Raw genomic sequence first — 57,671 nt, 5'->3', positions numbered from 1 at the left:
CCGACAGCCGGTCATCGGCAATCTGCTGACCGCCAAGTCGCTCGCCGATAACGGCACGCCGCTGTTGAATCAAAAGATTTTTCTGCTCCTCTTCTTCTCCGACCGGATGCAGCGGCACCTGGAGAAGCTCCGCATCGCGCTGCATGTGCGGATGAGCATTATGGAGGAAGCGCTGTCCGGCACCGGCTTGTCGTGGACCAAGCCCGCGGGCGGCTTGAACTTATGGATCAAGCTGCCCGACCGGGTCAAAGCAGGAACGCTCCTGGCGAAGGGTATTGAGCAGTCGCTCACGTTCGTACCCGGCACAATCTGTGATCCGCTCGCGGAATTCGACGACCGGATTCGCTTGAGCTACTCCTACGCCAATGAAAACCAGCTGCGCGAAGGAGTCCGGCTGCTGGCCGGGCTGCTGCGCTCCTTGACCTGATGCGCTGCGTACGGTCAAAAGCCCGCCGCTCCTCTTCGGGAACGGCGGGTGATTTGGCGGCACTGAAAAAAAGATGACTCCTGTATTTAGAAGTCATCTTTAGCCCTATTATTTAATTAGTCCCATCAATTGCGGTGATATTATTTTCAAAATTAACCGGCTGTTTTACGATTTCCCCTACAGCTCCGAGTACTCCGGACGTATTATTTCCCCAACCGTAAACCTTGCCGTCACTTTTCAGGGCGATAACAAAGTTATCTTTCACAACAATATCCGTGACGCCAGTTAAGCCTGGAATTTTGGTTTTCACCGTTCTTTTCGTTGTGTCGCCAAGACCTAGTTGTCCATAATCGTTGCTTCCCCAAGACCATACCTCGCCGTTTGCATCCAAAAGATACATCGAGTTTTCCCCCACAAATAATTTTGTGGAAGTAGGAGTGGGGATAGGAGTAGGAGTGACATCAGGAGCAACGAGATCCCCTGTTTCACTGATATCAATAGCGTCAATGACGAATAGCCCTTCATCATTTGACTGCACTTTGACTTTATGTTTAGCATCGCTTAAACCTGTAACCTCAAAATTTAATACTTGAGCTATAAAACTCGAAGAATACTGCGAAAAACTTCCTTTTAAGGAGCCGTCGATATACACTTCAATATTTGCCGACGCGTTTCTATTATTATAATTAGCGCCGATAAATCTCATTTTCGTTCCAGTAAAATAAAACTCAACCGAATCTTTACCCGAAACTCCGTAACCTGTGTCATTATATAATCCTTGTCCGCTGTTTTGATTCAGTGGGGTTCCATTATACTTAATCAACGGATTATGATCGTCAAACCTCTTCCAGCCTTGTTCGGGTGCTGTTAGCTGCCCTCCTACCGTAGCTGCTTTTGCCGTTTGAGCAAAGCTAGGAAAAACTAAAATGCTCAAAACAATAAAAGATAATGCCATCAATAAAATACTCTTTTTCTTTACCAAGATGTTACACCTCTTTGCTGTTTTTGATCATTATATACCATTTGTCCTATTTATTAAATGAAAAATAGTTCTTTTGTAATACAATTCACATTTTACTATACCTTACTTAATCTAAGATATTCCTCTATATATTCTGCTGAATCTTTCATCATGGACTACTGCTAGGAAAACAGATCCGCGCGATGAGTGCTTTGTAGAAGAACACCGACATTTTTTCGGATCTAACAGCACTACGGGAAACAACAAAAAAAACCGCAAGGCGTGCCTGCGGTTCAGTCTGTTGGAAGCCCTCGACAGGGTTCGAAGCCTTAACTGGAACGTTCGCAACCAACCAGGCTGCAATCCATCTCAGGCTTCATACACCTTAGCCCTCTCGTGCATCGTCTGGGAGTTCATTTTGCTTATTTCATCGATGAGAGCTACACGGTAGCTGCCGTTTCCTTGTTGACCGGCAGTTTCATAAGCAATCTCCCCTGCAATACCCATGCACAAAATACCGGCGACGGCCGCCATGCGGTAATCCGCCGTAACGCCGCAGAACGAGCCGATCAGGGAGGTACTCATGCAGCCTGTACCGGTTATGGAGCCGAGCATGGGATGCCCGTTCTCCATACAAATTACGCTTCGGCCATCGGATACGATATCGGTCGCACCAGTTATCGCCACCGCACAGTTATATTGCTTCGCCAATCCGCTCGCAATATCGATGCCGCTTTGCAGACTGTTTTCCAAATCCGCTTCGGAAGCGTCCACTCCCTTCGTTGTTGCGCCGAGCCCGGCGATATAACGAATTTCAGACATATTGCCGCGGATGACGCTGAATTGTAACTGTTCAAGCAACATCCTGACCGTCTGATTGCGAAGCTTCGACGCGCCTGCGCCCACGGGGTCCAAAACGACGGGGATGCCCATCTCGTTTGCTTTCTTCCCGGCGGCAAGCATAGATTCCACGGTTCGGCTATTCAACGTCCCTATATTCAACACAAGCGCGGAGGATATGGCGGTAATGTCAGCGGCTTCCTCAATATCGTCAGCCATAATGGGCGAAGCGCCGATGGCCAGCGTAACGTTGGCGCAGTCGTTGACGGTCACATAATTGGTAAGATGGTGAACCAAAGGCTTTGCTTGCCGGACGCTGTTCACTAAATTGCCGATACTTGAGGTTAAGTTATTGTCCATTGTTGATATCGGCTCCATTCTTTAATCCGTTTTGGTAAAGCTCATAAAAATGATGTGTCGGGCCGTGGCCCTTTCCGATCGCCAAGGAATGCCGAATGGCCGTTGTGATATATTCCTTTGCCCGATGTACCGCTTCCTGCATGCTGCATCCCAATGCGAGGTTTGATGCAATCGCGGCTGAGTAAGTGCAGCCTGTGCCATGCGTATTTTTGGTATCAATACGCTGTGCGTCGAACGTATAAAACCGCTCCCCGTCAAACAAAATGTCCAGCGCGCTTCCTGCGGCATGACCGCCTTTGACAAGGACGTTTTTGCAACCCATACGGTAAATCGCTTCAGCCGACTTTTTCATATCTTCGACATGATGAATCGGCATACCGGCGATTTTCTCCGCTTCCGGAATATTGGGGGTCAGGACGTCGGCGAACGGAATCACCTTTTCGATCAGTGTGTCTATGGCGTCGGGATTCATAAGCGGACAGCCGTTTTTGGCATACATCACGGGATCGAGAACAATATTGGCGGGAGCGTATTGTTTGAGCTTTCCAGCGACGGCCTCCATGCACTCGGGCTGGGAGAGCATACCGATCTTCACCGCGTCCACATCAATATCCTCAAAAATGGCATCGATTTGTTTTTCGATCATATCCGGCCTGACATCCTGAATGTCAATGACGCGGCTCGTATTTTCGGCGACCACCGAAACAATGACGCTCATGCCAAAAACGCCATGCGCCGAGAACGTTTTTAAGTCGGCTTGAATGCCGGCGCCTCCGCTGCAATCCGAACCGGCAATCGTCAATACTTTTTTCAAGTCTATCCATCCTCTCCGCTCTGTTACATTAACAAAATAAAAAGCCCTTATCCTATTTCTGACAAGGGCAAAATAACACGATCCATTGTTATTTGCTCCCTACGCCAGTATGAACTAACAGGTTCAAAGGGTCAGGTTTTAACCTTCTCAACTGCGAACAGTCCCCCTGCAAACAATAAGCCATATTCAGTTTTAGCACATAAAAATAGAACGCTCTCTCGTTCGTGGAAGCGCCCTAATCATATACATATAGACATGTAATGATTCGCTTCCCTACGCCGGTATTAACCGACAGGTTCAAAGGGTCAGGTTTTAACCTTCTCAACTACCAAGTAGTCCCCCCGCAAATTAGTTTCATTGAAACATACGCTTATCCAAAAGTCAACTGCATCGGACACGTTTGCTGATAACAAATGGGCAGTTCGAGGGCGTAAACGGCTCCGGGGGATTGTCCCATGTGGGGTGTTTCATCAAAACTTGGCGAGTAACAATAGGTAAATACAGCGCTAAAATCGAAATCATGCGGCAGAATTAAAACGATGGAGCCTTTAATAGGAATGCTCGAAAAAACTTCGAAACTTCTTACATAAAATACTCGTACTAATAATTTTCATGTATTCCCAATAAAGGATTTTTTTGCTATGAGCAAGAAAAAAACGCAGGAGGGAAAAAATTCGATGCCGATTGTTCAAAATAATAATCAAAACCAACAGCCAGACCCTACATACAACCAAGCAACAGATGAAGCGATTAAACAATTATTTAACAAGATCTCACCAAATGAACCCGGTTATGCTTATATTGCAAGCTTCGACGATGGCACAACTTATAAAGGAGCAGTTGGTTTAGATTCGATAGAAGAAAAACTGCCGATAACGACAAAAACAATTTTTAATATTGCTTCAGCCTCTAAACAATTCACGGCATTTGCAATTTTACTGCTAGAGCAAGAAGGTAAATTGAATCTGGATGATTCCATTTCAAAGTATGTACCTTCTCTCGGAACATATGCTAAGCCTGTGACACTAAGACATCTAATTCATCACACTGGCGGATTAGTTGATTATATGGAATTGGCTGAAGGTGCGAATATTAAATATACCGATAAATTAACTGTAGAACAATCGCTTGACCACCTTAACAATCATCAAATTGCAGAATTTCCGGTCGGAACAAAATATGATTACAGTAATACCGGATACTTTTTATTATCTTTAGTCGTAGAAAAAGCTAGTGGAAAAAGCCTTCGTGAATTTTCGATGGAGCGTATTTTTAAGCCTTTAAACATGAACGACACCTCAATCGTGGATCGCTATCCTACCAATTTCCCCGTTGCTCGCGGCTACTCGAAGAATATGCTAGGGGCATATGAAATCTTTGAAAGCCCTTGGGAACATACGGGCGATGGAGCCGTTCATACCCATGTTGAGGACTTCGTAAAATGGGGACAAAACTTCACTACAGGTACGGTTGGCGGAAAAGACCTTGTTAAAAGAATGAGCGAAATAGGTCCGAAAACTTCTCCATCCGGAGAGACGATTGTTAACAATAAAGATTATGCTTTTGGCTTGTCTATTGGCAAAGAATTCAATCGTCATTACTTGGAGCATTCGGGAGGCTGGGCGGGTTACGCTTCACACTTTATGCGTTTCCCGGAAGAACGTTTGACTATTGCGGTATTGAGTAATTATGATGAGGCTAAATCTGAGCAATATGCTAAAAAAATAGCGGAAGTTATTTTAGGAAACAGCGCAAAAAAATAAAGACATCTGACCTACCGGTCGTTATTTAGGCAAAGCTAGTAATGAGATAAAGGACTTTGAAGTCTGGATTTCTAGCCTTGTGCCGCGATTTTGATTTCGTGGAACCATGCAAAAAAACAACCGCTGGACGCGCCTGCGGTTGTTCCTTCAGGTAGAGCCTCCGGCTCAACCCGCCTCCTGTTCCCGTCCTCCGCCGGTGAACTGGCTTCGGTACAGCTCGGCGTAAAAGCCCCCTTGTTCAAGAAGCTCCTCGTGGGTACCCTGCTCGATCACGCTGCCTTTGTTCATGACGAGAATCAGGTCGGCCTCGCGTATGGTGGACAAGCGGTGCGCGATGACGAAGCTGGTTCTTCCTTTCATCAGCTCGTTCATCGCCTTCTGAATGTGAACCTCCGTCCGCGTATCGACGCTGCTGGTCGCTTCGTCGAGGATCAGAATCGCCGGGTCGGCGAGGATCGCGCGGGCAATGGTCAGAAGCTGCTTCTGGCCTTGCGAGATGTTCGACGCTTCCTCGTTCAAGACCGTATCGTAGCCGTCCGGCAGCGTCCGGATAAAATGGTCCGCATGCGCGGCCCGCGCGGCCTGCACGATCTCTTCCTCGCTTGCGCCTTCGCGCCCGTACGCGATGTTGTCCCGGATCGTCCCGTTGAACAGCCACGTGTCCTGAAGCACCATGCCGAACAAGCTGCGCAGGTCGCCGCGCTTCATCTCCGTAATATCCGTGCCGTCGATGGTGATCCGGCCGTTGCCAACCTCGTAGAAGCGCATCAGCAGGTTGATCAGTGTCGTTTTGCCTGCGCCGGTCGGGCCAACGATCGCGATGGTCTGTCCCGGTATAACGTCGATGTTCATGTTGTCGATCAGCACGTCATCCGGCTTGTAGCCGAACCGGACGCTTTCGAACCGCACCTGCCCCTTCGCTGCGCCAAGACGTTTCCCCTCGGCATGCTCCGGGTCTTCCTCCGGTTCGTCCAGCAGCTCGAACACGCGTTCCGCCGAAGCGATAGTCGATTGAATGACGTTGGCAATCGTCGCCAGCTGGGTAATCGGCATGAAGAATTGCCTGGAATATTGAATAAACGCCTGAATGTCGCCGATCTCGATCGAGCGCTTCGTCACCAGCAGCCCGCCGACGACGCTAACCAGAACGTAGCCGACATTGCCGATAAAGCTCATCATCGGCATGATGATGCCGGAAATAAACTGCGCTTTCCAGCCGGATTCGTACAGCTTCCCGTTAATGCCGTTGAACGTATCGACCGACTGGCGCTCGCGGCCGAACGCTTTGACGATTTTGTGGCCCGTATACATTTCCTCCACGTGCCCGTTGAGCTCGCCGAGCGCTTTTTGCTGCTCCTTGAAGTAGCCTTGCGAGCGGGAAGCGACCGCTTTGGTCACGATCAGACTGAGCGGCAGCGTCAAGAACACGATCAGCGTCATGATCGGGCTGATCGTCAACATCATTGCGATGACGCCGACCAGGGTGATCAGAGACGTAATCAGCTGGGTCAAGCTTTGCTGCAGCGTGCTGCTGATGTTGTCGACGTCGTTCACGACGCGGCTCAAAATTTCGCCGTTCGTCTTCGAATCGAAGAACTTGAGCGGCAGCCGCGCCAGCTTCTCGTTCACCTCTTTGCGCAGGTCGTACACCGTCTTCTGCGCTACGCCGGCCATCAAATACTGCTGCACGTAGGTAAACGCCGCACTTATGATATATAAAACCGCCAGCATCAGCAGAATATAATGCACATAACCAAAATCGATGTGCGCACCCGGCACACCCTTCATTTTCTGCATCAAGCCCTCAAACAGCTTGGTCGTCGCCTGCCCCATCAGCTTCGGGCTGTAGATACTGAAGATCGTGCTGATAATTGCCGCAACAAAGACGGCCAGCAATTGAAACTTGCGGGGAAGCAAATACCGGATCAATCGCTTCAAGGTGCCTTTGAAATCCTTCGCCTTCTGCACCGGCATGCCCATCCCCGGGCCTCTGCCGAATGGACCGCCAACACCACCGGGTCCCGGGGCTCTTCGTTGATCACTCATCGGGTCTCCTCCTTTCCGCCAAGCAAAGTGACCGCGGCCTCATCCGGTTCCTGGGCCGTGCCGCTTCCGGCAAGCTCGTCTTCGGAGAGCTGCGAGGACACAATTTCGCGGTACACCTTACAGGTGTCCAGCAGCTCCCGGTGCCGGCCGATGCCCGCAATCCGGCCTTCATCCAAGACGATGATCCGATCGGCGTCAATCACCGTGCTGACCCGCTGCGCCACGATAAGTACGGTAGCCTCACCCGTCTCTTCCCGCAGGGCAGCCCGCAGCTTCGCGTCCGTCTTGAAATCGAGCGCCGAGAAGCTGTCGTCGAACACATAAATATCCGGCCGCCGCACCAGCGCGCGGGCAATAGAAAGACGCTGCTTCTGTCCGCCCGATACGTTCGAGCCGCCTTGCGCGATGACGGAATCGAAGCCGTCCTTCATCTCGCTCACGAATTCCGTCGCTTGCGCGATGTCGGCCGCATGACGAATTTCTTCCTCCGTCGCATCCTCTTTGCCGTACCGGATGTTATCCCGGATCGTTCCCGAGAACAGCACGGCTTTTTGCGGAACGAAGCCGATCTTGGCGCGCAGCGCTTCCTGCGTCATCTCCCTGACGTCCGTGCCGTCCACCAGCACGCGCCCGCCGGCTACGTCGTAAAACCGCGGGATAAGGCTGATCAGCGTCGATTTCCCCGCGCCGGTGCCGCCGATGATCGCCGTCACTTCACCAGGTCCCGCTTTGAACGTGATGTCCTCGATCGCCGGTTTTTCCGCGCCCGGGTAGCTGAACGACACCTGCTGAAACTCAACGTGCCCTTTAAGCGCCCCGCCGTTCTTGGCTTGTTCGGGGTCGTTCAGCGTAGGAACCATGTCCAGCACCTCGCGAATACGAGCGGCGGAAACCGACGCGCGCGGAATCATCACGAACATCATGGACACCATCATCAGCGAGAACATGATCTGCATCGCGTACTGGAGAAAAGCCATTAGCGAACCGACCTGCATATCGCCGCTATCGATGCGGAAGCTGCCGAACCAAATAATCGCGATGGTCGCAAAATTCATCGTCAGCATCATGACGGGCATCATGGCTCCCATAATCCGGTTGACCTTCAGCCCCGTCCCCGTCAGGTCAAGGTTGGCGTCGTTAAACCGGCGTTTCTCGTGCCCGGCGCGGTTGAACGCCCGAATGACGCGAATCCCGGTCAGCCCTTCGCGCAGCACCAGATTCAGCTTGTCGAGCTTCTTCTGCATCTCTTTGAACAGCGGAATCCCCCGGCTCGCAATCAAGTAAATAGCTCCGACCAGCACAGGAATGATCACGATGAGGACGAGAGACAGTTTGGCATCCTTCGACACAGCCATGATGATACCTCCGATACACAGCATCGGTGCGCTGACCATCATCCGCAGCATCATCGTAAGCACCTGCTGCACCTGCGTAATGTCGTTGGTCGTTCTCGTAATGAGCGAGGCCGTGCCGATCCGGTCGAACTCCTGCAGCGAGAAATTCTCTACATGCTCGAATACGCTGCCGCGCAGCCGCTGACCGAAGCCTGCGGCCACCTTGGAGGAATAATAGCTCGCCGCGACGGAACAGGCCGTGCCGGCCGCCGCCACCAGCAGCATAAAGCCTCCGATCCGCAATATATAGGGCGTATCTCCCTGCACGACCCCAATATCGACAATATCAGCCATGAGCGTAGGCAGATACAAGTCGGATAAAGACTGCAGGAAGATCAAAGCCAGCACGATAGCGATAGGCACACGATACGGCTTCAAATAAGCAAACAACTTCAACATACTTTATTCTCATCTCCACTCGCTTGGACCCGTCTCGGCACCAGATAGATGCCAGTTAGATAGATCATTGAATATTTTAGACATTATTAATTAAACAATTTAATTTTATGCCTGCTTTTCATCCTTGTCAAATCCAAATTCGACTAAAAAAAAGAATGCCCCCTCGCCCGGTTCGGGCGGACATTCTTTACCTGCAACGATGGCCGAAGCACTATAATAATAGAAAAAAGGAGGGATTCGGATACGGGACCGCACCGTGATCGTAACAGGGGCCAACTCCGGAATGGGGCTCGCTGCGACGGTGGAGCTGGCAAAGCTTGGGGCGCATGTCATCATGGCGTGTCGCAGCCGCGAACGCGGCGAACAAGCGCTGCAGGAAGCCCAGCGGCAGAGCGGCTCGGACCGGTTGCGGCTGATGCAGCTGGATCTCGGCTCGCTAGCCTCCGTCCGCGCCTTCGCCGCGGCGTTCGATGAGCAGCACGATACGGTGGACGCGCTCATCAATAATGCGGGCGTCGTCGCGATCAAGCGGCAGACGACCGCCGACGGCTTCGAGGCGATGATGGGCGTGAATCATCTGGGGCATTTTTTGCTGACCAATCTGCTGCTGGAGCCGCTTCTCCGTTCGCCGCAAGGACGGATCGTCACCGTGTCATCCGGGGCCCATAAGATCGGAAACATTCATGTCGACGACCCGCATTTGACGAAAGGATACAGCGTGTGGAAGGGCTACGCGCAGTCCAAGCTGGCGAACATTCTGCGCGGCGCTTCCACGCTGCGGGCCATCAAGTATTGGGCCAGGTAGTAGGTGACCATGACTCCGTATCCGGCCCATGCCATCGGCGTCACGAACTTATTCCATGCGAGCAGCGAATCGGAGAGGAAGAACAGGATCGAGCCGATTGCAGCGCTCCAGCTGCCGCTAAGGACGGCCGTCCAGACCATAACGGAAATGACGGCCACATAAACTACGATAGGAATCCACAGGCCGCCGCTGCCGGGACTGGCGAACATGCCGTCATGCAGTCCGGTCAGCAGTCCAACGCTGTAAATGGCAATAGGGAGCAGGGAAAGCAGGCGTACAAGAGTCGGACGGCGGCGGGTCAGCAGCGCCAAGATGTAGAATACGTGGGCGATCAAGAAAGCGCCGACGCCCAGCGTAAACCATTGATTGCCGGGGAGGAGCAGCAGCGCGTCGCCCACGACGGAGAAGCCAAGCCCGGCGAACATCAAACGCCGGTACACACGGGAAAAGGGGACGGCTGTCAGCGCAAGCGCGATAATAAGCAGCATCGTCCCCGGTTTCAGAATCCATCGCAAGAGCAGGTTCTCGGCCGCCATAGCGATGAGATATGCGGCCCCGGAGCAGAGAATTGCCGCGGGCAACAGTTTTCGGTACATTTTCATAAACCTCCCTGCGTGAATGTGGCTAGCAGGTTCAGTTTAGCAAATGCAGTTTAAAACGCATTTAAAACCACGCCGCGAAATTCGACCCCGCTGCCCCTTGCGAGCCGTCTCCATCCGATTACGGTCTTTTGGTAAAGATTTGGAAGGTGACGCCGAACTTGTCCGTAACCATGCCGTAGGCCGGGCTAAAATAAATCTCTTCCAGCGGCATCCTCACCTGACCGTCCTGCTGAAGTGCTTCGAACAACCGCTTCGACGTTTCGACATCGCCGCACGTAATGCAGATGCTCAGTTGGTCGCCCCGCTGTCCGAATTCGCCCGGGAAACCATCGGCTACGAACAACTCCGCGTCGCCGATCTTGAGCACGCTGTGCGCGACACGCGATTTTACCTCTTCCGGCATCGGTTGCCCGGGGGTTTCCGGCGCTTGGCCGAACGATTGCTTGAACACCACCTTGGCTCCCAAAGCTTGCTCGTAAAAACGGATCGCTTCCTCCGCCTGACCATCCAGCATAATAAAAGGGGTAATTTGCATCGTCATTCTTCAACAGCTCCTTTGATTTTATCGATTCGGCCGACCTCGTTTAAATCAGCTGGTCTTGATTCTTATTGTAGCTTATAATAGTGACAACTATTGTCACAAATACAAAAATAATTGGAGTCAGGCCATGTCCAAATCAAAGCGACTGATGGAATTGATGATGACCGTCAATCGAAAGAAGAAATTTACCGTCAAGGAGCTGGCGACCGAGTTTGACGTATCGACGAGGACGATTCTGCGCGATTTGCAGGAACTGAGCGAGCTTGGGGTGCCGCTGTATTCGGAGGTGGGGCCTCATGGCGGGTATCAGGTATTGAACGAACGGATCTTGCCCCCGATCGCCTTTACCGAGGAGGAGGCGGTCGCGATTTTTTTCGCGTGTCATGCGCTGCGTCACTATGCCTACCTGCCCTTCGAGACGGAGTCTTCCTCCGCCTTGAGCAAATTTTATTTTTACATGTCGGGGGATGTGCGCGATCGGATCGATGAGATGAAGAACCGGATCGATTTTGTGATTCCGTCGAGGCAGGCCAAATTTCCTTATTTGTCGATCCTGCTGGACGGAGCCATCCGGCAAAAGGTGATCCGCATCGAATACGAATCGCGCGAAGGCGTATCCACCAGACTCATCCAGCCGGTCGGCATTTATGCCAGCAGCGGCTTATGGTATTGTCCCGCCTACTGCTTCCTTCGCGAAGATATCCGCTTGTTCCGGTGCGACCGGATCAAGTTCGCGGCGGAGGATACTTCCGGAATGCAACCGCTCGACCTCCGGCATCTCCACCTCGGCAACCGGGAGGCGCTGCTCCCCTCGGAGCAGGAATTCGCCAGTCTGTATGTGGAGCTGACCGAGGAGGGGGTCCATCGATGCGAGGCCGAGCATTGGACGGCGACCAAGCTGCACCGCCGCGAGGACGGAACCGGATGGCTGGAAGGCAGGTTGCCGAAGGGAGACATTCCGTTTCTGGCGCAGTTTTTCATCGGCTTGGGCGCCGATGCGACCGTACAGCACCCGCCGGCGCTGATCGATGACATCAAGCGGAGGCTTGTCGAGATGATGGCGAGGTACGCTTAGCAGCCTAATGGAAAAGGAGGACGATGATCATGAAAAAGCTGTTGGATAACTTATAACGTTCCGATCTAAGAGCGTTCGATGCTGTCCGTATTCGCGGACCGCCCGCCTCGTCTGAATGCCGAACCCTGACTATATTCGATGGAGGTTGGAACGAGGATGAGAAGCGAACAGGAAATGATGAATTTAATTTTGGATTTTGCTGTGAACGATGAGCGAATCCGGGCGGTCGGGATGAACGGGTCGCGAACGAATCCGAATGCGCCGAAAGATGTGTTTCAGGATTACGACATCGTGTATATCATTCATGATCTGACTTCTTTTATAGAAGATAAGCAGTGGATCGACCGCTTCGGCAGCCGGATTATCATGCAGAAGCCGGAAGAGATGAAGCTTATTCCTCCCGAATTGGACGGAAAATTCCCCTACCTGATGCTGTTCGCAGATGGCAACCGGATTGACCTGACCCTGTGTCCGTTCGAGCAAAAGAACAACTGGAACAGCGGCGATAAACTGGCCGTCGTTTTATTGGACAAAGACGATTGCCTTCCCCAGCTTCCAGCCCCGACAGACGAGGATTATTGGGTGAAGCGCCCGTCGGCCAAGCTTTTTGCCGATTGCTGCAATGAGTTCTGGTGGGTATCCACGTACGTGGCCAAAGGCTTGTGGAGACAAGAAATGCTCTATGCCCAGGATCATTTGAACACGGCCGTGAGACCGATGCTGATTCAGATGCTCGAATGGCAGGTTGGCATCCGCACCGATTTTTCGGTCAGCACAGGCAAAAACGGCAAATATTTAGAGAAGCATCTTTCGAAGGAGAGCTGGCACGATTTGATGTCCACCTTCCCTGACGCAACTTATGAAGGAGTCTGGCGAGCCTTGTTCGCCATGGGGGAGTTGTTCCGCCGAACCGCGCAGGCTGTGGCAAACCGATTGAATTACGAATATCCTCTGGAAGACGATCAGCGCGTCACCGCCTATTTAAAGCATGTTCGGCATTTAGCCCCGGACGCTAGTGAAATTTATTGATAAGAATATGTGGAATAAGCCTCCCGTCATGGGAGGCTTAGGAAATAGACAAGGTTTCTATTTTTAAACATTAAGTATATAACAACAAGTAGGTCACTCCATCAGTTGGCTTGACCCAGTGGTTGGCGAACTTCTTGAAAAAACGAAAAAAGCCCCGTTTCCAGTAGCTTTTTTCAACCTGTGATTTCACGTTTCCGTGACAATATCCTGTATCTTTATTTTACCATTCTAAGTTATGCCGTGCAATAAGAAATTAAGATTTGGGAAGTGTGATTCCCAATGCAGCTGCAGCTTCATCTAGCGCGCTGCTGACACCTGGCTGTTCGCGCATCTGCCTAAATAACTCGATCAAGTTGTCATGAAAGATAATCCAATGGCCGAGGTTAAATATGCTCTGCTGCTGCGCCTTGTCCATTATATTCCACATTTCTAGCTTCCATTGATCGAACACTACTGCATTCGTATTAGCAAGATCGCTCTTGGATCCTGGCAATTTCGTTTGCCTCTTAATTTCTTTCCTGTTTATTGGAAACAAAAGAACTCCCCCTACTTAGTTTGAGCAACAGGTAATTATGTGAAACAGGAAAATTCCATATGGCGGAAAACAACCTTCTTGAAGATTACCGACGCCATCATCCGCGTTCGAAATCGATATTTTAAAAGAAAAAGTAGTTCTAAAGACTTATTATATCAGCTTAAGGTAAGGTGGAAACCAATTTTAACAAAATATTGGAATTTTGTTCACTGTACGTACCATATTAAGGTAAAATTAATCTATATTTCTAGGGGAGGTTTTCTTCGTGCGGGGTATCAATCGTCCTTTGCGGTGGGAAATTGAAGACCAGATGAAACTGCACGGCTATAGCCTTAATCAAGTGGCTGAACTAGCAGGGATCAACGCAGGAAATTTAAGCCGAGCCTTGAATGGTGTAGCCCGTTCGATCACAATCGGTCAATTGGATGCTTTGGCCATGATTTTTGGCAAAGCTCCCGGATGGCTATACGAGCTGTATATAGAAGAATGCATGTCGGAGGAAAAATGGTCCCGGCGGCGGTTAATTCCTTATTTGGTACGATGTGCAGAGCTCGATCGTCATGATTGTATTGAACCGGTGATCTTCAAACTTCTTGATAACCCGAAGAACGTATCCATTATTTTTGCCGTGGCAGAGCAACTGTTCCAGACAGAGAGATTGCGGGAAGCAGAGCATTTCTACCAAGTCGTGATTGACGGGACCAAGGATAGCTTCTCCGAGATGCTGGCCGTGAGTCATTATCGATTATTTCTCATAGCTCAAGGTACCGATGCGGAGAAGAATTGGAGAGCGATCATTCGGTTTGAGCCGTTCCGAAAACGTCTGCCGGAACATCACCAACTGGCAGCGCTTATGAAGCTGACTAAGGCCTGCTTTGCTTTGCAGAAGTGGGACGAGGTCGAGAAATTCGCGAATGAGCTAGCGGAGTTAAGTATGGCATTGTGCAGTACTCGCGAGAAGATTGAGAGTGAGCGACATTTGGTATGCTATTACGGAGCTGGGCTTTTGTTTAAAGGCGCTGCATTAGAAAAACGAGGGTTATATGACCAATCCAAAAAATATGTTCGTGGCTATGCTAATCTGGAATGGCCGGAACCGCTCGATGAAGAGGGCCAAAAAGAAGTAGAAATGTTTAAAATCTGGGGAAAAGCGAATTTATACACGCTTGAAGTGTTAACCGGAAACGAATACATTATTGATCAATATGCTGATTATTTGGAAAACATAAACAGACTGACGGACATTCTGGCCGGATTGATCACGATCTTAAAATCAGCAAATACCTATGGTTTCTCGGTAGATCACGTATTGTCGCGTTTTTCCGAAGCCACTCATGCTTTTCATTCTTTTGACGACGATCTCATCCTTTCGGATCGACACCTTCGATTTAGGTATCATAAGGCTATGTATGAGTTCAGACACGGACGAATCGAAGAAGGGCTGGATGAGACGTTACACTGCCTTTCCTTAGCCCACAAAATGAGCCGGAATGAGGATTATGTCCGCTGCACCGCCTTGTTCGAACAATATAAGGCATATGCGTCGGAGCAACAAACAGAAAGCTTCCTCAAATATCCTGTCAGAGCTGTTTAACGCTACGTTTGCTTAGGGATTTCTGACAGCTGTTTTAGCAGCATTCGGGACGAAACGCTCCCGATCCAGCTACAGCAACAGCTACTGGTACTTATAACGTTACCTTATGGGCGCCTATGCCAATATGGTCTAAATCATATAGCTTAAACATATCCATTACAAATCAAGGTTGTGGATTCTTTGGGGTAGATAACTACTAACCTTAAGACCCAATAAAATCAAAAACAAAGCACCGCAAAATCAATGGTTTTGAGGTGCTTTGTTTTTGCACGGACAGCTTTAAAAGAAAAAATGTTCAAAATACGAAAGCGTAAAACAGCAGGCAGGGCAAAATGGACAACGTGCAAATATAATTAGGAAGTCTTATCTAAAAGGATATTCAGTTCCCCAACAAACCAGCGAGTTTGCCAAACTGTATGTCTTAATGGCATGTACGGTTTGATTAAACTAATTCATTTTCATCGATTTGTTCTTATTATCTTTGCCTTCTGATAAAATAAATCATAAAGTTTAAGGCCAGGTTTAGGGAGGTCTTATGAAAAAAATCGGATTCGGATCACTATCGCTTATTTTTTTAATCGGTGGGATACTTATTTCATTCAACTTTGGATTTAGCAATAAAAATATTATTGGTGATGAAATATTTAACTTTTTTGGACTAAAGGCTTGGTCATGCGATTCAGAAGGGTTTCACTATACTGTAATACTTATGATGATATTATTAGGCATATCTTTCTATTTGGGGAGAAAGTATCCAAATGATATGGGTGCGACCCTTTCAAAAAGTATTTCTATCATCTTATTAATAATTACAACTTTGTTATTAATCTATGCAATAATTGCTCATTCTCCTGAAACAATTTATTGTCAGTAGTCTTTCGTTCGCCCTTCAGCTACAGTAAAAGCTGCACTATTCAATAACCCCTTCAATAGGCTGAAGGGGTTTTGAGGGTTTTATCAACAGGCCAACCAGCCCCCTGACAGGGGAACAGGCGTTCTTCGTTATGGCCAGGCCAGGCTTAAAAGTCAAAATTGTCAGGGTCCGGTCCAACCCGCAGGTTCTGGTTCAGCGCATCGATGCGGGCCATCTCTTCACTTGTCAGCTCGAAGTCGAACACCGAGGCGTTCTCGATAATCCTGTGAGCCTTCGTCGACTTGGGAATCGTTACGATGCCGTGCTGTAGATCCCAACGCAGAATGACTTGGGCGATCGACTTACCGTGACGGGCGCCGATTTCCTGCAGCACCGGGTTGTCCAGCAGCTGGCCCTGCATCAGAGGCGACCACGCTTCGATCTGAATGTCATGCCGGGCGCAGAAGTTGCGCAGCGCTTGTTGGCTGAGCCGCGGATGGAGCTCGACCTGGTTCACCATCGGCTTGATCTCGGCATCTTTCATCAGGTCCTCCAGATGATGAATCTGGAAGTTGCTGACGCCGATCGCTTTGACGCGTCCGGCCTTGTACAGCGCTTCGAGCGCACGCCAAGCGTCCTTGTACTTGCCGGCCACCGGCCAGTGAATCAGGTACAGATCCAGATAATCCAGCCCCAGCTTCTCCAAGCTGGTCTCATAGGCGGCGAGCGTCGCTTCATAGCCGAGATCGGCGTTCCATACCTTGGAAGTGACGAACAGGTCTTCACGGGAGAGTCCTGTTTCTTGGAGGGCTTCGTGGATAGCCTGACCTACGCTACGCTCGTTGTCATAGATGGCCGCCGTGTCGATGCTGCGGTAGCCATGGGCGACAGCCGCTTTGACCGCGTCCACGAGCTCGGGACCGTCCTCGACTTTGAATACGCCGATGCCGAACCAAGGCATAGCCTTTCCGTTATTGAGAGTCGTAGTTGCTTGCAGATGTGTTGTCATAGATAAAACCTCCAGTAGGGTAAATGGTAAATTTGAATACATGATGTCTTGTTGGAACTGGTAACGGCTCTAATCAAGACCGGGCTGGCCCCGTCCGCACAGCGCGAACCGATACGCCCTTGCGTTCCAGTGCCATGCTCAAGCCGGTCAGCAAAACCGCTGCTAAGACCATGATAGCCCCGATCCAGGTGGTATGAATCAATCCCATCGAATCGGTGATCACACCACCCAGATAGGCCCCAATAGCGATGCCCGCATTGAACGCAGCGATGTTGACGGCGGAAGCGACATCCTTAGCTCCCGGCGCGAAGCGCTCGGCCAGCATGACGACATAAATCTGCAGCCCGGGAACGTTCATGAAGGCCAGCAGGCCCATGAAGAAGATCGTGATCAACCCGGCTACCTTGAATGGCGCGGTCACCATCAACACCAGCAGCACGATCGCTTGCAGGATGAACATATAGAACAGAGCCTTGAGCGGCCGGCGGTTGGCCACCTTTCCCCCGATGACATTGCCGATCGCAATCGCGACGCCGTAAATCAGCAGGATAACCGCTACCGTGCTTTCGGCAAATCCGGTTATTTCATGCAGCAATGGGGATAAATAAGTAAATACGACAAAGGTGCCTCCATACCCGAGAGCCGTGATAGCGAACGCAAGCAGCAGCCTGCCATTCGTCACCAGCTTCACCTGCTCGCGCACCGGGGTCGGAACGCCCTTACGCAGCGAGGCGGGGATCAAGATCAGGTTGGCGATCAGCGCGATCAGGCCGATGACGGCGATGGCGACGAAGGCCGCCCGCCAGCCCATCTGCTGGCCGATCCAGGTACCGAGCGGTACACCAGTCACAATGGCGACCGTCAGGCCTGAGAACATCATGGAGATCGCACTCGCCCGTTTGTTCTCCGGCACGAGGTCGGCGGCGATGGTCGATGCGATCGACATAAATACGCCATGCGACAAAGCGGATAGCACGCGGGCCGTCAACAGGACGCCGATGCTTCCGGAAACCGCCGCCAGACTGTTGCCGGCGATAAAAACGACCATAATGGCAATCAGCAGCAACTTGCGGGACATTCCCGTGGTGAGTGAGGTCAGCACGGGAGCCCCGAAGGTGACACCAAGCGCATACAGCGTCACGGTCAGTCCTGCCGTTGTGACCGATATATGAAGGTTTTCGGCGATCAAGGGCAGCAGCCCCACGCTGATAAACTCGGTTGTTCCGATCGCATAGGCGCTAATGGCCAGAGCCAGAAGCGCGAGTATACTCCGTTTTTGATCCAATTGCATGTTTTCTCACCTCTATCCGTGTATTCATCATCGGCCGATATATGCTATTATGAGAGGAGCAAGCATTTTTGGCTAGTACGTACTTTAAAGTGCGGTAGGCACTAAAAAGTGCCTATAACAATTGGAGGACTTCGCATGAGTACAGGAACCAATAAGAAGTATAATATTTCGGTAGAAGCGACCTTGGAAGTCATCGGAGGAAAATGGAAGTGCGTGATTCTCTGTCACTTGACGCGCGGAAAGAAGCGGACGAGCGATCTCAAGCGTATTATGCCCAGCATTACGCAAAAGATGCTGACCCAGCAACTGCGGGAGCTGGAGGCGGACGGGATCGTCAACCGGATTACGTATCATCAAGTGCCGCCCAAGGTCGAATACGAGCTGAGCGAATACGGGTGGAGCCTCAAGCCGATTCTGGATGCCCTTTGCTCCTGGGGAGAACACCATATTATTAAAGAATACGGCGATAAGTTCACCGTATTGGAGGACAATATTTTAAATCATTAGAGACGTGAACGTGGATCTGTCCACGATTCCTTTGGACGATAAAAAAAGGAATATTTGAGCTAAGGCTTCAAGTATTCCCGAGAGAGTACCGCGTTGAGGTGCTCTCTTTCTTTTTCTCTTGACGCAACTTTTCTGCTCACGATTAACATTACGCACAACATTGTCTTTGTCGAAAAAAATTATTCCAAAAATCAAAAATCCTGTATATGGAAAACGATCAATATAATAGGATTCGGGGATGGTTAATATGAATAAAAGGCGAAAACGGAAAATCAGGAAGCTGGGGCAGCGGTCGGTTGATACGATTGGTTGAATAGAAGCTTATTGTCAGACGAGGAGGGGTTCATCCGTTAATGAGTATCTGAATTTCCTAGAGTTTCTACACAGCTAAGAGATGATTCCTGTACTCGTCAGGGGTCGTCTTTTTTTGATTCCGTTGGAACGCCTGAATCAGGTTACGCATATATCCCGTGGAAAACCTCGAAAAAAAGGGTGAGATGTAATGAAGGAGCAAAAACCAGGTGAATACCGGCCCCACACGGACACTTGGAAATCGCGTTACCCCAAATCCTATTGGAGTGAGCTTCCGGAAGAACCTTTGCCGTGGTATTGGAAACTGTTGGGGTATGGCGGACAAGCTCTGATCTATGCGCTGGGAGTCTGTTATGCTGCTCTTGCCATCGCCGCTATGTTCTATTATGTCATTGCGTTCGCTCGTTTCGTACTTCATTAACCGATCCCCCCACACTATCGTTTGCATTTCTCCATAGATTCACCCAAGGTTAATTTTAGTTTATTCCTCCCTAATTAAACCCAATCTATAAAAAAAGAGAAAAACTTCCTTTAAAATCAAGATTTCGCGAAAAGCAGATAAAATTTTCTGATGAAAATTGTAAAATAAATCCTTATTTTCAACCAAAATATGAATATTTTCGTTTCATAGTAATGGTATATTGTGGTAAAATAAACTTATAAATTTGAGGAGGGCGCCTTTTATGCGGGTTGTTAACCGGTCTTTGCGCGTGGAAATTGAAGACCAAATGAAACTGCATGGCTATAACCTTAATCAAGTGGCTGAATTGACGGGGATTAATGTCGGAAATCTCAGCATGGCGTTGAATGGTGTTTCCCGCGCAATGACAATCCGTCAATTAGACGCTTTGGCAAGAGTGTTCGGAAAGGTTCCCGGATGGCTGTATGAACTATATACGGAGGAGTGCATTTCCGAAGAGAAATTGTCCCGGCCGCGGTTAATTCCGTATTTGGTGCGATGTGCCGAGGTTGGCAGAAACGATTGTATTGAGCCGGTTATCTCTAAGATTTTGGATAATGCGAAGAACGTGTCAATCATCTTTTCTGTAGCGGAGAAGCTATACCAGAAGGGAAGAAGCAAAGAATCGGAACGATTCTATCAGCTTGTGGTTGATAACGTCAAAGATAATTTCTCCGAGATGCTGTCTATGAGTCATTATCGTCTGTTCAGTATTACTCAAGGCACGGATTCGGAGAAAAACTGGAAAGCAGTCATTCGTTTTGATCCGTTTCGAAATCGCTTAACAGAATACGCACGACTGGATGCTCTTTTAAGATTGACCAGAGTTTGTTTTACATTACAAAAGTGGAACGAAGTTGAAGGGTATGCTGAAGAACTGATAGAACTAAGTATTATGCTGTGTAGCCAAAACATAGCAACTGAAAGGCACTTGGTCTATTATTATGGAATAGGCCTTTTGTTTAAAGGTGTCGTGCTTGAAAAGCGGGGACTATACGATCAGGCGAAACAATGCGTGTATAGTTATGCAAATCTTGAGTGGTGGGAGCCCCTCGATGAATCGGGCAAAAAAGAGATCGAAGTGCTTGGAACATTGGCGAAAGCGAATTTATATACGCTCGAAGTGCTATCTGGGAACCAAGGCATTATTAACGAATACGCCGATTATTTAGCAGGCCTTAATCGGTTAAATGATATTGTGGCAGGGCTAATTGCTATTATAAAGTCAGCGAATACATATAGGTTCAATGTGGATCACGTGCTGTCGCGTTTTTCCGGCTCTATTGATCGTTTCGATTCGTTTAACCATGATCTGATTCTTTCAGATCGGCATCTTCGTTTTAGATATCATAAAGCTATTTACGAATTCAGAAACGGTCGAGTTCAACCTGGAATCGACGAAACGTTACACTGTCTGTCCTTGGCTAACGAGATGAGAAAGTACGAATATTTCTTCTACTGCGTTTCTTTGTTTGAAAAGCATCGGGAAAATGCGTCAACGCAGCAATTAGAATATTATCGGTCAGCCGTGGTGAGAGAGGAGGTGTATTTAGAATGAAAGCCTATTTTCTGGCTTTGGTCGTCGCCTTAGGTCTGTTTGGCTCAGCTGGGCATTGGTGGAATTTTAATGTTCAAGGTGAAGCCTACATAATCAAGATGCTTGAACATGGTACAGAGTTTTGATCGGAACAATAAAAAAACAAGTGCTCAGGTCGTATTAAAGATAACCATCAATTAAAAGCATTCTGGACAAAACGCTCAGGAATGCTTTTTTTGTCGAAATCTTTCCTATTACATAATGTTTATAACCAATGTTCAAGAATACATCATATCGAGGGGAATGAGCGCATGGCTGTTGTACGATTCGCCACACTAGACGATGTAGATGAGCTTGTTCGTATGCGTTGGGATTTCTCGGAAGAGGAGCATACCAGTACGGTTAATTTCGAGGAGTTTTACCCTATTTGTCGTGAATTTTTGGTCAAAGCTATGGGAAGTGGAGATTGGTACATATGGGTGGCGGAAGTTGAAAAAAGTATAGTTTCGCACATGTATCTACAGTTAATACATAAAGTACCAAGGCCGGGGAAATCTCCAGACCCGTATTACGGCTATGTTACCAATGTCTATACTCACCCTGCTTTTCGAAGTCAAGGTATCGGAACAGAGATTCATTCCGCTATGGAAAAGTGGTCAAAAGAGAATGGGGTTGAATTTCTTATCGTTTGGCCCAGTAGCGACAGTGTCCCGTTTTATACAAGAAATGGATTTGCTCGATGTGAAGAAGCGATGGAAAAACATTGGTGATTGGATGTGAGGCTGTGCCTAAACAAAAAGCGATTATTAACGCTGCAGCAGGGGGATTATCATTTTCAATTTTTTGGATGGTCACACATTACTTTATAGATAAAGATATTTCAATGCTAGCGGGATTCGTAGGCGGTGCCTTTTGGTTTATAGGATCGGTAATTGTTTCGTCTCTTAAGAAGGCGAAATAAAACTAAACATGTACTTGATATAACCGCCTTTTCAATGGGCGGTTTTCTTATGGTACATTTCAACATTCGGTTCACGGTGAACAAAACTAGGCTGCTGTTGGGATTATTAACGGTCCCTTGGTTAATTAAATATAACAGGTATAATGATTCCTTCCATATGTATTTTCTTTATCTGCGCAACAGATAGTATAAGTGAAGCATTTTCGAAACGCATTTTTTGTCGAAAAAAATATTTCTCAAATTCTAAGACCCTTAATATGGAAAAACGGCATTATTATAGAGATAAGGATGGTGGATATATATGAGTATGAAACTAGAACAGAAAATCAGACAGCTACGGCAGCAGTTAGTGCGACTGGTTGAGGAGAAAGGTTCATTATCGCACGAGGAGGTGGTGCAGCTAAGTCAACGTCTGGACCGGTACATTCTCATGGCTCAAAAGTCTTCTAAACTGAAAGTGTGTGGATGATACAGTGACGCATGATTATTTACTGGACGGGGAAAACGAGGAACGGATTCTCTATCTTGCCCGGATTGGTGCAATCTTTGAGAGACTCTACGGCATCAAGGATTTACATGATGCTGAAAGCAGGGCGAGAACTAATGCCGGAGTTACGGCCAAAATGTTGGCTGAGTTTGGCTATAGCAGCGAGCAGATTGAAACCATTTTGCGCGAGCGGCTCTTATTTCGTAAGAAAAATAAAACGGACCACTACTATAACGATTCAAACAAGCCTTGGAGTTGATTTTTGGATCTTTAGGAGGATTCGATTAAATAAATGAATTCCGCACAAGCCATTATGTTTTTGAAAAACAATCAGCCCTTTTCAAGAGATACTGAGTCGAAATTCGAAGTCATTCAAAAGTATAACGACGTGAGGGTGCACTTTTTGAATCACCCTGATCCTCAGTGCATTCCATTATTTCTAAATTCGTTTGGCGAAGGCAGCGGCTTCGGAGTATATCAGCTGATTGAAGACGTATTGATGAAGTTCTCGATAGAACAAGTCGTCCCGCATTTAATTTCGGCTTTAAAAAGTGAACATACCGGAGTCAGGTATTGGTGTACGCATATCGCTGCGTCTTTTCCGACCCCAAGCTTAATTCCCCCTCTCAGCAATTTGCTTAGAGACCCCGATTCCGATATTAGGTGCGCAGCTGTAACCGCCCTGTCCCAAATCGAAGATGACAGGATTATTGGCGTATTAACGGGAGTTTTAGAAAGAGAAGAAGATCCAGACGTTATTGATCTCATTCAAGAAGCTCTGAATGAATCCAAAATCGAAGCAGCCATACCCTAGTAACCTTGACTGGCATTTGCCCATCAAGGTTACTTTTTTATAAATAAAATTTACCAGATTTCATACTAGGAAATTTTTATTTCCCTGTTATTTTATGTTAATTTGCTGTTATGGTAGTATGGTTTTATAGATTTAGGGGAGGGTGTTCCGTGCGGATGGATGATCGCTCTTTGCGGCTGGAAATCGAAGACCAGATGAAGCTGCATGGCTACAGCCTAAATAAAGTAGCCGAACTGACGGGGATTAACGCCGGAAATTTGAGCATGGTGTTAAATGGCCGGGCTCGTGCCATGACAATCGGTCATTTGGACGCTCTGGCAGAAGTTTTTGGGAAGCCCCCCGGATGGCTGTACGAGCTCTACACGGAAGAATGCATCTCGGACAATAAGTTGTCTAGGCCACGCATGATCCCGTATTTGGTGCGATGTGCAGAGACTGGCCGAGTGGATTGTATTGAACCAGTGGTTTCCAAGATTCTCGATAATCCCAAAAACATATCGATAATCTTTGCTGCGGCGGAGAAGCTTTATGAGAATGGAAGGCTGGAGGAGTCAGCATGTTTTTATCAACTTGTGGTCGATAACATCAAAGACAATTATTCCGAGTTTATGGCGATAAGCCAATATCGGTTATTTCTGATCGCTCAAGGTACGGATGAAGAGAAGAACTGGAAATCGGTTATTCAATTTGAGCCTTTTCGAAGACGATTACCGGAATATCTCCAGCTTGCGGCGCTTTTGAAGTTGGCAAAGGTTTGTTACTCATTGGAGAAATGGAATGAAGTCGAGCGGTTTGCACAAGAGCTTTCGGAACTAAGCTCGATTCTCTATAAGCTAAAAATGGTAGAAGAAGTATCAGTAGAGCGTCACTTGGTTTATTACTTTGGCATGGGATTATTATTTGAGGGAATTGCACTAGAAAAAACGGGTTTATACGAAAAAGCTAAAAAAGTAGTACAGACTTATGCCGATCTTAGTTGGTTTGAGCCTCTTGACGAATCAGGCTGGCAAGAGGTTGAAGGATTTAAAGTTTTCGCGAAAGCGAATCTTTACACGCTTGAAGTATTGATGGGCAATGCCTGCATTCTGGATGAATACGCTGATTATTTGGAAAACCTTGACCGCCTGAATGAAACCTTATCTGGGCTGACAACGATTATAAAATCGGCGAATACACACGGCTTTTGTGTTGATCGCGTGCTGCATCTTTTTGCCGACGCAATTGGCCAATTCGATTGTTTTTTAGACGATCTGATTAATTCACGCAGATACCTTTGGTTTTGCTATCATAGAGCCGTTTATGAGTTTACGAAAGAACGCTATCAAAACGGGATAAAGGAAACGATATTCTGCATTTCACTATGCTTGGAGATGAAGCGATACGAGGACTTGGCCCGCTGCGTCGCTTTATTTGAGAAGCATCGGAATTATGCATCGGAAGCACAGATTCAGTATTACGAATCAATCAGGCTTTGGGTGGTTTAGAACCGGGTATAGATTTAGGGGAGGGTGTTCCGTGCGGGTGGATAATCGCTCTTTGCGTTTGGAAATCGAAAACCAGATGAAGCTGCATGGCTATAGCCTAAATAAAGTAGCCGAACTGACGAGGATTAACGCCGGAAATTTAAGCATGGTGTTAAATGGCCGGGCTCGTGCCATGACAATCGGTCATTTGGACGCTCTGGCAGAAGTTTTTGGGAAGCCCCCCGGATGGCTGTACGAGCTCTACACGGAAGAATGCATCTCGGACAATAAGTTGTCTAGGCCACGCATGATCCCGTATTTGGTGCGATGTGCAGAGACTGGCCGAGTGGATTGTATTGAACCAGTGGTTTCCAAGATTCTCGATAACCCCAAGAACGTGTCCATTATCTTCTCTGCGGCGGAGAAGCTTTACGAGAACGGAAGGCTGGATGAATCGGCGCGTTTTTATCAACTCGTGGTCGATAATATCAAAGACAATTTCTCCGAGTTCATGGCGATAAGCCAATATCGGCTATTTCTAATTGCTCAAGGTACGGATGAAGAGAAGAACTGGAAATCAGTTATTCAATTTGAACCTTTCCGAAGACGACTGCCAGAGTATCTCCAGCTTGCAGCGCTTTTGAAGTTGGCGAAGGTTTGTTATTCACTGGAGAAGTGGGATGAAGTCGAGAAGTTTGCACAAGAGCTCTCGGAACTAAGTTCAATTCTCTATAAGCTAAAAATGGTAGAAGAAGTATCGGTAGAGCGTCACTTAGTATATTACTTTGGCATGGGATTATTATTTGAGGGTGCTGTATTGGAAAAAAGAGGGCTTTACCAAGAAGCAAAAAAAGTTGTCCAGCATTATGCCGATCTTAGTTGGTTTGAGCCTCTTAACGAGTCCGCCTGGCAAGATGTCGAAAGATTTAAAGTTTACGCGCAGGCGAATCTTTACACCCTTGAAGTATTGATGGGCAATGACGATATTCTGAATGAATACGCGGATTACCTGGAGGGCCTTGACCAACTGAACGAAATTTTGTCCGGATTGGAGACGATTATAAAATCGGCGAATACCCACGGCTTTTGTGTTGATCACGTGCTGCGGCGTTTTGCCGAAGCGATCGACCGATTCGATTGTTTTTTAGATGATTTGATTAATTCACGCAGATACCTTTGGTTTTGTTATCACAGAGCCGTTTATGAATTTACTAAAGAACGGTTCGAAAATGGGATTAAGGAAACGTTATTCTGCATTTCGCTATGCTTGGAGATGAAGCGATACGAGGACTTGGCCCGCTGTGTCGCTTTATTTGAGAAGCACCGGAATTATGCATCGGAAGCACAGATTCAGTATTACGAATCGATCAGGCTTTGGGTGGTTTAGAGTCGGATATCAAATAGAATTATGGCTAAAGCATTCTGATGATCAGAATGCTTTTTTTGACTCTTAGCTATAATACTGCGTGGTTAAAGGTGCTCTTGATAGAGGTAATGGAGCGACTTGACATGGAGCCTCTGCGGGTATGGCTTCTCGCGAGCAGCCGCGAATTCCAAGGCCTCGGGAACCGGCCTATCATGCCCGCCCCTCCCTATAAAGTCGCTGGTTTATATTTACCCATGGTCGAATAGCGAAGAGGCCTTTTTTATCGAAAAAATTTTCAAAAAACAATAAACCCTCAAAATGGAAATTTAGGATTATTATAGATTCAAGGGAAGCGGGAATGAACACAACTAGAATGGAAAGTCAGAAAGCTAAAGCCTCAATTGAACGGTCAGTTGAGAAAAAAGGCTCGTTTTCCGATAAGGAGGTGGTGCAGCTCAGCCAGCGTTTAGATCGGTATATTTTGATGGCTCAAAGTCTTCTTCTAAACTGAAGCTGAAAGTGTGGCCGAGCTTGGCTACACCGACGAGCAAATTGAGAAACTGTTACGCGAGCGAATGTTTTTTATCGGGCAAACAACATGTGACACTAGCGTTTATCTTATAGTGCGCAATATATTTTGTAGTTGAAAAAAATTCATATTTTACTTTGTTTAGGAGGAAAAAATGTTGAAAAAATTTCTGTCTGTTGGTGTAGTTGCAATGTCTCTATTGGCTGTACCTGTCGCAAATGCTGCGCCAGAAACATCACAGCAAATCCCAGATTCCTTCATGTCACAAAAACAACAGCTAGAAATCCAGAAGAAAATTGATCAGATTAATCAAAAGTATGGAATCGGTGAAGTCTTCTCCCCAGAAGATGCTCAATTTATTCAAAAATATGGTACAAAGGCTAGTACTAAGGGGAGTGAGATCTCTCCTTCGTTGGATGTAAAGAATGATAAGTGGTATTTTAAAGGTATGGCGATAAGTAATGAAAAGAATTCTGTTCTTAGAATGGAAGGATACGCTTATGTTGATTTAGGGGTGGTTAACCATACAGTTTCCACAAATTTTTTTGTAAAAGACTCCAGAGAAGAATATCATAGAAAACTTTCTAATAGTTTGCATTTTACTGCTTACGGGGTAGTTGGAAGGGATGGATTTGTAAAAATTGCTGATTTTACACTCTATAATGAGTGTTCAAATGCGAATTTCTGCCAACAGAATAAGAGTCAGGATTTTTCAGGTTTACCTGTATATTATACCCTTACTCCGAAAAGTACCTTCACCGATTCATTTGCTGAAGTAGATGTTCCCTATAGTGAAATGTTCAAGTTTTAGAATTTAAAAAGAAGAAGTCTTCAGGATTCCTTACTATGCGGAACAACCTGAAATACTTCTTCTTTTTTGCTAGTAGTTAGGATTATTATCTTTTGAATAAATATTTAATCAAGAATTTTAAGAAGAAAAATAAGATAACACCTATTGCGAGTGTCATAAAAACTCCTGGCCAATATATAGCGCCTATTTGTATCACTTCCCATCTTTTTTTTGGGATATTAGTTCAATCTTATAATATGTTTATAATATTTTCAAATTTAACAAAATGTTTTTCCGCCTTAAACGAGATTTTCATTTCGTGGAACAAGCCAAACAACCCTCATGTAAACGGGCTGTAAGGCTTGGGGCATACTGTATATGATCTCTAAACGGTCAAAGCAGCCCAATAAAAGAAAAGCACAGTTTGTTTTTGCTCTCACAGTTATCCTTGTAGTCATTACTTATTTTAACGGATCGCTCGGTCTTTGGACTGCGGCAATAGCAATACCTATGTTTGTATTATGTGCTAGGTATATGAAAGAAGAGGGGTAGCTGGAGCAGTAGCCCTTTGCAAAAAATCGGCTCTTGATCGTTATCTTTGCGGCAGGGGCCTTTTCGTTACCGAAGTAATTTTCCCATGTATTCCCTTATCAAGAATATAACTGGTATTATATAAATTGTAGTATTTATTAAGGGGGAGGCGGGATCAGGCTCGTTCCAATCGAATCGGAAATGAAGGAGGCGGTGTCCTTGCGTCTTAAATATCCTTTGAGCTTCGGAATTTTTATGGGCGTCATGTATTTCGTGTGGGGCTTGGCGATTCCCGATGTTTGGAAAATCGTTTTGCTTGCTTGTTTAGTCATGGCAATCGAATATCCGCTCGATAAAATGGGCATCACCAAACGAGTAATCCCGGTCCCTATGGGGATAGCGGGTTTCATCATGATCCCCGTTTTATTTACCCTCATCACGCGATGAGCGTTTCTGGCGGCGCATTGGCACTATAATAAAGTGATTCATCCTGCCACAAGATAGGCTTGAAGCTCCATCCCGAAAAGGATTGAATTCATTGGGCCATCTTTCTGACATAATACGAAACGGCCCTTGTCCGCAGCTTGGCGGCAAGAGCCGTTTGTTCAACATATCCCGTTAACTACCCCTCAACCAGCAGCGGTACAACCTTGCCCGCGTTCACGTCGATCAGGCCCAGATCGGTAATTTTGAGCGCCGGGCTGACCGGAAGCGAGTGCGTGCTGATCGACATGATCGGGTTGTAGTGCTTGTACCCGAGCGACTCCATAGCTTTGCGCAGCTTCTCGACTTCCTTCGCCGTCTCGTCGAGCGGGGCTTCGGTCAAGATGCCGCCGACCGGCAGCGGCAGGTGCGCCAGCACTTGGCCCGCTTCCACGACGCAGAAGCCGCCTTGGCTGCGGATCACTTCGTTAGCCGCAAGCGCCATATCGGCCGGGTTGTGCCCGACCACAAGCAGGTTGTGGTTATCGTGCGAATACGTCGTCGCCACCGCGCCGCGTTGAATCGTATCTCCGCCGATCAAGCCATATGCCCGGTTCCCGTTCTTGCCGTACCGCTCGAACGTCGCGATGAGCGCGTACGGACTTTCCTGCCAGCACAGCTCGCCGTTCCGGATCTCGACCTCGCCGCGTACATCCTCCGTGAAGGTGGAGCCATCTTTAACCTGCATCACGCGGCACGCATGGCGGCCGTCCACCGCACCTTCCGGCCGCGCAACGAAGTCCGCTTCCGTCAGCAGCGGCAGCTGCACGCTATGGTAGTAGTGCGCCGGGAACGCGTGGCCGTGCTCCTTCGGAACATACGCCTCGCGCACGTCGTACACCTTGCGGCCTTGTTTGTACACCTGATCAATCGTCAGCTCGCGCAGATCCGACAGCAGCACGAAGTCGCCGATTTTGCCGGGGGCGATGGCGCCTCGGTCATGCATCCGCATCCGGCGCGCCGGGGTAAACGTCGCGGCGTAGATCGCCTTCTCCGGCGACATGCCCATGCGGATCGCCTTGCGGACGATATGGTCCAGATGGCCGCGCCGCTGGAACGAATCGGCCATGACGTCGTCGGTGACGAAGCAGAAGTGCTCGGAGACGTCGTTTTGGATCAAATAGTTCATGACGTCTTCCGTCATCGACTTTTCTTGAATCTCGATGAACATGCCTGCGCCGATGCGTGCTTCCATCCCTTCGATCGTCTGATGCGTGTGGTCCGAATCGACCCCGGCATAGATGACCCGGTGCAGGTCCAGATCGAGCAGTTTCGGAACATGTCCCTCAATGACGAGCTTCGGATACTGCTTGCGGATATGCGCCAGAATCCGGTTCGTTTTGCAATCCGGGTCCGCGATGACGTCGACGTAGTTCATAATTTCGCCGAGACAAATGATGTCTTCCGTCCGCAGCAACTCGTCCATATCCTCGATCTCGATCGTGCCGCCGGTCGATTCCATCGACGTGGCCGGTACGGAGCTCGGAATCGCGTAGAACATGTCCGCCACGCAATCGCGGCTCGCCTCGATCATCTGCTTCACGCCGCTCAGGCCGAAGACGTTCGCCATCTCATGCGGCTCGGGGACGATGGTCGTCACGCCGCTGCGAATCAGCCCGTAGGAGAACGTCTCCGGAGTGACCATCGTGCTCTCGATATGCAGGTGAATATCGACCAGACCTGGGATCATGTAGCGGCCTTGGCCGTCAACGATCTCGCCGGCTTCGAACGTCTCCGTCCCGCGTCCGCCGATATACAGGAACGATCCGTTCAAGACGGCGACATTGCCTTGAACGAACTTTTTAAAATAGCTGTTATATACGTGTACCTTCTCGATCAGTAAATCCACTCGCATGATGCCGGTACCTCCAAGTCGTCGTTAGTCTACCAGGACCAATTTGTCCGCCGGGAACAGCAAATGCACCTGCTGCCCGCTGCTGTAAGGGACTTCCATTTCTTTGTTGACCGTAAAATCCCCAAGGTCCGTCTCGACGACGTACTGGTAGCTTCTTCCCAGAAACGTGCTTACCTTGATGCCGCCCCTTACCCGGTTTGGTCCGTGACCGATCTCCTCCGCGGTGCCGAGCTGCATATCGTCCGGGCGAATCGCGCCCTTCTTGCTTGTAGCTCCTTCTGTGCCGGGCTGTCGGGCGGCATGGAACGTATAGCCCTTCACCTTCAGCTCGATGCCGTCGCCGGCTTCACGGCGTTCTTCGAACGTAATGAAGTTGTTGAAGCCGATGAACCGGGCGACGAATTCGGTTTTCGGGTATTTGTAGATCGTAGAAGGCCGGTCCAACTGCTCGATAATGCCCTTATTCATGATCGCGACGCGGTCGGAGATGGAGAAGCATTCCTCCTGATCGTGCGAGACGTAGACGGTCGTAATACCGAGTTCCTGCTGAATGCGGCGGATTTCGACGCGCATATTGACGCGCAGGTTTGCATCAAGGTTACTTAGTGGCTCGTCGAATAGCAGCAGATCCGGCTCGATGACGAGGGCGCGGGCGATCGCCACCCGCTGCTTCTGCCCGCCGGACAGCGCTTTGGGGAACCGCTGCTCGAAGCCCGCGAGGCTCACGACCTCCAGGATGCGAAGCACGCGCTGCTTGATCTCGGCTTCCGGAACTTTCCGCAGGCGGAGGCCGAAGGCGACGTTATCGTATACGGACAGATGCGGGAACAGCGCATAGCTCTGGAACACGAACCCGAAGTTCCGCTTGTTGACCGGCACCCGCGTGTAATCTTTGCCGTTCAGCATGAATTTGCCGTCTTTGGCTTCGAGGAAGCCGGCGATGAGCCGCAGCGTCGTCGTTTTGCCGCAGCCGCTTGGGCCGAGCAGGGAAATGAGCTGCCCCTTCTCGACCGTCAGGTTGAAGTTTTGCAGAATATATTGGTGATCATAGGCGACCGACACATTTTCCAAGGATAGCAATGCCATGGGTACGAGCCTCCGTTATCGTTTGGTAAAGTAAGAAAGGCCCATCAGCCTTTCGATCAGGAACATGAACACCGCCGTGAACAGCATGAGCAGCACGGAAATGGCGGCGATGGTCGGATCGAAATAATTTTCCACGTAGGTCAGCATCTGAATCGGCAGCGTGCTGATGCCCGGGCCCGTCATGAAGACGGAAATATCCACATTGTTGAACGACTCCAGAAAAGCGATCAGAATCGCCGCGATAATCCCCGACTTGATGTTCGGGAGGACGACCTTGAAGAACGTTCCGAGCCGTCCGGCGCCGAGACTAAGCGCGGCCTCTTCGATGGCGAAATCGAAATTCGACAAGCTGGACGCGATGACGCGAATAATGAACGGAAGCATGATGACCGTATGACCGACGAGCAGCGCCGTGTAGAGCGGCAGATGATACGTGACGATCAGGTACTTCAGCATCGTAAACCCGAGCACGATGCCCGGGATGAGCACGGGGGATATAAAGAAGCCGTTCAGGGCGTCTTTCCCCTTGAAATCGAAGCGGCTGAGCGCATAGGCCGCAGGCACGCCGAGCAAGAGCGCGAACAGGTTGCCCAGAATCGAGACAATGATCGACGTTTTGAACGTGCTCATGAACATTTCCACTTCGAAAATTTTCTCGTACCACTTAAGCGAAAAGCCCTGCGGCGGAAATTTCAGCACGGATCCCGGCTCGAACGAAGCGAAGGCGATAATGACCAGCGGACCGAGCAAAAAGATATAGACAAGCAGCGTAAACAGGCCGAGGCCCCGGTTGTTCTCCTTCATCCCTTCTACCCCTTCGGATTTAAAGTGTTGGCCAGTTTATTCATCAGGCTGATGACCACGAACGTAATCGCCATCATGATCGTCGCGATGACGGAGGCCGAATACCAGTCGTTCAGCGTGATCGCGTTCTGGTACAGGAACGTCGAGATAACGCGCTGTTTCCCGCCAAGCAGCGCCGGAGTCGTGTACGCGGTCAAGCTGCCGACGAAGACGAGAATGCTCCCGATAATGAGACCCGGTACGCTGAGCGGGATCACGACCTTACGGAACGCGGTGAACCGGGACGCCCCGAGGCTCTCCGCCGCTTTGATCAGATCGGCATCGATGTTTTCCATGACGCCGACAAGCGTGATGATAATCAGCGGTAGAAACAGGTGAATCAGACCGATCATCATTGCGGTCGGCGTATACAAAATATCCAGCGGGTCCTGAATGATCCCCATCGCCAGCAGCGCCGTGTTAAGCAGCCCCTTCTTACCGAGGACGATCATCCAGCTGAAGGAGCGGACGACCGAGCTGGTGAGCAGCGGGAAGATCGCGAGCGCGAGCAGCACGCTCTTTTTCTTCAGGCTCTGCCGGGAAATATAGTAGGCGACCGGAAAGCCGAGCAAAATGCAGATCGCCGTCGTCACCAGACTGACCTGCAATGTCGTCAGCAAAATTTTGAGAAAATACGGGTCCTTGAAGAAGTGCAGGTACCCGTCGAACGTCACAGTCCCTTTCTGGAAAAAGGTGGACCCGATCGTAATGAGGATCGGAGCCGCCATAAATACCGTCAGGAACAACAGTCCCGGCAGCAATAGCAAATACAGATACGATTTCTTCATCGAACGGTTCTCCTGTTCCTGGATTGGGGGCTAACGGCTCAGCGTCTGCACGAACAGCCGGAGAAAGGCGTCCGCGTCCACGTCCGTGCAGACCTGAACGTTCGGCTTCTGTCCGAGCCGGTTCTGAAAATCGCAGACCGTCTGGCCGTCGCACAGCTCGCTGCGGGTTTCCACATCGACGTAATACGGCTTCGTCGTGACCACCTCGCGGGATAAGGCCACCCCGACGGCCAACGGATCGTGCAGCGCGCAGGCGCGGACGCCGTTGCGTTCGGAATAGCGCTGCATATAATCGGCCGTGCTCTCCTTCACGTAGCGGCCGATCGGCGTATCGCCGAGCGCGGCGATATGCTCGTCCTTGAGCAGCGCGCGCCGGGTCACATCGAGCCCGACAAGCGTCAAGAAAGGGAAGCCGGCGCGCAGTACGAGCTTGGCCGCTTCCGGATCGACATACATGTTGTACTCCGCCGTCGGGGTCACGTTCCCGTATCCCGCGACGACACCGCCCATCAGGACGACCTCTTTCACGTCGTTCACAAGGCCGGGATATTTCATCAACGCGAGCGCCAGATTGGTCAGCGGAGCCGTCATAATCAGCGTCACTTCGCCCGGGTTTTCGCGTACGCGGTCCACGATGTAGTCCGGCCCGAACCCCTCGGCCGCGCCTTGGCGGACTTCCATGTCCCGCAGCGCCCCGCCGAGGCCGTCCGCCCCGTGAATCCGGTGCTCGAAATAATGGGGACGCAGCAAGGGCCGATCAGCCCCCCGGATGACCGGGATGCTCGCTTCAACGTCCAGCAGTTGGAGGATTTTGCAGGTATTAGCTGTCGCTTGATCCAGCGATACGTTGCCGTTGACCGTCGTGATGCCGAGCACGTCAAACTGTCCGCTCTTGACCGCGAGCAGAATGCCTAACGCGTCGTCCACGCCCGTATCGACATCGAGGATTACTTTTCGTTTCATGCGCTCCGTTAGCTCCTTTCCATACTCCCGATATGAAAACAAGGGTACATGTCGGATCATATACCCTTGTCCAGCGTTTCGATTATGGTCATGCTATCGCGTTGCTTATTGCTTGACTTATTGCGTAACTTATTGTGTAACTTCGCGGTTCCAGCGGTCGATCCAGCCCTTGAGGTTCTGGTTGACGAACTTCATATCCAGCTTGCGCAGCTTGTTCACCACGTCCGCGCCGTACGTAATGCCTTGCGCTTCCTCCGGCTTGAGCTGCAGCGTCGTATTTACCGGCGAATCGATTTTGGACTTGGCCGATTTCTCCTGTACTTCCTTGCTCAGGTGCCAGTTGATGAAATCTTCCGCCAGCTGCTTGTTTTTGCTGCCCTTCACGACGTTCACCGTGTTCATGATCGCGTATGCGCCTTCCTGCGGCGTAACGAACTTCGTATCCGGCACGGCAGCCTTCAAGTCCTTCACATACATTTCCATGATCGGTCCGGCGGCAATTTCGCCTTGGGCGAACATGTTCACGAACTCGGACGTTTGACCGTAATATTTCACGACGCTTTTATTCAGCGTCTTCAGCTTCGCGAACGCTTGGTCCGCGTTGAACGTCGTGCTGCCAGCAACGGTCGAAGCCGCGTCCAGAATCATCGGGCCGCTCGTCGACGTAATGTTCGGCAGCGTCAGCTTCTTCGCCAGCTCGGGGCTCCACAGATCGCTCCACGATTTGATTTCCTTGCCCGCCGCTTTCGGGTTATAGGCGATGCCGAATTGACCGATCGTATAAGCCGGACCGTAGTCCTCGCCGAGCGGCGCTTTGGCGATGTCGTAAATATCCTTCAGGTTCGGGATGCGGCTGCGGTCGATCTTCTCGAACACTCCCGCCTCGATACCTTGCTGCGCGTAATAGTCCGAGAGGTAGATCAGATCGACGTTCGAGCTGCCCTGCTTCACTTTATTCAAGCGCTCGGCGTTGTTGCCGATTTCCAGCACGATCTTCACGTTATGCTCTTTCTCGAAAGGCGCGTATACTTCTTTCTTGAAGAAGTCCTCGGAGAAGCCCCAGGTGGAAATGACCAGCTTGGTCGGCTCTCCGCCGCCCGCTCCCGGTGCTGCGCCCTGCTCCTTGTTTCCTCCCGCTTGGCCGCATCCGGACAAAGCCAATCCAATCAGCGAAACGGAAAGCAAGCTGCGAATCATTCGTTTTTTCATCATCGTTCTTCATCCTCCAGTAGGAAACATTCCTGTATCCATGATTTAAGATTTGTAGAAACGTTTAGCAGTATACTCTCACCGGCATCGGTTCTTCTTGCATTTTATTTAAAAAAGAAAAAACGCCCTTAAATAGAAATAAATCTTCTACGTAAGAGCGCTTTTTCTTCGTAAACAAAGATAAGCGGCATCTATGGCAATGCATGCGGTCCGCTCGATGATAGATCAACGCCGCGGCTCCGGCCTGTTATTTCGGTTCGTGCAGAATCACATTCGTAATCGCCCATTGCGTCGCCGGGTCGTAATCCCTCAGCAGCGCTTCGATCTCCAGCCCGAATTCCTGCTCCAGCTTCTCCCGAAGCTTCTTCTTATAGATCGAAGACATGTAAAAGTCGACCTCGTGCTTCAGCGTAGGCGCCTCGCCTTCGAGCGCATCCGAGCGCGGCGAACGACGATGCTTGGCATAATACGTGATGATCCGGTCGTCGATCGTAACCCGCAGCAATGTCGTTCCGAAGCCGAACAAGCTTTTCGAAATTTCGTTGTACAGGTGGCACAGCTTCTTTTTATTTTCATTCGTGTCGATCAGGGGCATTCGTTCACCTTCAAGAGCAACCGGCTTTTTGTGATGCGACGTAATTTAATCATACATAAGAATTTGTAATTCTGCAAGCGATTGTTCGGATTTTTTGCCACTAAAAACGATTTGAAATGCCTTTAATTAGCAAAAAATAGTCATTTTCCGAATAAGAGGTGGACCGAAACGACAAATAAGCCGTCATCCCGCCGAAACTCGCGCACCATGACGCTTGCTGCGGCGGGAGCGACTCCCCGCACGGTATGGGTCGTACCCTCGTCAGTCGGCCTGTCTCCGCTAGTAAGACTTGACCGTCAACTGGTCCAGGCTCTTGAATTCATAGCCTTGCTGCCGGGCGGCGTCGATGATTCGCCCGAGCGCGTCCGCGTTATCCTTAGATACCGCGTGCAGCAGGATGACGGCTCCGGGATGAAGCTGGGCCATGACTTGGTTGTAGGCGTAATCGGCCCCCTTTTGCGCCCTCGTGTCCCAGTCCTTGTACGCGACCGACCAGAACACGCTCGTATACCCGAGCTCCTTGCTGACGGCGAGGCTGCGGTCGTTGAAGGTGCCCCGCGGCGGACGCAGATAGGTCATCGTCTGGCGTCCGGTAATTTGCGCCGCGTCCGCCTTGACCTTCTCCAGCTCGTCCTTGATTTTGTCGCTCGGAATCTGGGTCATGTCGGGATGGCTCCAGGAATGGTTCCCGATCAGATGGCCTTCGGCCGCCATGCGCCGCAGCAGCTCCGGCTGATCCTTGATGTAATGCCCGGTGACGAAGAAAATCGCAGGAACCTTCTTTTCCTTCAACACGTCGAGTATGCGGGCGGTATACCCGTTCTCGTAGCCGTTATCGAAGGTGAGATACAGCTCCTTCTGCGTCGTATCCCCGAGAAAAATAGCCCCGTGCTTCTCCACAATGGGCTTGAAGCCTTCTTCGTTGATAGAGGGACGGCTGCCGTTCTTGCTCTTCTTGAACCCGAAATGATAGGCGCCGTCCCCTGCGGCAGCCGCTTGGACCGGGACGGCTGCCAGCAGACCGGCCAGCAGGATGGTGGCGATTGCGATACGTTTCAAGGGTTGGGCTCACTCCTTCTTTTTTTTGTCAGCTAGGAGTCATTATCCCTCGTCCCTCAAAAAATATGTGTGCGAGCGAGATGCAGGTTGCAGATCTGACGGGGATCAATCCCTCTCCATCGGATGAGGGTAACCGTAAGCGCCGTAAAAGGTGCAGGTCTTTGCCGCGCAATCCGCAGCGTAATCAAGTGCCGATTCCATCCCGCCGTGTTGGATGTACCCGGTAAGAAAACCGGCGATAAAGCTGTCGCCTGCTCCCATCGTATCGACAACTTCGGTCGGCTTAACGCCCTGAACATAGCGCTCACCGTTTCGCGAAAACAAAGCTCCTTTGCCCCCCAGCGTAATGCCGACGATTTCGACTCCGAGACGATGGCAAGCTTCAATCAACGGGTCGAGCTGATCGTCCGGCAGGTCGGCGCCGGAGAAAAACGCATATTTGATATGAGGGCATACCCTCTGCAAATAGTCCATGCCGACATTCGTCGAAAAGTCGAAGGAAATGTCGCACGCGGTTTTGATCTGAGCCAGTTCTCCTTCGATATTGGAATAGCAGCTTGTATGACATACGTCGAATTGGGAAATGTACTCCATATCGTGAGGAGTCAGCCTTAAGCGAACGATGTGCTGCGCCGTATTTTTCGGGCCTCCGACAAATACGCGGTTTCCATCGACCAGTTGAACTCCGGGTGAACCGCTTGGAGCGTACACTTGTCGGGAGAGCTCGTAGGTCACCTGCTCTTGGTCAAGAGATTTCCTGATATGCTCCGCTTTTTTGTCGTTCCCGAAGACGCCGATGTACGCGCATTCTTCGAAACCGTTTCTTTTGCAATTGACGGCCACATTGACCGCGTTTCCGCCCGGATAATACAGCTGTTGATCCAGATAGCAATCGACGACATTGTCTCCAATCGCAATCATTTTCATCATTCGGCAACCTCCCATGATTCAGGCCCGTTCATCCTTTCACCGAGCCTGCGGCAATCCCTCGGATAAAGTACTTCTGCATAAAGATAAACAACAGAATCAGCGGCAGCGCCGACATGACCAAGCCGGCCAGCAGCACGCCCCAGTCCGTGGACAGAGCGTCTTTGAAGCTCATCAGCCCCGCCGGAATCGTCTTGTATTTCTCGGAATCGATGAAGATGATGGCGAATAAAAATTCGTTCCATGCATAATAAGCGATCAGGATGGTCGAAGTCAAAATGATCGGAGTCGACATCGGCATGAAGATGCGCCAATAGATTTGGAAGGCGGAGCAGCCGTCGATTTTCGCCGACTCCTCGATTTCTTTGGATACGCCGAGAAAGTACGAACGGATCAGCAGAACGATAAGCGGCAGCCGGAATGCGATATAAGGCAAAATTAACGCCAGAAGCGTATTGTGCAAATGCGTTTGCTGCAGCAGAATGTAAAGCGGTACAAGACAAACTTGCGGGTTAAGCATCATTCCGCCCATCACGAACAGCAGCGCCGCTCTATCGAATTTAAAAGAATATCTGCTTAGACCGAAGGCGCACAGCGATGCGATCAGGACGACACCCGCGATTGTGCTGATCGTCACAATGCCGCTGTTCACAAAGTAGTTGGCCACGCCTTTACTCCAGGCGGTCGCATAATTGGAGAACAACCATTTGCTCGGCAGTCCCCAGACCGAGCCGAAGATTTCGTCGTAGCTCTTGAACGACGAGGCGAGCATCCAGGACAATGGATAGAGGATTAGCACAACACCCGCGGCGAGCAATAATAAAATGACCGTTTTACTAATGCTGAATTTGGCTGTCACGAATTAATCCCCCTTGCCTGTTCTGAAAAATACAGTCTGCGCGAAAGCCAGTACAGCCGTGATAAGAAACATCAGCATGGCAATCGTAGAGGCATAGCCCATGCTGTCTTTGAAGAATCCGGTTTGATACATATGAACCGCGATCGTAATCGAGCTCGTTCCGGGACCGCCGCCTTTCGTCATAATAAACGGTTCGTTAAATACCATGAACGCGCCCGTGATCGTAATGACCGAAGTTACGAAACACATCTCCTTCACCTGAGGCAGCGTAACGTTGAAGAAGCTTCTGATCTTCCCGGCGCCGTCGATTTTAGCCGCCTCGTACAGATCGGCCGGGATTTTCTGAATGGCGACGATGAACAGCATCATGCAGTAGCCGACGCTTTGCCATTGCGAAACCGCGATGACGGCATAAATCGCCGTGGAGCCCGATCCGAGCCATGGCTTCGCCCAGCTCCCGAGTCCGACCGCCTCCAGAAAGAGATTGAGCAGACCGTCGGTAGGATGATACACAAACGTAAACAGCAAGCAAATGACGGTGATCGAAATCACGACCGGGATAAAATAAATGGTCCGGAAAAACGGAGAAATTTTACGGAAAGCTTCGTCTTCCAATACTGCGGCCAAAATCAACCCGAACCCCACCTGAAAAATGACGGAGATGACGGCATATTTTACATTATTGATTAGAGCGGTAACGATAACGGGGTCGGAAAAGAGCGTTTTGTAATTGTCCAATCCGATAAAGCTTCTTTTCCCCGATAGCATGGAAAATTCCTGAAAGCTGTAAACCAGGTTTTGTATGAGTGGCATATAGACGAATAATGCCAGCATGAGCAGGCACGGAAAAATAAACAAAAAAGGAGCCAGCTTGCTTGATTTCACTTTGTCTCCTCCGATCTTTCACCTATCAGGAGCATTGGTTTGGTAAAAACCGAGTCGCAATGCTCCCTTGTTCCGGTCGGTTCGTTACTTTGCATTTTGAAGCGATTTGGCCGCCTTCTGCACGCTTTCCATAACCTGCTGAGGCGTCATCGACTTGGACGCCATCGCTTGGCCGCCTTTCATGAAGGCGTCCGCTATGGCAATGTTGATCGCATTGTCGAGCCAAGGCGTCGTCTCGGAAGCGTTCATAATGACATCGACTGCTTCCAAAGTTCCCTTCGGAGAGTTCTCGGCGGTGGCGGAGCCTTTGACGGCGGTCATTGCCCCGGCATCCTTCTGGAATTTCGCTGCATTCTCAGGCGATACGATAAATTTCACAAACTTCTCGGCGAGCTCCTGATGCTTGCCTGTATTGCTGATCATGAATCCTTCCGGAGCCCCGGTTAACGCCCCCGGATTGCCTTTGCCTTCGGGAAACACAGGGAAATTGAAAAAGTCGAACTCCAGCTGGGGGTTTTTCGTCAAATAGCCGAGCTCGGCAAACTGTAGATACATCACCGGCACCTTTTCCGCGATAAACAGATTTCTGGCGGCCTCGTGATCGATGGATGTCGCGGCCGGCCCCATGTAAGACACCAGCTTGTCCCAATATTCAAGAACTTTTACATAGCCGGGGTCCGAATATTGCGCCGTTTCCGTCTTGTAATCCTTCGCGATGACCTCGGGGCTGAGCATCCGCTGGTTCATGGTGCCCAAGTAGTGACTAACGGCCCATGTATTTTGCAGCCCTTCCATGAGCGGTGCGTCGTATCCGGCGCCCTTCAGCTTATCGAGCGCGGCAATCAGTTCGTCCCACGTCTTCGGCTTCTGTATGCCCGCCTTTTCGAACGCTTTTTTGTTATAAAAGAACGCCTTTCCGTCCATCGTAAACGGAACGCCGTAAATTTTGCCGTTAAACGTGAACGGCTTGATCTGCGATTTAATAATCGTATTCGCCCAGTTCGCATCGGAATCGAACATGGACGTAATGTCTTTAACCTTTCCGGAAGACACCAGGTTTTCCGCAAAGCTGTCGGACCAGGAAGTGAATACGTCGGGGATGTTGTTGGAAGAAACGAGCACCTTGATCTTTTCTTTGTAGCTGTCGTTAAGCACCGATTCCATTTCAATCTTTACGCCGGGATTTTGCTTCTCGAACTCCTTCACAATGTAGTTGAAATAAGAATTTCTCGGTTCGCTGGGCCAGCGGTGGAAAAATTTCAGCGTTGTCGTCTGTTGGTCCTTCGACCCTGCCTGATCCCCGTTCGTGGAGCTGCAAGCGGCCGTCAGCAAAATGAGAACGCTTGCAAAGATCGCGGTTGTTTTTCTTTTCATAGATGATTTCACACCTCCGCTAAAGATAAACTCCGTTTGAATACGCCAATCCCCGCCTGCTGCTTCCTTGCCGCCGTTTTGGTTATGGCGGTAGTTCCCGAACCGGGAAACGCCATAACCAAAACATACGACAGCCTATCCTTTCATTCAAGCGGCAAATATTAATAGTCCATTTTCCACATGTAACGGCGGACGGACAGCGGATGTCCTCTAAACTCCGACAAATACTGAGCGTACTGTCTGAGCACAACGCCGGCGACCAGATTGGCGAAATAATTGCGCACTTCGGCCGAGATGCCTTCCATATCGAACGTTTCCGCATCGATAAGTACGATTTTGTCGGAGAATTTCTGGCAGAAATCGTGTGCGCGGTCGTCCATCAGACGCGTCTCGCCGATTCCTTTGATGATAATGAAAGGTACGTCGTAATCGGTAACTTCGAACGGCCCGTGGAAGTATTCGCCGGCATGAATCGCGCTGGAATGAATCCACTGCATCTCTTGAAGAAGACAAATGGCGAACGAGTAAGCCAGCGAGTAATTGATGCCGCTCGCCATCGTGTAAATGATCGGCTCCCGCTTGTAATCGCTTCCGAAAGCTTTGGCCGCTTCAAGCGTGTTGGCTTTGTTTCGTTCGAACACGTCGTGAAGGCTTGTCTCAACGGAGGCCACGGCGCGAGCATATTTTTCGTTCGGATAGAGCGTATTGAGAATGCCGAAGATCAATCGGTATAAAATGCCGTAATTGTTTTCTTCCGCACGCGCCTCCGTTCCCCAGTCGTAATGCAGTCTGTATTCGGCCGCGTTCCAGAGCGGCGAGTCGACAAGATGGGAAAGGCTAATCGTCAACGCGCCTTTAGAACGGGCAAATTCCGTCGCTTTGACGGTTTCAGGCGTATTGCCGGAATGAGAGCAGGAGATCACGACGGATTTTTCGTTAAGCGCTTTCGGAGATCGAAGAATAAATTCGTTGGATGAGTAAACAGCCGAAGGAATATCGATTTCTCTGTCAAGAATGTACTGCGCCGGGGTGAGAGTCGCCATCGAGCCGCCGCATGCAACAAAGTAAATGTTGCCGATGTCACGTGATTTTACTGCCTCGATCGCCGCTTTCAGTTGTTGTGCATGCTCTTGATTCATAGAAATTGTAGCCTCCTGTTTGCTTATATTCATCACGTTACATCTCATAATGTATCGTATTGTAACGTGATGTATGTTATGTTACTATAGATTTTGTACAAATTCAACAGCAAAATAAAAAATATCCCCGGAGACGATTGTGCAGCGGTGTCGTTATACTCTTCCCGCGGAATGGTTTATAATGTGGGTAAGTTCTAATATATCCCTGGTGCTCCGTTACGGAGATTAGATCCGAGAAGGTGGAAATATGAGCAGACTGGAACAAGATAATGTTGTGCCGATGTATATTCAGTTGAAGCAAATTATTAAGGACGAGCTGGCCAGCGGCAAGCTCAAGCCTGGACAGAAGCTGCCTACGGAATTTGAATTGTGCGAGATGTACTCGATTAGCCGCCGGACGGTTCGATCGGCGATTAATGAGCTTATTGAGGAGGGACTGCTCACCCGGAAGCAAGGTAAGGGGACCTTTATCAGCTCCAACAAAATCGAAAGAGAGCTCGGGCCTATTCTGGGGTTTTCGGAAATATGCAAGATGAACGGACTTGCCGCTTCCTCGGAGGTCATCGAGCAAAAACGAATCGAAGCCAGCCCGTCGCTTGCAACGGCAATGGGTGTTCCCGTCCATTCCGAAATCGTTTCCATCAAGCGCGTCATGATGGCCGATAACGTGCCCGTCATGCTGGACTTCACGTATCTTCCTCCCCAATATATGTCGCTGCTGAACGAAGACCTGACGAACAAATCGCTCTATGCGACGCTGCGGGATCAATTTCACGTTGTCCTGAACAGGACCCGGAGATCGATCCAGATTGTGTTTGCCGATGCGTTCCAATCCAAACATTTAAAGGTAAAAAAAGGATATCCCCTCTTGATGATTCAGGGACCGGTCTACTCCCCCGACATGAAGGTTATCCACTACGGAGACCAATATATCGTCGGAGATAAAATAAAATTTTATATCTAACCCCCCAAAACAAAAAAGCCACGATTTACGTGACTTTTCATGAGACGATATTTTTGTCTTACAAGACAGTGTTTCCCCGGAGCAGCAGCTTCACGAGAGCGGTCTTCCCGTTTCTAGTTCGAACGCGGAATAAAGCTTTGAATATCGATGCCGAGCCCTTGCGCGAGCCGCATCCCGTACTCGGCATCCGCCCGGAAAAAGTTGCAGATGGCACGCAGCTGGATGTCTTGGCTCGTCTGCTTCAGATCGTTGACCAGATTGCGGATCAGGTTATCCTGCTCCTGCTTCGTGTAGCTGCGGTACCGCTCGCCGGCTTGTGTGAAATCGTCGGTCTTCTCGATTTTTTGCCGGAGCGCGGGGCCTGTCAGCTGCGCTTCGCTTTCCGCATAGGCCGGGTCTTCCTGCGGACTGCCGGAAGCGCTGTTCGGCTCGTAGTTGACCGTAGACGTATCCTGCTTCACGTTCATCGCCCCGTCCCGCTGATGGTTGCGGACCGGCGCATACGGGCAGTTGATAGGAATCTGCAGATAGTTCGCGCCAAGCCGGTACCGCTGCGTATCGGGGTAGGAGAACAGACGGCCCTGCAGCAGCTTATCCTCGGAAGGCTCGATCCCCGGCACCAAAGCGCTCGGCGAGAAGGCGGACTGCTCGACTTCGGCGAAGAAGTTGTCCGGGTTCCGCTTCAGCGTCATCGTGCCGATCCGGTGCAGCGGGTACGCATCCTCGGGCCATACTTTCGTCGCGTCGAGCGGGTCGAAGCCCCACCGATCCACGTCCTCCGGCGGCATCAGCTGCACGTGCAGCGCCCACTGCGGGAAGTTCCCGTCCCGGATCTGATCGAACAGATCCCTCGTCGCATGGTTGAAGTCTCGGCCCTGCACTTCCCGGACCTCATCGGCCGACAAGTTCACAACGCCTTGCATCGATTTCCAATGATATTTGACGTACGTGACTTTGCCTTCCGCATTCACCCATTTGAACGCATGCACGCCAAAGCCGTCCATTTGCCGGTAATTGGCGGGGGTGCCGTGATCCGAAAACACCCAGGTCAGCATATGCGTCGATTCCGGCGACAACGTCATGAAGTCCCAGTATCTTGCCGGGTCCTGGATATTCGTGTCCGGTGCGGGCTTGAGCGAATGCACCATATCCGGAAATTTCAGCGCGTCGCGGATAAAGAATACCGGCAAGTGGTTGCCGACGATGTCATAATTGCCTTCTTCCGTGTATAGCTTCACGGCGAATCCGCGCGGATCGCGGGCCGTCTCCGGCGAGCCGGTGCCGTGGATCACGGTCGAGAACCGAACGAATACGGGTGTCTCCTGCCCCACATCTTGCAGAAAATGCGCCTTCGTATAAGGCTTCATGCTCCGCTCGACGCGGAATACGCCATGCGCACCGGCACCGCGCGCATGCACGACCCGCTCCGGGATGCGCTCCCGGTCAAAATGGGCCAGCTTCTCCAGCAGATGGTAATCCTCCAGCAGCGTCGGTCCGCGGCGGCCTGCCGTACGCGAATTTTGGTTATCCCCCACGGGAGCGCCTTGATTGGTCGTCAAACGATGGTTCATATCTTGATCTCACCTTTCATTTATATTTAGACTCGATCTAAATCATGAGATCATTGTACCATCGCTGCATGACAGAATCATGAGCATTCCGTGAGTTTTCCATGAAGATCGGATGAAGCGGGCGGCCGACTCATCAGTCGGCCAGCCGATATCCGACCCCGCGCACTGTCGCGATGTACTGCGGTGCGGCGGGATTGTCGCCCAGCTTTTTGCGCAAGCTTTTCACATGAACGTCGACGACGTTGCTGCCGCCGACAAACGAGCTGCCCCAGATGCGGTTCATGATCTCGTCACGCGACATCACCGCCCCTTGTGCTTCAAGCAGCATCAGTAAAATCTCGTATTCCGTCTTCGTGCATTCGATACGGCTGCCGCCGCGCAGAACGGTCATCTTCTTGGTGTCGATCTGCAAATCCTTGAAGCTTCCGACACTGTTCCCTTCTTCCGCATCGGCCAGACCGCTGAGCTTGAGCTCGATCCGGTACATCGCCTCCTGCAGACCCGTCGGCCACGGCTGCAGTTCCCCGAGTCCGGCGAAGCTGTTATCGTCCATCTCCCGCTCCCCGACCAACAGCACTGAGCGGGCCTGCTTCTTCGGATCGGAAGAGAGCGCCTCCCGGATGCCGGCCACGCCTTCCCAGTCCGCCGTTGTCACGTCGAACACGAACAGATCGACAGCCAACGCATTCATGACCTGGGCCTCGAACCGGTGAAACACGAGAACGTCGTAGCACTCGCCTGCCAGTCCGTTAATCAGCGGATGCAGTGCCCCGGGGAACGGACTGATGACGGCCACGCGCTTTGTTTCAGCGCACAGGAAAGGCCTCGTGCTAGCCGTTTCTCCAGCGCTTGAAGCCATAGGAGCCGCCGGGCTTTCGGCAAGCCGCTCCGCGGCGGCCATTCCAGTACCCTCGGTTTGCGAATAACCCATCCGCATGAGCGGCTGCATTACGCGTTCGGATGTTTGCATGAATAGCATACCCCCTCGAAGACGACTTGACTGTGATGCACGTCGTAGTTCGTTTTCGCCGCAACCTCCCGAATCCATTCGGCGGGCGGCGCGGACAGCACTTCATCGACCCGTCCGCACTTCTTACACACGATATGGTAATGGTCTTCCGTTCTTCCATCGTAACGGCTGGCGGTCTCCCCCAGCTTGAGTTCCCGAATCAGCCCCGCATCCGTCAAGTACCGAAGCGAGTTGTACACTGTGCCATAAGCAAATTGGTGACCCTTCATACGCAGCCGTTCCATAATCTCGGCGGCCGTCGGATGATCCTCGCAGCTTTGGACTAGATCCAGAATCGCTTTGCGCTGCGTGGTTAAATTCAATCTGCTCATCAGGCTCACCCCTTAATAGTATTTAGACTTAGTATAAATTTAATTAGGGTGTAGGTCAAGAGCAGAGAACACAATAGACTGCCGGAGCCGGTTTGCGCGGCTCCCCCGTTTATTTTAGTAGGCCTCGTTGCTTCATCAGGTCATACCAATCGTCCCGGCCTCCGATTTCGACGTATTTTTCACCGAAAACATAGCTTTCCAAAAACTCCTGAAATTCTCCGTAATGCCGGATTTTCATTTCCGTTTCCGGATCGCCGGTCAAACAACAGATTCGTCCGTCCTGTTTATTTATATATAACGGATAAGGCTCAATCTTCCCGATACATACCCATTCCTCGAATCCGCCGGGCATATCTGCTACGGGAAATTGGTAGTCCGGCAGCTCTTTTCGGCCAAAGAAAATAACGCCTCCGCACCTCAAAGACGAATACTCGTTTAAGAACTCGTGATACGCTTGCAAAGCGTCTCTGTTCACATCCGGGTCGGGATCGGACTCTTCCTGAATATCTCCGATCACCAAATAAAAAGGGTCTTCTTCCAGAACATGCTTCATGAATTTTATTTTTTCCCTTGTTACTGGTTGCATGGGTTTGACTCCTAGCCGTTAAATTTAGGTTCCCGCTACGTCTTCTATCATTTTAGCTCAACTTTCCATATTTCTCCATACATCAATCAATCTTGATTTAACCTTCCTCCTGCTTCGTAAGAAATTTGTAAGAAATCGGGTAGCTTTTTTGACAAAAGTCTCCTTTAATATAGACATATGCGCTTGCAAGCAGCCGTAAATTCGAATGCAGCATTCAAGGAGTAAGATGATGCCGAAGTACAATGTGCTGGTGGCCGACGATGAACCGGAGATTCGGGACGCCATCGAAATCTATTTGAAGAACGAGAACATGAACGTATTCAAAGCAAGCCACGGTTTGGAGGCTTTGGACATTCTGGAGAAGGAAGATATCCATCTGATCATTCTGGACGTCATGATGCCCGGCCTGGACGGCATTCAGACGACGTTCAAAATCCGCGAAAGCCGCAATATTCCGATTCTCATGCTGTCCGCCAAATCCGAGGATACGGACAAAATCTTGGGGCTGACCGTTGGCGCCGACGATTACTTGTGCAAGCCCTTCAATCCGCTGGAACTGACCGCCCGGGTGAAGTCCCAACTTCGACGCTACACGCTTCTGGGCCATTATAAGGCAACCGAGGACGAGATCGAAGTTCGGGGCCTCGTGTTGAACAAACGCAGCAAAACCGTCTTCGTGGATCAGGAGGAGGTCCGGCTGACGGCGACCGAATATAGAATCCTTGAGCTCTTGATCGAGCATCGGGGGCGTGTGTTTTCGATAGAGGAGATTTATGAAAAGGTATGGAAAGAGCCGTATTTTAACGGCGAGAATACGGTAGCGGTGCACGTACGGCGAATCCGCGAGAAAATCGAGATCAACCCGCGGGAGCCCAAATATTTGAAGGTGGTGTGGGGCATTGGTTACAAAATCGAGAAGTAAGCTCGTCCCTTGGCTGGCTTGGGGCTTGCTCTCTTACCTGATTGCGCTTGGGCTGCTCGCAGCCTCGGACGTGTTAAAGAATCAGGAATATCTTCAAAAGGACTACTACTTTCGGTCCCCGGCGTTCTACGAGCAGCTTCAGCAGCATTTCAATCTGTTTCGGAACGTTCATGTGGTCTATAACCATTGGGAGGATAAGACGGACGCCGAGAAGATCGGGCAGGCCCGAATGGAGCAATGGACCCGGCATTTTGAAACGATGAAAAACATCGAGGTCGAGCAAAGAAAGGCAGAGGTGCAGAATCAAATCCAATCCCTGCAGGCGTGGATTGACAATGAAGTTGCGATAGCAAAGGAAAAACGGGAGCAGGCCGCCAATTCCGCGGAAGAGTCGGGAGCGGAGCAGGCCGAGATTGCGCGTATTAGAAAAAAAATTGCCTTACTACAAGACACAGAGGCCAACATCTTACCGAACGCAGAGCGGCAGAAAAACGAGCGGATCGAGAAGGAAATCAAGAACTATCTTGATTTTCATAACAAACAATATGCTGCCGTCAAACACAGTTTGTCGGCCCGCAGCGGCTCCTTTCGATATTATGTCCAAGATCTCGAGACCGGTGAGACTTATGCCAATAGGAACTACCGTCCGGCTCAGGGAGAGATGGAGGATGCGTTCTATGCCATCCGCTTGCCGCAAACGACGTTGGAAGGCGGCGCTCTGCAATCGATCAACCGGTCTTTCCAACAGTATCGGCTGGAAGGTACTTTTGTATTTCCGAAGGAGCCCCAAGGCTTCAGTCAAATGATTGCCGACCACGCTTACTTCAATACGCTGCGGGAGCGGTTAATTTTTGAGCTGTACCTGCTGGGCGCCACCGTGGCGGCCGCCGCCACACTGATCTTCTACCTGCGCCGAAATCGTTGTGGGATCGAGGTTGTACAGCAGAACTATACGGCTATCATCCGCGGGATTCCGCTGGAGCTTCGCCTGCTGCTTTTTTATGTTCTGACCATGTTTGCGTTAAGCTACGGAAGCTCCGCCGCCTTATTCCGGCTGCCTGTCGGTCCGAGCCATTTTGCGCAATGGACGCTACTGGCGCTGCTGATCGGCTGTCTGGGACTCCTGCTTGGCGATGCCGTGCTGCTGCTGCGCAATCCGCAGGTGCTCCGGGAGCAGTGGGAGGCAGGGGTTTACCGCAAGTTCCAGGGGTACTTTCGAGACAATCTGGCCCAAAGGAACATCCTGCTTAAGGCAGGCGCGATCTTTGTTCTTACCCTACTGTTCAGCGTTTTCGTAATCAACTTTGTTGACTGTATATTGAACGAGATATACCGCTATAATTATGGGAAATTCATTTTATCGACCGGATATGTACTGTTTTACTCATTTGTCGTCGTTCCCTACCTCCTACGCCGAATCCGGCAGTTGGTCCGCGTCCTGACCGGCGCGGAAGCGATTGCCTCCGGCCGGTTCGACCATACGATCGTGGAGAAGGGCCGTGGCAATCTGGCCCGGCTGGCGCACCTGCTGAACAACATCAAGCAGAGCATCAAGACGTCCGTCGAACGCGAGACAAAGAGCGAGCGTCTGAAGTCCGAGCTGATTACGAACGTATCCCACGATCTGAAGACGCCGCTCACCTCGATCATGAACTATGTCGATTTGCTCAAGCATAAGGACCTGCCCCCGGAGACCGTCGCGAGCTATGTCGAGGTGCTGGACCGGAAAACGCAGCGGCTGAAGGTGCTGATCGACGATTTGTTCGAAGCGTCCAAAATGGCGAGCGGGTCCGTCGAATTGGCGGTGGAGCACGTCAACGTCGCCGACCTGCTGCAGCAGGCGCTGGCCGAATTCAGCGACAAGATCGAAGCTTCCACGCTCACCTTCCGCGTCTGGGTGGACAACCCGAAGGTAACCGCTCCGCTGGACGGGCGCAAGACATGGCGCGTCTTCGAGAACCTGATCAGCAATGCGCTCAAATACGCGATGCCGCATACCCGGGTTCACCTCGCGTTAACCGAGGAAGCGGACAAAGTCGTCTTCACGATCAACAACGTTGCCGCCTATGAGCTTAACTTCGCTGTGGACGAAATTTTCGAACGCTTCAAGCGGGGAGACACGTCGCGGAATACCGAAGGCTCGGGCCTCGGGCTCTCCATTGCGAAAAGCATCGTCGAGCTGCAAGGCGGACAGCTTCGCATCGACATCGACGGGGACTATTTCAAGGTGCGCGTCGAGTTCGCACGGGAAGCCAAGGCTGCCGCGTCTTAACCCTTACTGTCCGCCGCCCCGTGCAAAAGGGCATGAAAAGAAGAGGTCCGGGATACGCTCCCGCGGCCTCTTTGTCATCATAGTATACAAATGGGAACTATATAACAAAAATGTGCGTACTTACGCATTCGGATGTTGGAGGTTATAATGCTAAACAGGAACCAATATTGTCCGAAAGCGAGGCGTTACTTATGGAAGCAAGAAAACAGCAAATTATAGAGGCGTTTCAGTTCAGACATGCGTGCAAGGAATTCGACAGCAGCAAAAAGATCAGCGACGCGGATTTCCAGTTCATTCTGGAGACCGGACGGCTGTCGCCAAGCTCCTTTGGCTTCGAGCCGTGGAAATTTGTCGTCGTGCAGAATCCGGCAATTCGCGAAAAGCTGCTGCCGGTCACTTGGGGAGCGTCCAAGCAGCTGCCGACCTCCAGCCATTTTGTCATTATCCTGTCCCGGACGAAAGCCGATATGGTCGCCGATTCGGACTATATTCAAAACATGCTGACGAACGTCAAGCAGTTCCCGGAAGAGATCCGCGCCCACTTCACCAGTATCTACCATAAGTTTCTGGAAGTAGATTTCGACCTGCTCGACAACGAACGCGTGATGTTCGAATGGGCAGCCCGGCAGACCTATATTGCCCTGGGCAATATGATGACGGCAGCCGCTCAAATTGGCGTCGATTCTTGCCCGATCGAAGGGTTCGACAAAGCGAAGGCAGAGCAGGTGCTTCGAGAAGAAGGGATTCTTCAAGGCAACTTCGGCATTTCCTGCATGGCTGCTTTCGGCTACCGCGTGAGCGAACCCCGCCCCAAAACAAGACAATCGCTTGAGCAAGTCGTGCAGTGGGTGAACTGATCCTCGATTTGCCCCATAGACAAACCCCTTCGACCCATAGCGGAAGAAGGGGTTGCTTGTTTTACCGGTCCGCCGCCTTTCGCTTGGGCCCCGAATACATTTGCTCGGCGAACGACTGGTCGGATATTCTGAAATGCGTGTCGGAAGCGATTTTCGTGAAATTGGCGAGATTTTCTTCGAGCACCACTTCCAGCGTCGTCCGCACGTTCCCCGCTATTCGTTCGACGCTTGTCAGAATGAACGCCGTGCGGGCATCGGCATTGTACGGGTTCTCCACCTTTAGCGACTCGTCGGCAAAAATAAGGATCTCCCGGGCTTCCGCCACCCGGGCGCGGTGCAAGGTTTTGTCCCTGGAAGGAATCCCCCGGATAAACAGGAAATTATGCTCGTCCAGCGGCGCTGTAGCGAGCCGGTCATCGATCAGCACGACGTCTGTGGACGGCTCGTTTTTGAGGATGTTTTTGATCGTAATCCGGGCGCGGCCGCTCCAGCCGATGACGACGACATGGCCGCCGCCGTGCTTCGTATAATCCAAGTCTCCGTTCTTCCTTCTCTCTTGCCGTTCGACCAGCATTTCATAGAGCCTCCCGATAAATAAAGTAAACAAACCGACCCCGCCGACAATGAGCAGAATGGCCCACAATCGGCCAAGATCGGTTTTCGGAAACGTATCCCCATAGCCGACCGTAGCGAGCGTAACGACCGTCCACCACAGTCCGTCGTAAACCCTGGGAAACTGCTCCGGCTCCAGAATCGGCATAAGAACCGAGCTTGTGAGCACCAGCAGCCCGGTGGCGAGCGATAAGGTTCTCATACGGATTTGGAACACGGAGAAAAACAGCTTGCGGAATTGGAACCAGAACCTCACTTGATTTTCTCTCCTTCGCCATGTCGAATAACAGGATTCTACAAAGCGGATTTCGACAGCACGCCGTCATGAAGGGGATTTCCGCTCCCCCGATCTGCCGAGTCGCGTACGAACCTGCTTCCGATGCAGGCAGGCGTATCCTATGCATATACCGATAAATTCGCGCTGTAAAAATCGTTTCCTGCACCCGGAAAAAGACTTTTTCCGACAATGTTCCCCGTGAAACGATTTTATCCGCTGGAGCGCTGCACTACGCGATTTTTCGTTCTTTTTCGCGACGGTCCAGGCTGCAAAAATATACAAAAAAAGCCCTCCGCCATGAGGTTTCCCAACCTAGGCCTGCGGAAGGCTTCTTAACCATTAAGCTTTATTCTCATGCCGCCGCACGAGCAGCAAATAGCACAGCACCGAGCCGACATCGGCTGCGGCGATCACGATCCCCATCGGCACGGCGGTCTGGTTGCCGGCGATGCCGACCAACGGCGCAACGATCCCGCCGAAGATGAACGACAGTACGCCGAGCAGCGCCGAGGCGCTTCCCGCCGCTTCGCTCTGGTTGCGCATCGCCAGCGAGAAACCGGCCGTGGACACGATTCCGACGCTCGATACGACGAAGAACAGAGGAACCAGAATCGCATAGAGCCCGGCTCCCGATACGATCGCAAGCAGCAGCGCCACACCGGCGACCGAAGCGAGCGCCAGCCCGCTGACCAGCAGCCGCTTGTCGCTAACCCGTCCGGCCAGCCGGCCCGCGACTTGCCCTGCGAGAATGATGCCAAGGCCGTTAATTGCGAAGCAGACACTGAACATCTGCGGCGACACGCCGAAAATATCCTGAAGCACGAAGGGTGAGCCCGAAATGTAGGCGAACATGGCGGCAATGACGAAGCCCTGCGCCAGGGCATAGCCCATGAACGTCCTGTCGCCCAGGAGACGGCGGAACGTCGTCAGCGTATTTCCCAATCCTCCCTTGGACCGCCGCTCCTGCGGCAGCGTCTCTGGCAGTGCCAGCACGACCGCGATCAGCATCAGGACGCCGATCAGGCCGAGCACGACAAACACGCCGCGCCAAGAGGTGACTTCCAGCAGTTGCCCGCCGACGATGGGCGCAAGAATCGGCGCCGCCCCGTTCACCAGCATCAGCAGCGAGAAAAACTTCGTCAGCTCCGTTCCCGAGTACATATCCCGCACAATCGCCCGCGAAATGACAATTCCTGCGGAGCCCGCCATCCCTTGGATAAAGCGCAGCAGTACAAGCAGCTCTGCCGATGGCGCAACAGCGCAGAGCACCGAAGATACGCCGTAGAGGACCAGACCGATCAGCAGCGGCAGCCGCCGGCCGCGTACGTCGCTGACCGGGCCGGCATACAGCTGGCCGAGAGCGAGTCCGAGCAGACAAGCCGTCAGGCTAAGCTGGGCCATCGACGTGCTGCTGTTCAGCTCGTCCGCCAGCTTCGGCAATGCGGGCAAATACATATCGAGCGACAGCGGCCCGAATGCGGACAACGAGCCTAAGATGAACACCATCCATATTCGGCGTGACGGCACGGAGCCTTGCGCCGAAGCTTCGACCCGGCTCATAAACCCGCGCCTCCGTTCCGCGTCCGATGCTCATTTTCCATCATTAGCGTCGCAACCCGATTTTGGTCAAGCACAACCTTTCCTATCCGATTCATACAGCTACACATCTCTTTCTCATCCGTAATTGGGACGGAGTCATCTTCTCTCTATGCTGCGGTCCCTTGTTGTAACAATTATAGTTACATGTAGGTTTAAAAGTCAATGCAAAATGCGCGCGGCAGCCGCGGCAAACGGTGCGTTAAAGCCCACGCTGTCCGACCCTTATGCTAAAAAAGAACGCAGGCCGCCTCCCGTTCTGAGGCACCTGCGTTCTGCTTCCGATCGAAGCTCGCCTATCCGCCAAGCTCAATCGTATAATAATCGTTCGCGTTCAGCGCCCGGAAGCCGCACGACTCGTACAGCCCGAGCGCCCGGGGATTGTCCGCCGCAACCTCCAGCTCGAAGCGGACCGTCTCGCCTTCCCGGTATATGCGCTCCATCGTCCGGGCCAAAATTTCCCGTCCGCACCCGCGTCCCCGGTACTCCGTTAATACGCAAAAACCGAAAATAAAGGCGACGCCTTCATCCACACGTACAGCCAGCTTGCCGATCGGCTTGCCGCCCAGCTCCGCGACATATGTGTTCTCCTTCCCGTCGGCTACGGTTTTCTCCGCGAATTCTTTGGCATCCTCGTACGACATATCGAACCCCTGCCGGTTGAGCTCCGTCAGTACTTCGACATCGTCCGCGTTCGCCACGCGGAGCTCCAGAGCTTCCGCTTGCCGCGTATCCGGAACTTGCGGCGGTTGCCCTTCCGGTACCCGCATCTCCATCCAGTGCTCGGAGAACGAATAGACCGCTCCCCGTGCCTGCAGGAACGCTTTGCCCGAAACCGAGTGCTCCTGACATATAAAGATCAGCTTCGGAATCCCGCGGCGCCTGCATTCTTCGGTCGCCGCATCGGCCAGCCGGGTGAATACGCCCTTCCGCCGGTGCTGCGGATGCACCATGCCGCTGATCTCCACTTCCGTTGACTGGAAGGAATAGATTCCCAGAAACCCGATAAGTTCTTCCCCTTCATACATCAAAAAGTCGTCCGTTACCCCGGCCCGCCGTTCGGAAAGCATTTCCCAGTTCAGCTTCAGCGTAATGCCTTCCTCCGCGTTGCACAGGTCTGCAAGTGCCCGAATATCGCGCAATTCTTGCTCTGAGAGCCCTTGTTTCTCGATCAATTTCAATCCGTTTCCTCCACTTCGTTACCATATTAGACTCTAGTATACAATCGTCGAGAAGGTTCCGGCGGAGAATGATTGGTTTACAATCATTTTTTCCCGAAGCATCGAGCCCATGCGCCTTATAACAGCAGCTCCAGCCACTCGTCCTTGGTCACCTGACCGAAGTAATGCTGAAGATTCACATCGTCCAGCACCCCGGCCAGCGCAGCCGTATCGTATCGGACACCTTGCAGCTTGGCGGCAAACTCGGCCGCATCCCCTTGGCCGAAGAAGTCGCCGTATACTGCGGCCTCGCGGATCACTCCCGCTTCCACGTACAGCCGGACGTCGAACGTGCCGGCAGACAAGCGCTTCACGCGGTGAACGTTAAACGCCGGGGACTTGCCATAGTTCCACTCCCAGCTCCGGTACCGTTCATCCGCGAGCTGCCGTACCGCATCCCAATCGGCTGGGCTCAGCTCAACCCGCTGAACCTCCGATCCTTCAAAGATCGAGTCCAGCAGATGCTGCCGGAACGCCTCAATCGTCATCGGCCCGCTCAAAAATTCCGTTATGTTCGCTACCCGGCTGCGGACTGACTTCACGCCCTTCGACTTGAATTTCTCCGGATTGACATTCAGCGCGGACGCGACATGGTCCATCTGCGAATCGAACAGCAGCGTGCCGTGGGTAAACATCCGCCCTTTGGTGGCAAACTGCGCATTGCCGGATATTTTCCGCTCCCCGACCTGGATATCGTTGCGTCCCGTCAGCTCCGCCTCGACGCCAAGCCGATGCAGCGCCCGGATCACCGGCTCGGTAAACTTGCGGTAGTTATGGAAGGACTTGCCGTCATCCTTCGTAATGAAGCTGAAATTGAGGTTGCCGAGATCGTGGTATACCGCCCCGCCGCCGGACAGACGCCGCACGACATGAATGCCGCGGCCCTCGACATACTCCCGGTTAATCTCCTCCGCCGTATTCTGGTTTTTCCCGATAATGATCGACGGCTCATTGATATAAAACAACAAATAATCATGGTCCGCCGGAAGCTGCTTCAAGGCATATTCCTCCAGCGCCAGGTTCAATGCAGGATCGGTAATGCCGTTATTGTCAATGAAAAGCATGCGCTTCTCCCCCTTCTCCTGTTCGAACGGACAAGTTCCCGTTCCAGCTCTATTATAGCAAGGGCCGCAGCCCGGATCGAGCGTCTTGTCCGCCGCAGCCGTGCATGAAAAAAACGGCGCAGGAAACCCTAGACCAGACGTCCCTGAACGGACAGGGATCGAGGCTTGTTGATGGCCAAGGTTCCCCGGCCGACAAGCTCAAGCATTTTCCCAAAGGAGCTCGCCAAATGAAGAAAACATTTGTCTGTGTCGCCCTTCTCCTTGCCGTTTCGCTGTCTGCTTGTAATCAACCCGCCAAAACGCCGCCGCCTGCGGATCAAGGAGCCGCAACTCCTGCCCCGGGAGGCGGAACCGCTACCGTGGATGCCCAAGCGATCTATAAGCAAAATTGCATCAGCTGTCACGGCGCCAATTTTGAAGGCGGGGTCGGCCCGAACTTGACGAAGGTAGGCGGCAAGTACTCCAAGGACCAGATCGCGGCTATTGTCGCGAATGGCAGAGGAGGAATGCCTTCCTTCAAGGGCAGACTGTCCGATGCCGATACCAGTGCCATAAGCGACTGGCTCGCCGCTAAGAAATAAGGGCCTCTCCGCGCAAAATCCCCTGAACCGCACGTTGTCGAACGATGCTGCGGCTTTCAGGGGATTTTTTATGTAAAATCGTTCCATTCCTTTTCTTGGGCGTTTCTGCTATTCTGTTATTCGATCGGGCTTCCGGCCCATCCGCGGTTCGAGACCATCCCGCGTTATCAAAACTAAGGGGGAAACGGTTCGTGTTTAATTTGGCATGGGGAATTTTGTTTGTTGTCGTGAATTTTGCTTTGTTTCTGCTTTGCTATCGTTTGTTCGGGAAGAAAGGACTGTACGCCTGGATCGGCTTCGCCACCGTGCTGGCCAACATCCAAGTCGTCAAAACGATCGAGCTGCTCGGCATCGTGATGACCCTCGGCAACACCGTCTACACGTCGATCTACATGTCGACAGACCTGCTCAACGAGAAGTATGGGACAAAGGAAGCCAAGCAGGCGGTATGGTTTGGCTTTTTCAGCCTGGTCGCTTCGACGGTCATCATGCAGATGGCGCTCGTGTTCACGCCGCAGGAAAGCGACATCGCACAGAGCTCGCTAGAGACGATATTCGGTTTAATGCCGCGGCTGGCGGCGGGCAGTCTATGCGCTTATTTTATCAGCCAGTTCCTCGACGTGAGGGTGTACAGCTATCTGAAGAAACGGTTTCCCGTGTACAACCAGTTCTGGATTCGGACGAACGGCAGCACGGGGCTCAGCCAGCTTGTGGACTCGCTGGTCTTCTGTACCATCGCTTTTACCGGGGTATATACGCTGGATGTCTGGCTGCAAATTTTGCTGACGACCTACTTATTCAAATTCGTCATTTCCGTCGCTTCGACGCCGGTGCTCTACATCGCCCGCAGCTTCCGCATCAAGGAAGACGGGAATTAATTCGCTATAAAGGCGTTTCCGTTCGTATATTGAGCGGGAGCGCCTTTGTTGTTTAAGGGGCCATGTTACGTCCCATCGGCATGCGATACCTGCAACCGATGCGCGTCTTCGATCGTAAGTAGATGCAAGGAGTCCGCATTTCCCCCAATCGTTTGAAGCAAGTACAGCCTACCCCGGAATTCAGAGGATATCTCGGGTTTAAGAAACTACGAAACGGAGAGCTCACTTTAGCTGAGAGGTGATGAATCATGAAAATACACAATTGTCCTTCTTGTCATACCTACAGTAGAGAATGCATAATCGTCATCCAGAATGCGCTGAACCATTCGGAAGAGATTCTAAAGTGCAGTATCTGTTCCTGGAGCGGAAAGTGGTCGGACATGAAAGTGCGGGAGATCCCGGAAGACGAACCGATCGCAGGCGTCGAACCGATTACTGATTATGGTGTGATTCATTCAGATACAGCTAAAATTACATATACAGGAGGTTGTTGCCCTTATTGTGGAGGGAGTGATCCTTTATGCTGGTGTATGACGATCGATTTCTGTGAGCCTCCTGCTCGTTAGCGTAACAAGGCTGCCGATCTTCTATCAGCCCCTGAAGTGTTGGTCGCACATCATGGTCTGCTGGACGCCAGCCCACGGCGCGCTGTAGTGAAACTTTAATAAGCGGAGAAAAACCACCGAAGGCCGGTGAACTGTAACCCGTAAGATGGACACTTGAAAAAAAGTGACCTCTTACGGTTTTTTGTGCTTTAATCATACTATCGA

The 57,671-nt window shown here is 50.9% G+C and carries 58 protein-coding genes, 1 pseudogene and 2 riboswitches (1 of these 61 running past the window's edge); of the genes and pseudogenes, 27 read left to right on the top strand and 32 right to left on the bottom strand.

All coding sequences use genetic code 11. From position 1 onward, the window contains the following. Positions 1-427, top strand: partial view of an aminotransferase-like domain-containing protein gene (locus KQX66_RS27075; protein ID WP_216795989.1) — the final stretch only. Its footprint begins 989 nt before the window's first position; only the last 427 of its 1,416 coding nucleotides appear in the window; the start codon falls outside the window, past its left edge; it ends in the stop codon at positions 425-427. 112 nt (positions 428-539) lie between these two features. On the opposite strand, the gene KQX66_RS27070 is transcribed toward KQX66_RS27075, so the two are convergent. From KQX66_RS27070 to thiD, 3 genes are all read right to left on the bottom strand, one after another. Further along, positions 540-1,409, bottom strand: coding sequence for a hypothetical protein (locus tag KQX66_RS27070; protein WP_216795988.1), 870 nt, complete (start codon positions 1,407-1,409; stop codon positions 540-542). Between the two features lie 348 nt (positions 1,410-1,757). Next, positions 1,758-2,588 carry a hydroxyethylthiazole kinase gene (gene thiM, locus KQX66_RS27065; RefSeq protein ID WP_216795987.1) on the bottom strand — a complete coding sequence of 277 codons (831 nt, stop codon included), beginning with the start codon at positions 2,586-2,588 and terminating at the stop codon, positions 1,758-1,760. Further along, the gene (thiD, locus tag KQX66_RS27060) at positions 2,578-3,402 is read right to left on the bottom strand and encodes a bifunctional hydroxymethylpyrimidine kinase/phosphomethylpyrimidine kinase (protein ID WP_216795986.1); all 825 of its coding nucleotides are present in this window, start codon (positions 3,400-3,402) and stop codon (positions 2,578-2,580) included. The genes thiM and thiD overlap by 11 nt, the downstream gene beginning before the upstream one ends. Before the next feature lie 79 nt (positions 3,403-3,481). After that, positions 3,482-3,580, bottom strand: a riboswitch (TPP riboswitch). 74 nt (positions 3,581-3,654) lie between these two features. After that, positions 3,655-3,755, bottom strand: a riboswitch (TPP riboswitch). Between the two features lie 324 nt (positions 3,756-4,079). Between thiD and KQX66_RS27055 the strand changes: the two genes are divergently transcribed. Beyond that, positions 4,080-5,165, top strand: a complete 1,086-nt coding sequence (locus tag KQX66_RS27055) for a serine hydrolase domain-containing protein (protein WP_216796038.1) — start codon at positions 4,080-4,082, stop codon at positions 5,163-5,165. 165 nt (positions 5,166-5,330) lie between these two features. Here KQX66_RS27055 and KQX66_RS27050 read toward each other — a convergent pair whose 3' ends face one another. Next, a complete protein-coding gene (locus tag KQX66_RS27050; RefSeq protein ID WP_216795985.1) occupies positions 5,331-7,211 on the bottom strand; it encodes an ABC transporter ATP-binding protein in 1,881 nt (626 codons plus the stop codon). Next, positions 7,208-9,004 (bottom strand): ABC transporter ATP-binding protein, encoded by a 1,797-nt coding sequence (locus KQX66_RS27045; RefSeq protein WP_216795984.1) that lies wholly within the window; start codon positions 9,002-9,004, stop codon positions 7,208-7,210. Before KQX66_RS27045 ends, KQX66_RS27050 begins: the two co-directional genes overlap by 4 nt. A gap of 241 nt (positions 9,005-9,245) precedes the next feature. Here KQX66_RS27045 and KQX66_RS27040 point away from each other — a divergent pair. Further along, positions 9,246-9,764 (top strand): annotated as a pseudogene (locus KQX66_RS27040) (SDR family NAD(P)-dependent oxidoreductase); the annotation flags it as partial. Here KQX66_RS27040 and KQX66_RS27035 read toward each other — a convergent pair. Together KQX66_RS27035 and KQX66_RS27030 are read right to left on the bottom strand one after the other, a co-directional pair. After that, positions 9,734-10,297 carry a lysoplasmalogenase gene (locus KQX66_RS27035; RefSeq protein WP_253957467.1) on the bottom strand — a complete coding sequence of 188 codons (564 nt, stop codon included), beginning with the start codon at positions 10,295-10,297 and terminating at the stop codon, positions 9,734-9,736. The pseudogene KQX66_RS27040 and the gene KQX66_RS27035 overlap by 31 nt on opposite strands. Before the next feature lie 232 nt (positions 10,298-10,529). Continuing rightward, on the bottom strand, positions 10,530-10,952 hold the full coding sequence (locus KQX66_RS27030; RefSeq protein ID WP_216795982.1) for a VOC family protein: 423 nt from the start codon (positions 10,950-10,952) through the stop codon (positions 10,530-10,532). Between the two features lie 127 nt (positions 10,953-11,079). Between KQX66_RS27030 and KQX66_RS27025 the strand changes: the two genes are divergently transcribed. Both KQX66_RS27025 and KQX66_RS27020 read left to right on the top strand, forming a co-directional pair. Continuing rightward, positions 11,080-12,027, top strand: coding sequence for a helix-turn-helix transcriptional regulator (locus KQX66_RS27025; RefSeq protein WP_216795981.1), 948 nt, complete (start codon positions 11,080-11,082; stop codon positions 12,025-12,027). Positions 12,028-12,183: 156 nt separating this feature from the next. Then, the gene (locus KQX66_RS27020) at positions 12,184-13,056 is read left to right on the top strand and encodes an aminoglycoside 6-adenylyltransferase (protein ID WP_216795980.1); all 873 of its coding nucleotides are present in this window, start codon (positions 12,184-12,186) and stop codon (positions 13,054-13,056) included. 253 nt (positions 13,057-13,309) lie between these two features. On the opposite strand, the gene KQX66_RS27015 is transcribed toward KQX66_RS27020, so the two are convergent. After that, positions 13,310-13,591: a hypothetical protein gene (locus KQX66_RS27015; protein ID WP_216795979.1), complete on the bottom strand. Its 282-nt coding sequence runs from the start codon at positions 13,589-13,591 to the stop codon at positions 13,310-13,312. 265 nt (positions 13,592-13,856) lie between these two features. Between KQX66_RS27015 and KQX66_RS27010 the strand changes: the two genes are divergently transcribed. Both KQX66_RS27010 and KQX66_RS27005 read left to right on the top strand, forming a co-directional pair. Further along, complete coding sequence (locus KQX66_RS27010; RefSeq protein ID WP_216795978.1) at positions 13,857-15,185, top strand: helix-turn-helix domain-containing protein; 1,329 nt, start codon at positions 13,857-13,859, stop codon at positions 15,183-15,185. Between the two features lie 535 nt (positions 15,186-15,720). After that, positions 15,721-16,059 carry a hypothetical protein gene (locus KQX66_RS27005; protein ID WP_216795977.1) on the top strand — a complete coding sequence of 113 codons (339 nt, stop codon included), beginning with the start codon at positions 15,721-15,723 and terminating at the stop codon, positions 16,057-16,059. Between the two features lie 145 nt (positions 16,060-16,204). On the opposite strand, the gene KQX66_RS27000 is transcribed toward KQX66_RS27005, so the two are convergent. After that, positions 16,205-17,047: an aldo/keto reductase gene (locus tag KQX66_RS27000; protein WP_216795976.1), complete on the bottom strand. Its 843-nt coding sequence runs from the start codon at positions 17,045-17,047 to the stop codon at positions 16,205-16,207. 73 nt (positions 17,048-17,120) lie between these two features. Beyond that, positions 17,121-18,338 carry an MFS transporter gene (locus KQX66_RS26995; protein WP_216795975.1) on the bottom strand — a complete coding sequence of 406 codons (1,218 nt, stop codon included), beginning with the start codon at positions 18,336-18,338 and terminating at the stop codon, positions 17,121-17,123. A gap of 135 nt (positions 18,339-18,473) precedes the next feature. On the opposite strand from KQX66_RS26995, the gene KQX66_RS26990 reads away from it, so the two are divergent. The 14 genes from KQX66_RS26990 (at position 18,474) to KQX66_RS26930 (ending at position 28,542) form a co-directional block, all read left to right on the top strand. Further along, positions 18,474-18,845, top strand: a complete 372-nt coding sequence (locus KQX66_RS26990) for a winged helix-turn-helix transcriptional regulator (RefSeq protein WP_010500138.1) — start codon at positions 18,474-18,476, stop codon at positions 18,843-18,845. Between the two features lie 502 nt (positions 18,846-19,347). Then, positions 19,348-19,578 (top strand): hypothetical protein, encoded by a 231-nt coding sequence (locus KQX66_RS26985; protein ID WP_216795974.1) that lies wholly within the window; start codon positions 19,348-19,350, stop codon positions 19,576-19,578. Positions 19,579-19,840: 262 nt separating this feature from the next. Next, positions 19,841-21,175 (top strand): helix-turn-helix domain-containing protein, encoded by a 1,335-nt coding sequence (locus KQX66_RS26980; protein ID WP_216795973.1) that lies wholly within the window; start codon positions 19,841-19,843, stop codon positions 21,173-21,175. Next, positions 21,172-21,300 (top strand): hypothetical protein, encoded by a 129-nt coding sequence (locus tag KQX66_RS37870; protein ID WP_284439851.1) that lies wholly within the window; start codon positions 21,172-21,174, stop codon positions 21,298-21,300. The genes KQX66_RS26980 and KQX66_RS37870 overlap by 4 nt, the downstream gene beginning before the upstream one ends. 165 nt (positions 21,301-21,465) lie before the next feature. After that, on the top strand, positions 21,466-21,924 hold the full coding sequence (locus tag KQX66_RS26975; protein WP_216795972.1) for a GNAT family N-acetyltransferase: 459 nt from the start codon (positions 21,466-21,468) through the stop codon (positions 21,922-21,924). Positions 21,925-21,938: 14 nt separating this feature from the next. Further along, the gene (locus KQX66_RS26970) at positions 21,939-22,115 is read left to right on the top strand and encodes a hypothetical protein (protein ID WP_216795971.1); all 177 of its coding nucleotides are present in this window, start codon (positions 21,939-21,941) and stop codon (positions 22,113-22,115) included. A gap of 301 nt (positions 22,116-22,416) precedes the next feature. Then, positions 22,417-22,584: an aspartyl-phosphate phosphatase Spo0E family protein gene (locus KQX66_RS26965; RefSeq protein WP_010503758.1), complete on the top strand. Its 168-nt coding sequence runs from the start codon at positions 22,417-22,419 to the stop codon at positions 22,582-22,584. Positions 22,585-22,588: 4 nt separating this feature from the next. Continuing rightward, the gene (locus KQX66_RS26960) at positions 22,589-22,861 is read left to right on the top strand and encodes a hypothetical protein (protein WP_308647283.1); all 273 of its coding nucleotides are present in this window, start codon (positions 22,589-22,591) and stop codon (positions 22,859-22,861) included. Positions 22,862-22,894: 33 nt separating this feature from the next. Beyond that, the gene (locus tag KQX66_RS26955; protein WP_216795970.1) at positions 22,895-23,416 is read left to right on the top strand and encodes a HEAT repeat domain-containing protein; all 522 of its coding nucleotides are present in this window, start codon (positions 22,895-22,897) and stop codon (positions 23,414-23,416) included. Positions 23,417-23,571: 155 nt separating this feature from the next. Further along, a complete protein-coding gene (locus KQX66_RS26950; RefSeq protein WP_253957464.1) occupies positions 23,572-24,900 on the top strand; it encodes a helix-turn-helix domain-containing protein in 1,329 nt (442 codons plus the stop codon). A gap of 31 nt (positions 24,901-24,931) precedes the next feature. After that, positions 24,932-26,266, top strand: a complete 1,335-nt coding sequence (locus KQX66_RS26945) for a helix-turn-helix domain-containing protein (protein ID WP_308647282.1) — start codon at positions 24,932-24,934, stop codon at positions 26,264-26,266. 337 nt (positions 26,267-26,603) lie between these two features. Beyond that, the gene (locus KQX66_RS26940) at positions 26,604-26,756 is read left to right on the top strand and encodes an aspartyl-phosphate phosphatase Spo0E family protein (RefSeq protein ID WP_306665893.1); all 153 of its coding nucleotides are present in this window, start codon (positions 26,604-26,606) and stop codon (positions 26,754-26,756) included. A 175-nt stretch (positions 26,757-26,931) separates the two neighbouring features. Next, entirely contained in the window at positions 26,932-27,585 is a 654-nt protein-coding gene (locus tag KQX66_RS26935; protein WP_216795967.1) for a hypothetical protein, read from the top strand. 729 nt (positions 27,586-28,314) lie between these two features. After that, a complete protein-coding gene (locus tag KQX66_RS26930) occupies positions 28,315-28,542 on the top strand; it encodes a hypothetical protein (RefSeq protein ID WP_216795966.1) in 228 nt (75 codons plus the stop codon). A 175-nt stretch (positions 28,543-28,717) separates the two neighbouring features. Here KQX66_RS26930 and KQX66_RS26925 read toward each other — a convergent pair whose 3' ends face one another. From KQX66_RS26925 to KQX66_RS26865, 13 genes are all read right to left on the bottom strand, one after another. Continuing rightward, the gene (locus tag KQX66_RS26925; protein WP_216795965.1) at positions 28,718-30,433 is read right to left on the bottom strand and encodes an adenine deaminase; all 1,716 of its coding nucleotides are present in this window, start codon (positions 30,431-30,433) and stop codon (positions 28,718-28,720) included. A gap of 24 nt (positions 30,434-30,457) precedes the next feature. After that, positions 30,458-31,519 (bottom strand): ABC transporter ATP-binding protein, encoded by a 1,062-nt coding sequence (locus tag KQX66_RS26920; RefSeq protein ID WP_216795964.1) that lies wholly within the window; start codon positions 31,517-31,519, stop codon positions 30,458-30,460. 15 nt (positions 31,520-31,534) lie between these two features. After that, positions 31,535-32,323, bottom strand: a complete 789-nt coding sequence (locus tag KQX66_RS26915; protein WP_216795963.1) for an ABC transporter permease — start codon at positions 32,321-32,323, stop codon at positions 31,535-31,537. Between the two features lie 5 nt (positions 32,324-32,328). After that, the gene (locus tag KQX66_RS26910; protein ID WP_216795962.1) at positions 32,329-33,150 is read right to left on the bottom strand and encodes an ABC transporter permease; all 822 of its coding nucleotides are present in this window, start codon (positions 33,148-33,150) and stop codon (positions 32,329-32,331) included. Positions 33,151-33,180: 30 nt separating this feature from the next. Next, positions 33,181-34,113 carry a nucleoside hydrolase gene (locus tag KQX66_RS26905; protein WP_216795961.1) on the bottom strand — a complete coding sequence of 311 codons (933 nt, stop codon included), beginning with the start codon at positions 34,111-34,113 and terminating at the stop codon, positions 33,181-33,183. A 129-nt stretch (positions 34,114-34,242) separates the two neighbouring features. Next, the gene (locus KQX66_RS26900) at positions 34,243-35,325 is read right to left on the bottom strand and encodes an ABC transporter substrate-binding protein (RefSeq protein ID WP_216795960.1); all 1,083 of its coding nucleotides are present in this window, start codon (positions 35,323-35,325) and stop codon (positions 34,243-34,245) included. 244 nt (positions 35,326-35,569) lie between these two features. Beyond that, positions 35,570-35,917 carry a hypothetical protein gene (locus KQX66_RS26895; RefSeq protein ID WP_010500265.1) on the bottom strand — a complete coding sequence of 116 codons (348 nt, stop codon included), beginning with the start codon at positions 35,915-35,917 and terminating at the stop codon, positions 35,570-35,572. 279 nt (positions 35,918-36,196) lie between these two features. Beyond that, positions 36,197-36,976 carry a delta-lactam-biosynthetic de-N-acetylase gene (gene pdaA, locus KQX66_RS26890; RefSeq protein ID WP_216795959.1) on the bottom strand — a complete coding sequence of 260 codons (780 nt, stop codon included), beginning with the start codon at positions 36,974-36,976 and terminating at the stop codon, positions 36,197-36,199. A gap of 105 nt (positions 36,977-37,081) precedes the next feature. Then, complete coding sequence (locus tag KQX66_RS26885; RefSeq protein WP_253957458.1) at positions 37,082-37,906, bottom strand: PfkB family carbohydrate kinase; 825 nt, start codon at positions 37,904-37,906, stop codon at positions 37,082-37,084. Between the two features lie 28 nt (positions 37,907-37,934). Next, positions 37,935-38,762, bottom strand: coding sequence for a carbohydrate ABC transporter permease (locus tag KQX66_RS26880; protein ID WP_308647281.1), 828 nt, complete (start codon positions 38,760-38,762; stop codon positions 37,935-37,937). A gap of 3 nt (positions 38,763-38,765) precedes the next feature. Beyond that, a complete protein-coding gene (locus KQX66_RS26875; RefSeq protein WP_216796034.1) occupies positions 38,766-39,596 on the bottom strand; it encodes a carbohydrate ABC transporter permease in 831 nt (276 codons plus the stop codon). A 135-nt stretch (positions 39,597-39,731) separates the two neighbouring features. After that, positions 39,732-41,021 carry an ABC transporter substrate-binding protein gene (locus KQX66_RS26870; protein WP_216795958.1) on the bottom strand — a complete coding sequence of 430 codons (1,290 nt, stop codon included), beginning with the start codon at positions 41,019-41,021 and terminating at the stop codon, positions 39,732-39,734. 161 nt (positions 41,022-41,182) lie between these two features. Continuing rightward, entirely contained in the window at positions 41,183-42,160 is a 978-nt protein-coding gene (locus KQX66_RS26865) for an SIS domain-containing protein (protein WP_216795957.1), read from the bottom strand. Positions 42,161-42,407: 247 nt separating this feature from the next. Between KQX66_RS26865 and KQX66_RS26860 the strand changes: the two genes are divergently transcribed. Further along, positions 42,408-43,124: a GntR family transcriptional regulator gene (locus tag KQX66_RS26860; RefSeq protein WP_216795956.1), complete on the top strand. Its 717-nt coding sequence runs from the start codon at positions 42,408-42,410 to the stop codon at positions 43,122-43,124. A gap of 113 nt (positions 43,125-43,237) precedes the next feature. Here the strand turns inward: KQX66_RS26860 and KQX66_RS26855 are convergent, their stop codons facing one another. From KQX66_RS26855 to KQX66_RS26840, 4 genes are all read right to left on the bottom strand, one after another. Continuing rightward, a complete protein-coding gene (locus KQX66_RS26855; protein ID WP_216795955.1) occupies positions 43,238-44,695 on the bottom strand; it encodes a catalase in 1,458 nt (485 codons plus the stop codon). 133 nt (positions 44,696-44,828) lie between these two features. Continuing rightward, positions 44,829-45,665, bottom strand: a complete 837-nt coding sequence (locus tag KQX66_RS26850) for a response regulator transcription factor (protein WP_216795954.1) — start codon at positions 45,663-45,665, stop codon at positions 44,829-44,831. Further along, positions 45,644-46,036 (bottom strand): Fur family transcriptional regulator, encoded by a 393-nt coding sequence (locus KQX66_RS26845; RefSeq protein ID WP_216795953.1) that lies wholly within the window; start codon positions 46,034-46,036, stop codon positions 45,644-45,646. Before KQX66_RS26845 ends, KQX66_RS26850 begins: the two co-directional genes overlap by 22 nt. Before the next feature lie 109 nt (positions 46,037-46,145). Continuing rightward, entirely contained in the window at positions 46,146-46,622 is a 477-nt protein-coding gene (locus tag KQX66_RS26840) for a hypothetical protein (RefSeq protein ID WP_216795952.1), read from the bottom strand. A gap of 229 nt (positions 46,623-46,851) precedes the next feature. On the opposite strand from KQX66_RS26840, the gene KQX66_RS26835 reads away from it, so the two are divergent. The 3 genes from KQX66_RS26835 to KQX66_RS26825 all read left to right on the top strand — a co-directional run bounded on the left by KQX66_RS26835 (position 46,852) and on the right by KQX66_RS26825 (position 50,673). Further along, positions 46,852-47,544 carry a response regulator transcription factor gene (locus KQX66_RS26835; RefSeq protein WP_216795951.1) on the top strand — a complete coding sequence of 231 codons (693 nt, stop codon included), beginning with the start codon at positions 46,852-46,854 and terminating at the stop codon, positions 47,542-47,544. Continuing rightward, positions 47,522-49,816, top strand: a complete 2,295-nt coding sequence (locus KQX66_RS26830) for a sensor histidine kinase (protein ID WP_216795950.1) — start codon at positions 47,522-47,524, stop codon at positions 49,814-49,816. Before KQX66_RS26835 ends, KQX66_RS26830 begins: the two co-directional genes overlap by 23 nt. A 191-nt stretch (positions 49,817-50,007) precedes the next feature. Beyond that, a complete protein-coding gene (locus tag KQX66_RS26825) occupies positions 50,008-50,673 on the top strand; it encodes an NAD(P)H-dependent oxidoreductase (protein WP_216795949.1) in 666 nt (221 codons plus the stop codon). A 61-nt stretch (positions 50,674-50,734) separates the two neighbouring features. Here KQX66_RS26825 and KQX66_RS26820 read toward each other — a convergent pair whose 3' ends face one another. The 4 genes from KQX66_RS26820 to lplA all read right to left on the bottom strand — a co-directional run bounded on the left by KQX66_RS26820 (position 50,735) and on the right by lplA (position 55,442). Continuing rightward, complete coding sequence (locus KQX66_RS26820; RefSeq protein WP_216795948.1) at positions 50,735-51,541, bottom strand: potassium channel family protein; 807 nt, start codon at positions 51,539-51,541, stop codon at positions 50,735-50,737. Positions 51,542-51,901: 360 nt separating this feature from the next. Next, a complete protein-coding gene (locus tag KQX66_RS26815) occupies positions 51,902-53,122 on the bottom strand; it encodes a multidrug effflux MFS transporter (protein ID WP_216795947.1) in 1,221 nt (406 codons plus the stop codon). 332 nt (positions 53,123-53,454) lie between these two features. Beyond that, complete coding sequence (locus KQX66_RS26810; protein WP_216795946.1) at positions 53,455-54,339, bottom strand: GNAT family N-acetyltransferase; 885 nt, start codon at positions 54,337-54,339, stop codon at positions 53,455-53,457. Positions 54,340-54,455: 116 nt separating this feature from the next. After that, entirely contained in the window at positions 54,456-55,442 is a 987-nt protein-coding gene (gene lplA / locus KQX66_RS26805) for a lipoate--protein ligase (RefSeq protein WP_216795945.1), read from the bottom strand. A 227-nt stretch (positions 55,443-55,669) separates the two neighbouring features. Here lplA and KQX66_RS26800 point away from each other — a divergent pair, with 227 nt between their 5' ends. After that, entirely contained in the window at positions 55,670-56,023 is a 354-nt protein-coding gene (locus tag KQX66_RS26800) for a c-type cytochrome (RefSeq protein WP_216795944.1), read from the top strand. A gap of 191 nt (positions 56,024-56,214) precedes the next feature. Continuing rightward, positions 56,215-56,901, top strand: a complete 687-nt coding sequence (locus KQX66_RS26795; protein WP_216795943.1) for a queuosine precursor transporter — start codon at positions 56,215-56,217, stop codon at positions 56,899-56,901. Between the two features lie 471 nt (positions 56,902-57,372). On the opposite strand, the gene KQX66_RS26790 is transcribed toward KQX66_RS26795, so the two are convergent. Next, positions 57,373-57,671 (bottom strand): hypothetical protein (locus KQX66_RS26790; RefSeq protein ID WP_216795942.1); only part of this gene is annotated, 299 nt, incomplete at its 5' end.

This window comes from Paenibacillus oleatilyticus (genome assembly GCF_018998565.1).
In the GTDB taxonomy this organism is placed as follows: Bacteria; Bacillota; Bacilli; order Paenibacillales; family NBRC-103111; genus Paenibacillus_G; species Paenibacillus_G oleatilyticus.
Note: the sequence above shows the minus strand (reverse complement) of the source record. Positions and strands in the feature narration are given on the sequence as shown.

What these genes read in the sequence shown, in the direction of transcription:
- thiM (WP_216795987.1), bottom strand. Translation starts at nt 2,588, where the DNA reads ATGGACAATAACTTAACCTCAAGTATCGGCAATTTAGTGAACAGCGTC.
- KQX66_RS27055 (WP_216796038.1), top strand. Translation starts at nt 4,080, where the DNA reads ATGCCGATTGTTCAAAATAATAATCAAAACCAACAGCCAGACCCTACA.
- KQX66_RS27050 (WP_216795985.1), bottom strand. Translation starts at nt 7,211, where the DNA reads ATGAGTGATCAACGAAGAGCCCCGGGACCCGGTGGTGTTGGCGGTCCA.
- KQX66_RS27045 (WP_216795984.1), bottom strand. Translation starts at nt 9,004, where the DNA reads ATGTTGAAGTTGTTTGCTTATTTGAAGCCGTATCGTGTGCCTATCGCT.
- KQX66_RS27035 (WP_253957467.1), bottom strand. Translation starts at nt 10,297, where the DNA reads ATGCTGCTTATTATCGCGCTTGCGCTGACAGCCGTCCCCTTTTCCCGT.
- KQX66_RS27030 (WP_216795982.1), bottom strand. Translation starts at nt 10,952, where the DNA reads ATGACGATGCAAATTACCCCTTTTATTATGCTGGATGGTCAGGCGGAG.
- KQX66_RS27025 (WP_216795981.1), top strand. Translation starts at nt 11,080, where the DNA reads ATGTCCAAATCAAAGCGACTGATGGAATTGATGATGACCGTCAATCGA.
- KQX66_RS27020 (WP_216795980.1), top strand. Translation starts at nt 12,184, where the DNA reads ATGAGAAGCGAACAGGAAATGATGAATTTAATTTTGGATTTTGCTGTG.
- KQX66_RS27005 (WP_216795977.1), top strand. Translation starts at nt 15,721, where the DNA reads ATGAAAAAAATCGGATTCGGATCACTATCGCTTATTTTTTTAATCGGT.
- KQX66_RS27000 (WP_216795976.1), bottom strand. Translation starts at nt 17,047, where the DNA reads ATGACAACACATCTGCAAGCAACTACGACTCTCAATAACGGAAAGGCT.
- KQX66_RS26995 (WP_216795975.1), bottom strand. Translation starts at nt 18,338, where the DNA reads ATGCAATTGGATCAAAAACGGAGTATACTCGCGCTTCTGGCTCTGGCC.
- KQX66_RS26990 (WP_010500138.1), top strand. Translation starts at nt 18,474, where the DNA reads ATGAGTACAGGAACCAATAAGAAGTATAATATTTCGGTAGAAGCGACC.
- KQX66_RS26985 (WP_216795974.1), top strand. Translation starts at nt 19,348, where the DNA reads ATGAAGGAGCAAAAACCAGGTGAATACCGGCCCCACACGGACACTTGG.
- KQX66_RS26980 (WP_216795973.1), top strand. Translation starts at nt 19,841, where the DNA reads ATGCGGGTTGTTAACCGGTCTTTGCGCGTGGAAATTGAAGACCAAATG.
- KQX66_RS37870 (WP_284439851.1), top strand. Translation starts at nt 21,172, where the DNA reads ATGAAAGCCTATTTTCTGGCTTTGGTCGTCGCCTTAGGTCTGTTTGGC.
- KQX66_RS26975 (WP_216795972.1), top strand. Translation starts at nt 21,466, where the DNA reads ATGGCTGTTGTACGATTCGCCACACTAGACGATGTAGATGAGCTTGTT.
- KQX66_RS26965 (WP_010503758.1), top strand. Translation starts at nt 22,417, where the DNA reads ATGAGTATGAAACTAGAACAGAAAATCAGACAGCTACGGCAGCAGTTA.
- KQX66_RS26955 (WP_216795970.1), top strand. Translation starts at nt 22,895, where the DNA reads ATGAATTCCGCACAAGCCATTATGTTTTTGAAAAACAATCAGCCCTTT.
- KQX66_RS26950 (WP_253957464.1), top strand. Translation starts at nt 23,572, where the DNA reads ATGGATGATCGCTCTTTGCGGCTGGAAATCGAAGACCAGATGAAGCTG.
- KQX66_RS26940 (WP_306665893.1), top strand. Translation starts at nt 26,604, where the DNA reads ATGAACACAACTAGAATGGAAAGTCAGAAAGCTAAAGCCTCAATTGAA.
- KQX66_RS26925 (WP_216795965.1), bottom strand. Translation starts at nt 30,433, where the DNA reads ATGCGAGTGGATTTACTGATCGAGAAGGTACACGTATATAACAGCTAT.
- KQX66_RS26920 (WP_216795964.1), bottom strand. Translation starts at nt 31,519, where the DNA reads ATGGCATTGCTATCCTTGGAAAATGTGTCGGTCGCCTATGATCACCAA.
- KQX66_RS26915 (WP_216795963.1), bottom strand. Translation starts at nt 32,323, where the DNA reads ATGAAGGAGAACAACCGGGGCCTCGGCCTGTTTACGCTGCTTGTCTAT.
- KQX66_RS26910 (WP_216795962.1), bottom strand. Translation starts at nt 33,150, where the DNA reads ATGAAGAAATCGTATCTGTATTTGCTATTGCTGCCGGGACTGTTGTTC.
- KQX66_RS26905 (WP_216795961.1), bottom strand. Translation starts at nt 34,113, where the DNA reads ATGAAACGAAAAGTAATCCTCGATGTCGATACGGGCGTGGACGACGCG.
- KQX66_RS26900 (WP_216795960.1), bottom strand. Translation starts at nt 35,325, where the DNA reads ATGATGAAAAAACGAATGATTCGCAGCTTGCTTTCCGTTTCGCTGATT.
- KQX66_RS26895 (WP_010500265.1), bottom strand. Translation starts at nt 35,917, where the DNA reads ATGCCCCTGATCGACACGAATGAAAATAAAAAGAAGCTGTGCCACCTG.
- KQX66_RS26885 (WP_253957458.1), bottom strand. Translation starts at nt 37,906, where the DNA reads ATGATGAAAATGATTGCGATTGGAGACAATGTCGTCGATTGCTATCTG.
- KQX66_RS26875 (WP_216796034.1), bottom strand. Translation starts at nt 39,596, where the DNA reads ATGCTGGCATTATTCGTCTATATGCCACTCATACAAAACCTGGTTTAC.
- KQX66_RS26870 (WP_216795958.1), bottom strand. Translation starts at nt 41,021, where the DNA reads ATGAAAAGAAAAACAACCGCGATCTTTGCAAGCGTTCTCATTTTGCTG.
- KQX66_RS26865 (WP_216795957.1), bottom strand. Translation starts at nt 42,160, where the DNA reads ATGAATCAAGAGCATGCACAACAACTGAAAGCGGCGATCGAGGCAGTA.
- KQX66_RS26860 (WP_216795956.1), top strand. Translation starts at nt 42,408, where the DNA reads ATGAGCAGACTGGAACAAGATAATGTTGTGCCGATGTATATTCAGTTG.
- KQX66_RS26855 (WP_216795955.1), bottom strand. Translation starts at nt 44,695, where the DNA reads ATGAACCATCGTTTGACGACCAATCAAGGCGCTCCCGTGGGGGATAAC.
- KQX66_RS26850 (WP_216795954.1), bottom strand. Translation starts at nt 45,665, where the DNA reads ATGCAAACATCCGAACGCGTAATGCAGCCGCTCATGCGGATGGGTTAT.
- KQX66_RS26845 (WP_216795953.1), bottom strand. Translation starts at nt 46,036, where the DNA reads ATGAGCAGATTGAATTTAACCACGCAGCGCAAAGCGATTCTGGATCTA.
- KQX66_RS26840 (WP_216795952.1), bottom strand. Translation starts at nt 46,622, where the DNA reads ATGCAACCAGTAACAAGGGAAAAAATAAAATTCATGAAGCATGTTCTG.
- KQX66_RS26835 (WP_216795951.1), top strand. Translation starts at nt 46,852, where the DNA reads ATGCCGAAGTACAATGTGCTGGTGGCCGACGATGAACCGGAGATTCGG.
- KQX66_RS26825 (WP_216795949.1), top strand. Translation starts at nt 50,008, where the DNA reads ATGGAAGCAAGAAAACAGCAAATTATAGAGGCGTTTCAGTTCAGACAT.
- KQX66_RS26815 (WP_216795947.1), bottom strand. Translation starts at nt 53,122, where the DNA reads ATGAGCCGGGTCGAAGCTTCGGCGCAAGGCTCCGTGCCGTCACGCCGA.
- lplA (WP_216795945.1), bottom strand. Translation starts at nt 55,442, where the DNA reads ATGCTTTTCATTGACAATAACGGCATTACCGATCCTGCATTGAACCTG.
- KQX66_RS26800 (WP_216795944.1), top strand. Translation starts at nt 55,670, where the DNA reads ATGAAGAAAACATTTGTCTGTGTCGCCCTTCTCCTTGCCGTTTCGCTG.